The following is a 57,671-nucleotide window of genomic DNA, read 5'->3' as shown; positions in this document are numbered from 1 at the left end:
GGCGAAGGCTGCCAAGGCCGCTCCCGCTCCCGCCGCGCAGCCGGCCGCCGCACCGTCGGCGGCTGCGGCCAAGCCGGCCGTCAAGCCGCAGCCGAGCGGCAAGCGGGGCACCACCGAGAAGCTGACCCGGACCCGCAAGGCGATCGCCAAGCGGATGCACGAGTCGCTGCACGAGATGGCGCAGCTCACCACTGTCATCGAGGTGGACGTCACGCGGGTCGCCAAGCTGCGGGCGCAGGCGAAGGACTCGTTCCAGCAGCGGCACGGCGTGAAGCTGTCCTTCCTGCCGTTCTTCGCTCTCGCCACCGTCGAGGCGCTGCAGACGTACCCGATCGTCAACGCCCGGATGGACCTGGCCGAGGGCACGATCAGCTACCCGAACGCGGAGCACCTCGGCATCGCCGTGGACACCGAGCGGGGCCTCGTCGTGCCGGTCGTCCACAACGCCGGTGACCTCAACCTGGGCGGCATCGCCAAGCGGGTGGCCGACCTGGCCGAGCGGACCCGGATCAACAAGATCAGCCCGGACGAGATCGCCGGGGCGACCTTCACGCTGACCAACACGGGCAGCCGGGGCGCCCTCTTCGACACGCCGATCGTGCCGACGCCGCAGTCGGCGATGCTCGGCACGGGTGCCGTGGTCAAGCGGCCGGTCGTGGTCAACGACCCGGATCTGGGCGAGGTCGTCGCGGTCCGGTCGATGGTCTACCTGGCCATGTCCTACGACCACCGGCTGATCGACGGTGCCGACGCGGTCCGTTTCCTGGTCGCGATCAAGGAGCGGCTGGAGGCCGGCAACTTCGAGGCGGAGCTGGGCCTGTCCTGATCCCGCGCATCGCGTAGAGGCGCCCCGGTCGTCGACCGGGGCGCCTCTTCGTCTGCGTCGCTCAGCTCTTCAGCAGGTCGGTCGAGACCTTCCAGAGCCGCTCGGCGGCCTCCGGGTCCAGCGCGTACGCCGCGACGCCCGTGCGCCCGCCGGGCTGGGCGTGGGCGGCCTCCTGACAGTCCTCGAAGTAGCGCCCACCCACACCGTCGAGCAGTGGTGAGGCGGCGACCAGCACCGAGGTGGCGGCACCCTGTTCGACTGTCTTCCACGCCGCCGCGTTGCCCGCCCGGATCCGGTTGAGCTCCTCCTCGCTGACGTAGCGCTGCAGGTTGGTCTGGATCGCGCCGGGCATCAGCGAGTTGGCCAGGATGCCGTCGTCGGCCCAGCGGCGGGTCGCCTCCACGGCGAAGAGCACGTTTGCCGTCTTCGACTGCCCGTACGCCTGCCACGGCTCGTACTCTCGGCGCTCGTACTGGATGTCCTCGAAGACCACCGGCGAGCGCAGGTGGGCGGCGGAGCTGACCGAGACGATCCGGGCCCCGTCGCCGGCGGCGAGTGCCGGTCGCAGCCCGGTGGCCAGCGCGAAGTGCCCCAGGTGGTTGGTGGCGAACTGCATCTCCCAGCCCTGCGGGGTGCGCATCTCCGGGGAGGCCATGATGCCGGCGTTGTTGACCAGGATGTGCAGCGGGCCGTCCCAGTTCGCCACGAAGTCGGCGATCGAAGCGTGGTCGGCGAGGTCGAGCGGCGCGACCATGACCCGGTCGTTGCCGGTGGTGGCGGTGATGTCGTCGGCGGCACGCTGCCCGGCGTCGGTGTCGCGGACGGCCAGGGTGACCTCGGCGCCGGCGCTGGCCAGGGCCCGGGCGGTCTCCACGCCGATGCCGGACGACCCGCCGGTGACGATCGCCCGCCGCCGGACGAGGTCCACGCCCCGGATCACGTCCATGGCCGTGGAGTGATGGGCGAACGAGGTGGTGATCGGGTTGTTCGTCGTCATGATCCATCCTTGTCCGGGGTGGGTCGGACCGACCGGCCCGCTGCCGGAGGCCGTTGGCGGCCGTGATTCGGCCTCCGCGCCGACCGACGGCGCTCCGGACCGAACGAGGGCCGGTCCCGGCGCTTTTCCCGCCCCGGGCCGGAGGTAACGCTCGACCGCACCGCCATCGCCGTTCGAGCCTTCGAGCAGGCCAGACGCTGCCAGAGTGGGACCGTGGGCAGCTACCGGCGGGGCGGACAACTGGGCCCCGCCGTCCCGATCGCCCCCGGTGCCCGGGTGGACAAGTTCGAGGTCTTCTTCGACCTGGTCTTCGTCTTCTCGTTCTTCATCATCACCCGGGCGACCGCCGCGAACATCTCCGGTCGACAGTTGCTGCACGCCAGTCTGGTGCTCGCCGTGCTCTGGTGGATCTGGGTGGTGCACAGCCTGGTCGCCACCCGGGTCCGGCTCGGTGAGGGCTACGTGCCGGTGCTCATGGTGATCGCCATGGTGGCCCTGTTCGCGTTCGCGTTGGCGCTGCCGCAGGCGTTCAGCGACCCGAAGGGCGGCGCCGGCGGCCCGATGCTGGTGGCCGTCAGCTACGTCGTGGTCCGGGCCGTGCACATGTACCTGTATCAGCACGTGGTGCGGGACAGCCCGCAGGAGCGGCGGCAACTGCGGCGGTTCGCCCCGGAGTTGGCGGTGAGCATCGTGCTGCTGCTGGCCGCCGCGCTGATCCCGCCGCAGATCACCGACCCGGACCGGGCCGCCCTGGTCCGCGACGGGCTGTGGATCGCGGTGGTGGTGGTGCAGTACGCCACCGGCTTCATCGTCGGCACCTGGGGGTGGGGGGTGACAAGCGCCGAACACTGGACGGAGCGCTACGACCTCATCCTGATCATCGCGCTGGGCGAGTCGATCATCTCCACGGGTGTGGGCGGCAACCTGCTCGGCAAGCCGGTCACCTGGCCGGCGGTGGCGGCCGCCGCACTCGGCATCGTGGTCACGGCCGCCCTCTGGTGGGCGCACTTCGACTTCATCGGGCCGGCCGCCCGGATCGCCCTGCACTCGTCCGAGGGCAGCCCGCGGGTGGCGATGGCCCGGGACGCGTACGCGTACCTCTACCTGCCGATGATCGCGGGGGTGATCCTCTTCTCGATCGGCAACGAGCAGATCCTGCACAAGATCACCGACCCGGCCGGCGGAATCGCCGAGCGGGTCGAGGGCCCGGCCGTGCCGATGCTGTTCGGCGGGCTGATCTGCTACTTCGCCGTCAACCTACTGTTTCAGCTACGTACCCTGCACACCGTCACCTGGACCCGCGTCGGTGTCATCGTGGTGTTGACGGCCGCCCTGCCGGTCGGCCAACACCTGCCGGGGCTGGGCGCCCTCACCCTCGCGACAGTGATCTGCGTGGGGCTGGTGGCGGTGGAGGTGCTGGTGTTGTCGGACTCCCGGCACGCGTTGCGGGCCGCCGTCTTCCAGGAGCGCACCAGCCACGAGGCCCACGAGGCCGCCTGGCGTGCCCGCTGGCACGACGTCCGGGAGACCGACGAGCCGACCACCCCGTGACCGCCGGTATTTCCGGTTCGGGGTGCGACCGGGCAGGCCGGTCAAGCTAGACTCCGGCGCAGCGTCGCGGTGCACCCGGCTCGAAGGCCGCCGTGGGCATGGAGGCGCGGGGACAGCATGGGACGAACGTGCACCCGGGCAACTCACCGGCCGGCCGGCTCGCCGCCGTCGGCAATCAGATGATCGAGATCCACCTCTGGCTCAGCGCGGAACTGGCCCGGCTTCGGGCCGGCCTCGACACCTCGGGCGACGCGCGGGCGTCCCGGGACCTGCGGGCGCACTGCCTGACCTTCTGCGCCGCACTCGGCCGACACCACACCGGTGAGGACGCGGGCGCGTTCCGACTGCTCGCCGACCAGGTCCCCGAGCTGCGCCCGGTCATCGCGAACCTGATCACCGACCACGAGGTGGTGGCCGGCATCCTGGAACGGGTCGAGGCGCTGCTCGCCGGCGACCCGGCGCTGCCACTCGCCCAGGTGCGCGCCGAGCTGGACGGGTTGGCCGCGCTGCTGGAGTCGCACTTCCGCTACGAGGAGAAACGGCTGGTCAGCGCGCTGAACGCGCTCACCGGCCGACCCGGGACGACCGAGGAACTCCTCGGCCTGACCGCACCGCCGACCTGACGGACGGCCCGCCCAGCGCCGATTACTCCGGCGACGCCGGGCCGGGCGGCCGCTCGTAGAAGCGGATCTTCTCCCGCAGGTGGTCGTACTGGCGCTGGAGCAGGCGCATCTGCTCCTCCACCCGCGCCGCGTGGTGGCGCAGCAGGTCGCGCCGCTCGTCGGCGGTGTGCTCGCCCTCGCGGGCCAGCTGCGCGTAGCGGCGCATCTGCGCGATCGGCATCCCGGTGTCGCGCAGGCAGCGGAACAGCACCAGCCAGCCGAGGTCGTCGTCGGTGAAGACCCGCTGCCCACCCGCCGTCCGCTCCACGTCGGCGAGCAGCCCGATCTTCTCGTAGTACCGCAGGGTGTCCAGGCTGAAGCCACTGCGGCGGGCGGCCTCTGAGGGGGCGTAACCGTTCATGCTCCGCGATGGTAGTGCTTGACCTGGAGTGCGCTCCAGGTTGGAGGCTGGTCGCCATGACGACGACACGGACGCTGGGACACAGCGGCATCGAGGTGAGCGCCATCGGCATGGGGTGTTGGGCGATCGGTGGACCGCTCTGGGGCGACGACCGACAGCCGTACGGCTGGGGTGAGGTGGACGACGACGAGTCGATCCGCACCATCCACCGGGCGCTCGATCTCGGGGTGACCCTGTTCGACACGGCCAGCAACTACGGTGCCGGGCACAGCGAGCGGATCCTCGGTCGGGCGCTGACCGGCCGGCGGGACCGCGCGGTGATCGCCACCAAGTTCGGCAACGTCAGCGAGGAGGGGACCCGGCGGTGGCTCGGTAGTGATGCCAGCCCGACGTTCGCGGTCCGCAGCCTGGAAGACTCACTGCGCCGGCTCGGCACCGATCACGTCGACCTGTACCAACTGCACATCAACGAGCTGCCGGTGCCCGCCGCGCTCGACCTGGTCGACACCCTGGAGGGCCTTGTCGACCAGGGCAAGATCCGGGCGTACGGCTGGAGCACCGACAATCCCGCCTCGGCGGAGGCGTTCGCGGCCGCCGGCCGGCACTGCGCCGCGATCCAGCACGACGAGTCGGTGCTGCGCGACAACGCGGCGGTGCTGGCGGTCTGCGACAGCCACGATCTGGCCAGCCTCAACCGTGGGCCGCTGGCGATGGGGCTGCTCACCGGGTCGACCCGGGCGGTCGGGGCGGACGATGTGCGCGGGCGCGCCCCGGAGTGGTTGGAGTGGTTCACCGACGGCCGACCGACGCCACGCTGGGCGGCCCGGGTCGACCAGGTCCGCGCGGCGCTCACGGCGGACGGGCGCACCCTCGCGCAGGGCGCGCTCGGCTGGCTGCTGGCGCGCAGCCCGCGTACCGTGCCGATTCCCGGTCTGCGCACGGTGGCCCAGGCCGAGGAGAACCTGGCGACCCTGGCGCTCGGCCCGCTCAGCGCCGAGGCGTACGCCGAGGTGGAGCGACTGCTCGCCGACCTGCGACCGGCCCACGCGGCCTGACCGTCAACGGCCCTCGCCCCGGGCGCCGTCAGCGGAAGTCGTCCGCGTGCTCCGCGGCCCACTGCCGGAACGTGCGCCCGGGGCGGCCGGTCACCTGCTCGACGTCCGGGGCGACCCAGCCGCTGCCGTCGGGATGACGCCCCATCTCCAGGAACCACTCGATCACCTCGGCCGGGTAGAGGTCCCTCCAGTGCTCGCGGGCCTGCTCCGGGCTCAGCTCGTCGAAGCGCACCGGGCGGCCGATCGCCTCGCCGATCATCCGGACCGCGTCGCGGCGGCGGACCGGCTCCGGCCCGGTGGGCTGGTAGACGCGGCCGGCATGGCCGTCCTCGGTCAGCGCGGCCACGATGACCGCGGCGATGTCCGCCTCGTGGACCAGCGCGCTGTTCCAGTCCCCGAACGGTGCCCGCACCACCCCCTCGGTGCGGATCCCGGCCGCCCAGTCGCGGGTGTTGGCCATGAACTCACCAGGGAAGACGTGCGTCCACTCCAGGCCCGAGTTCTCGACGGCCCGGTGCAGGGGCCGGTGGGGTGCCTCGATCGGATCGTCGTCCGCCCGACTCGGATCGTTGTGGCCGAGATGGGTGACCCGGCGAACGCCGGCCTGTCGGGCCAGTTCCAGGATCTCCGCGCCGGTGGTCAGCGGCCCGTACCCGTCCATCGCGACCAGGTGCATGCGCGTCACGCCGCGCAGCGCCGCAACCAGCGTGTGGGGCCTGGCGAAGTCGCCCGCCACCACCTCCACCCCGGCGGGCAGCGCGGTGGCCGCCGGCGACGCGGGATCGCGGGTCAGCGCGCGTACGTCGTGGCCGGCGCTCACCAGTTGCCGGACCAGGCTGCCTCCGACAGTCCCGGTCGCTCCGGTCACCAGAATCGGCATGGTTCCTCCTCAGGGTCGCCCGTCGGCGGGCACGGCGAGCCAACCCCGCCAAACGGGAGCGCTCTCGGATTGGCTCATGGTCGGTCAGATCCGCGCCGGAAGCAATTGCGAATAACGTATTCATGTTTGCTCTGACCTGCGGAAACGCGGTGACCCCGAATGCGCGCGGCACACCTTTTTCGGCGGCCGGGACGCCCCTTGACCTGCGTTTTCCACGCGGGTCGGCGTGCTGGCACAGATTTCTTGCCGGACACACCCCCGTGGCCGGCCCCACGCATCCGCCAAGCGCGTTCTGGACGAAGATGGGGGTATGCGCATCCTTCTGGCCGGCGCGTCCGGCTTCCTCGGCACTCGGCTGGCCGAACGGCTCACGGCGGACGGGCACCAGATCACGAGGCTGGTCCGTCGGTCGCCGCGCGACTCGCAGGAGCGGCGGTGGGACCCCGCCGCCGGGCAGCTCGACCCGGCCGTGGTCGCCGAGGCGGACGCGGTGGTCAACCTGGCCGGAGCGGGCGTCGGCGACAAGCGCTGGGACGACAACTACCGGCGGTTGATCAGGACCAGCCGGGTGGACAGCACCACCACGCTCGCGACCACCATCGCCGGGCTGCCGGCCGCGGACCGGCCCCGGGTGCTGCTCAACTCCTCGGCCGTGGGTTGGTACGGCAACACCGGCGACCGGGCCGTGGAGGAGGACGCGCCGGCCGGTGAGGGCTTCCTGGCCGACGTCTGCCGGGTGTGGGAGGCCGCGACCCGACCGGCCGAGGACGCCGGGGCACGCGTGGTGCGGCTGCGCACCGGCCTGCCGCTGCACCGCGACGGCGGGCTGCTCAAGCCGCAGTTGCTGCCGTTCAAGCTGGGCATCGCCGGGCGGTTGGGCAGCGGCCGCCAGTGGCTGCCGTGGATCTCGCTCGTCGACTGGCTGGACGCGACCCTCTTCCTGCTGGACCGCGATGACATCGCCGGCCCGGTCAACGTGGTCGGCCCGAACCCGGTGACGAACGCCGAGTTCACCCGCGAGCTGGCCCGGCAGCTGCACCGCCCGGCGGTCATCCCGATCCCCGCGCTGGCCCTCAAGGTGGCCCTCGGCGGCTTCGCCCACGAGGCCCTCACCAGCACCAGGGTCCTACCCGCCGTCCTGACGAGAGCCGCCTTCCCGTACCAACACCCCACCCTCCCGGCAGCCCTACAAAAAGCCCTGACCAACTAACCCCGCCCCGCCGCCCCGCCCGCCCCGCCCCGCCCCGCCCCGCCGCCCCGCCGCGCCGCCCGCCCGCCGCGTTGATCATGAGGTTATTGCCACTCCCATCGGCGTGTCGTGGCAATAACCCCATGATCAACGGGGGCAGGGGGGGTGGGGGGCAGGGCGGGCAGGGGGTTAGCAGCCGATTACCCAGTGGGTGGGGGCGGTTTGCTTGAGGGTGCTGGTGTAGAAGGTGTTGTAGAGGCCCATGCGCTGGTTGGAGCCGTTGGCGTAGGCGTAGCCGCCGGACTGGTAGGCCCGGCCCGCCGCCACGTGCGCGTAGTTGCTGGCCGTCACGCAGGTCGGGGGCGTGGTCGGGGTCGGGGTCGGGGCGGCCGTCTGGGTCGGGGTCGGGGTCGGGGCGGCCGTCTGGGTAGGGGTAGGGGTGGCCGTCGGGGTAGGGGGCGGGGTGGTGCCGCCGCCGTTCAGGCCGAAGAAGAGCGCGTCACGGTACGTCGAGCAGATGGTGTCCAGGAAGTACGCCCCGGCGGTGCCGCACTGGTCGGCCCCGGAACCCGGGTCGACCGGGGTGCCGTGGCCCATGCCGGAGACCCGGTAGAGCCGTACCTCGTCGTTGCCGTACACCTCCAGGCTGGTGTTGGCGGGCAGGGACGAGGTGCTGGTCGGGGTCTGCGAGATGCCGCGCACGTTCGTCCACTGGTCGCGGGACTCGGTGCCGTTGAGCGGGGCGACCGTCGGGTCCGAGGTGCCGTGCCAGATGGCCACGCGGGGCCGCGGGCCGGCATAACCGGAGTACGCGCCCCGGACCAGGTCACCCCAGGCGGCCGGGGTCTTGTCCGCGCCCGGGTTCATGCAGCTGAAGGCGTTGACCATGCTGGTGGCGCAGCGGTACGGGATGCCCGCGATGATCGATCCGGCGGCGAAGACGTCCGGGTACGCGGCGAGCATGACCGCGCTCATCGCCCCGCCCGCGGACAACCCGCTGACGAAGACGCGGGAGCCGTCCACCCCGAAGTTCGCCTTGGCGTGGTCGACCATCTGTTTGATGGACAGCGCCTCACCCTGGCCCCGGGCGGTGTCGCCGGCCTCGAAGAAGTTGAAGCAGGAGTTGGCGTTGTTGCCGGCCGGCTGTTGGGCGACGATCAGGGAGAACTTCCACTGGTCGGCGTACTTCTGGTAGCCGGAGTTGGCGAAGTACCCGGCGGCGGTCTGCGTGCAGCCGTGCAATAGCACCACGGCCGGGGAGTTGGCCGGCAAGTTGTCCGGCCGGTAGGCGTACATGGCGAGGTTGCCCGGGTTGGAGCCGAACCCGGTCACCTGGGTGAGGGTGGCGGCCTGGGCGGGTGCGGCGATGGCGACCGCGCCGGCTGCGGCGAGGACGAGCCCGACGCCCGCGCCGATCAGCCGGGTGAGGATGGACGAGGAGCGGCGCACGGCGGCCTCCTGAGGCAGCGGACTGTGAACTGGGTCACGGTCGAATTGCCGTGACGTTACGACGATGTGTCGCCGCCCTGACATGGGGCGCGCTCACACATTCACGGCCGCCGAGGTGTACGCCGAACCGTCGACGCGAGTCCTCCCCAGCCTCACGCGACAACAACGGTCCCCTCCTCGCAGGTCTGACCGGCCTGTCCAGGTCCGGTTGGTAACGTCCGCTGCGTGCCGTCCTCCCCGTCGCTGGCCACCGGGCCCGCACCCGCGTCACCGCCGCGCGTCGTCCGGGACCGCCGGGCCGACCTGATCGTCGTGCTGGTGGCGCTCGCGCTCGCCGTCTGGGTGACGAGAGGGCTGTGGCGGGACCCGAACGTTCGCACCATCACCGTCAACTCCAGCGACCAGGCGCTCTTCGAGTGGCTGTTGGCCTTCGGCGGCCACGCGGTCACCCACGGGGACAACCCGCTCTTCACGTACCTGATCAACGTCCCGGACGGCGTGAACCTCGCGGTCAACACCTCGATCACGGTGTACGCGGTGGTCTTCGCCCCGCTCACGTACCTGATCGGGCCGCCGGCCACGTTCCTGGTGATCCTCACCCTGAACCTGCTCGCCACGGCACTGGTCTGGTACTGGCTGCTCTCCCGGCACCTGGTCCGCAGCCGGCTGGCCGCCGGGGTGGGCGGCCTGTTCGTCGCCTACTCCCCCGGCATGGTCTCGCACGCCAACGCCCATCTGAACTGGACCGCCGGTTGGCTGGTGCCGCTGTTGATCTGGCGCCTGTTCGCGCTGCGCCGCCCCGGGCACTGGCTGCGCGACGGAGTGCTCCTCGGCGTGCTGGTCGCGGTGGCCTTCTCCATCGCCGCCGAAGGGCTCTTCTTCACCGCGCTGGCGCTCGGGGTGTTCGTCGCGGTCTGGGCGCTGCACCCGGTCAACCGGGCCGAGGCCCGCGCCGCGCTGCCGACCTTCCTGCGCGGGCTCGGGGTGACCGCGGTGGTGGCCGGCGTGCTGCTGTCGTACCCCTTGTGGCTGCACTTCGCCGGGCCGCAACGGTTCCACGGCACCGGCTTCGACCCGGTGATCCACTCCGAGGACATCGCCGCGTTCGCCGCGTTCCCGCGGCGTTCGCTGGCCGGCGAGGCGGGGCTGGGCACCTCGTTGGCCCCGAACCCGACCGAGGAGAACTCGTTCTTCGGCGTTCCGCTGCTGGTGCTCACCGTGGTCTGCTTCGTCGCGCTCTGGCGGTGGGCCGACGCGGGCCGCCGGGCCACCCTCTGGGCGCTGGGCGTCCTCGCGCTGATCTTCGCGGTGCTCTCCTTCGGGCCGGTGGCCAAGGTCGACGGGCGACGCATCGACCTGCCCATGCCGTTCGACCTGCTCGGGCAGCTGCCGGTGGTGAACGCCGCGCTGCCGGCCCGGCTGGCGCTGGTGGTCGCGCCGGTGATCGGGCTGCTGCTGGCGTACGCGGTCGACCACCTGCGCGCCGCACCACCCCGGCACCGCTCCACGGAGTTGGCCTGGCTGATCGGGTTCGCGGTGGCCCTGGTGCCGCTGCTGCCCACCCCGCTGCTGACCGACGAGCGGGAGCCCATTCCCCGGTTCATCACCTCGGGCACCTGGCGAGACTACGTCTCACCGGACGGGGTGCTCACCCCGGTGCCGTTGACCGTGGACATCTACCCGGACGGTCAACGCTGGCAGGCGTACGCGTTGGCGCACCGGCAGGGCGAGTTCGAGATCCCCGGCGGATTCTTCCTCGGCCCCGGCGGGCCGGACGGGCGGGGCCGGATCGGCCCGGTGCCCCGCACGCTGAGCGCGTTGATGGACCAGGCCGGCCGGACCGGGCTGGTGCCGATCGTCACCGACGGAACGATCCGGGAGGTGCAGTCGGACCTGCGGCACTGGCGGATCGAGACGGTGGTGCTCGCCGACCAGGTGCACGGCGCGAAGTTCGAGGTCGACGAGGAGGCGCTGCTTCGTACCGGCACCGCCCTGTTCGGCGAGCCGCAGCGGGTCGACGACGTCTGGCTCTGGCGGATCCCACCGGCGGACCGGTAGCCGCGCCGGAAACGCGGGACCGGCTTGCCTCCGAGCCTCCCGCTGCCGGCCCGCGACGCCGCGCCCACCTACCAGGGGCGTCGTGCTCGGCCGTCATCGGCCGCCCGCGCCGTCGCCGCCCGACCGACCGACCCGGTGTCGAGGGCCCGAGTCGGTGCGGCGGGGCCGCCGGTGAGGCGGCTCACCAGGGACGATTGCCGACATCGGGACTAGGCTGGTGCCGTGACGACGACGACTCCCGGCCTGACGGCCGTCCGCGCCGGCCTGCTCGACTACCAGGCCGCCTGGGACGAGCAGCGGCGCCTGCACGAGGCGGTTGTCGCTGGCGAGCGCGGCGACACCGTGCTGCTGCTGGAGCACCCGAGCGTCTACACCGCGGGCAAGCGCACCGAGCCGTGGGACCGGCCCACGGACGGCACTCCGGTCGTCGACGTGGACCGCGGCGGCAAGATCACCTGGCACGGGCCGGGGCAGCTCGTCGGTTACCCGATCCTGCGGCTGCCCGACCCGGTGGACGTGGTCGCGTACGTCCGCCGCACGGAGGAGCTGCTCATCGACGTGTGCGCCGAGTTCGGGCTGACCGCCGGCCGGGTCGAGGGGCGCAGCGGTGTCTGGGTGCCCGAGGACGACCGGGGGCCGGCCCGCAAGGTGGCCGCCATCGGCATCCGGGTCGCCCGGGGCGTCACCCTGCACGGCTTCTCGATCAACTGCGACTGCGACCTGACCTCCTTCGACCGGATCGTGCCGTGCGGCATCCGGGATGCCGGGGTCACCTCGCTCACCGCCGAGTTGGGCCGCCCGATCACTGTCGCCGACGTGCTCCCGGTGGTCGAGCGCCGACTCGGCACCCTCATCGCGGCCTGACCCACGCGCCAGGGCGGGCCGTCCGCTCCCCCTGACGCGTGTAGTCCGCCCAGCGGCCGGCGACACGACGCCGTGCGGCGGGCCATCCGCTCCCCTGGCGCGTGAGTCCGCCCGGCTGACGGCGACACGACGCCGAGCGGCGGCTTCCCGCTCGACCAGTCACTGCACGACGCCGGTGCCAGCCTGCCCGGGCTGGGCGGGCGGGGGGCGAAACCCGCGCGACTCAACGACGGCCCGGCCATCGGATTCGCACTGTCCGGGCGAACGGCAACAGCCATAGAAGACAGTGTTTTCGCAGGTAGATCGCGATTACCTATCTGACAGTCATACTGGGGTTGCCGTCTATGCCTGTTGCGACTAACGTTCCCGTCACGATGACGTCGCCTCGCATGGAGCTGTGACAGCCCGGCATGTAGCCCGTGGTCCCAGTTGCGCCAGCTCCAGCAGTGAGTGGCGACGATATCCGCGAACCCGCACATGAGGGTTGGCTGAAATAACGGGGGATAATTTGTTTGACCATGTCGCCGACGCGTTAGCGCGTGAGGATCTGATACGCCTGAGAGACAACCTTTATGTTCTCCGATTCGAGACCATGAAGGTTGCTTCCGCACTGGGCGCTGTTCAGCAGTTGATGGACGAGGGCCGCATCAGGCCCGGGGACACGCTTGTCGACAGTTCCAGTGGAATCTATGCCTACTCATTGGCGCTGGCGTGCCACAAGTTCGGTTTTAAATGCCATATCGTCGCGTCTCCCAGTGTGGACCTGACACTGAAGGCACAATTGGAGTTCCTCGGCGCGACGGTCGACCAGCCACGTGCCACGCGGGATGCCAGCCTCGATCAGGCGGAGCGCGTCCAAAGGGTGGTGGAATACGTCAAGGACCACCAGCGGGCGCACTGGATGAGCCAGTATCACGACCCGGTCCACTACGCCGGCTACCAGCCGATCGCCCACAGACTCGCGGAAAGCCTGCGCGCCGACCGGGTGACGCTGGTGACCGGAGTGGGCAGCGGGGCGTCCTCCGGTGGCCTGGCGACGGCGTTGGGTGAGGTCGGCGTCGACGTCGACCTGATCGGCGTCCAGCCCTTCGGCAGCGTGTCCTTCGGCAGCCAGGACATCAACGATCCCAAGTTCCTGATCTCCGGTCTGGGCAGTGGGATCTACTTCGGGAACATCCGTTACGCCGCCTTCCGGTCCGTGCACTGGATGGGCTTCGACTACGCCCGATCCGGCAGCGTCGACCTGCTGCGCCACCACGGCGTGTTCGCCGGCCTGTCCAGCGGAGCCGCGTACCTGACCGCGGGCTGGGCGCTGGAGCAGCGTCCGACGAGGCGCGGTGAGCCGGTCGTCTTCGTCGCCGCCGACACGGGGCACCGCTACGTACCGGAGGTCTTCGCCTCGACCGATCCGGTGGTGACCCGGGACCCGTCGCTGCCGCTGTTCATCACCCACCAGGACGACCTTCGTCTGCCCTGGTGCAGGACCGACTGGGTGCGGCACGGCACCGCCTTCTCCACGCCACAGCGGAGCCTGTGACATGACGAGGGTCGTGCTGCTGGAGGCTCTGGCTTTCGGCCTGGATCGGCTGTCCCGCGCCGCCGAGGAGCGCGGGATCGATCTGGTGCTGATGACCTTCGACCGCAAGTACTACCGGCGGCAGTTGGCCAGGCACCCCCACGTGCGGGTGGTCGACGTCGACACGTTCGACATCGACGCGATTCGCCGCGCCCTGGATGCGCTCGCCCCCGTGGACGGCCTCATCTCCAACACCGACACCTGGGCCGCGACTGCCGAAATGCTCGCCGCGGAGCGTGGTTTCGTCAACGTGCTGCGCCACGCGGACCGCCTCAGGGACAAGGTCTGGGTCCGCAACACCCTGGTGGACGCGGGGCTCAGCACGGGCAGGGCCACCCGCGCGACGCACTGGCTCGACCTTCGCGAGCAGCCCTGGCCCGGGCCGCTGATCGTCAAGGACGCGGCCGGCACGGGTAGCCGTGACGTCCTGCTGGCCCGGTCCGTCGAGGACGCCGAGAAGATGATCTCGCGACTGGTGGAGGGTGGCCTGCCGCCGGAGCGGGTGGCCGTCGAGCCCTACGCCTTCGGCCCCCTGTACAGCGCGGAAACCTACACCACCACCGCCGGGACGCTGCTCTGCGGCGTCACCAGCCGGACCATCTCGGAACTACCCGATTTCCGGGAACTCGACATGACCTATCCGGTCGGCCGCGGGACGGACTGGGAGGACCGGGTCCGCCGCTGGGTGGCGGCGGTGCTTGAGGCGATTGACCGTGGCGTCGGTCCGTCGCATGTCGAATTCGTCGACACGGGCAGCGGCTTCGAGATCGTCGAGGTGAACAGCCGGCTCGGCGGTGGCCTGATCGGCGAGAGCATCGAAATGGTGAACGGGATCAGCCCCTACCATTTGATGATCAGTCAGGCACTGGTCCCGGACCTGGGCCAGCAGCACGTCGAGCTGGCGAGGACCGCACCACAGGCGGCCGCTTTCGCGCAGGTGGACAAGCACCTGCCCCGTCCCGGACGCCTTGCTGAGATCCTCGGCGTCGAGGATCTGGCATTCTTCCCCGGGAACGTGCGCTGGCACGAGGTGTTCGGGCCGGGCACCGTCGTGGAGAACACGACAGATCAGAGCGCCAACTACGGGACGGTCACCGCTACCGGTGCCACCCCCGGCGAGGCGCTGCGCCGGGCGCATGCTGGCGCCCGTCACATTCGCCTCGTCCTCGAATAGCTGTAGCGCTCACCAACAATTACAGCGCCTCCCGTCCTGGCTTCGACAGACAAGGGGCCTCTACATTGATGCCGCCATTCCGACAGGCAAACAGGTGAAGGAAAAACTGATTCTCCTCGGCGTGACCCGACACACCGTCGAGGAGGCAACGCGTCTCGGCGCCGACGTGCTCGTGATCGACACGCCCACATTCGTCTCGATCCTGGATCTGCCCGCCGGCAGTTGCGCTCTCGCGGACGCGGATTACCTGAAACGTAGCCCCGAGTCCATCGTCGCCATCGCCCGTGCCGCAATCGGCGGAGCCGACGCCTGCCTCACGCTCACCGAGGTCGCGATGAGCCTGTCCGCCGAGGTGAACGCCCTGCTCGGTGTGCCGGACAACAGCCCCGAGGTGGTCCGCCGCACGATCGACAAGTCGCTGATGCGGGAAAGCCTGGACGAGACACCGCAGTTGCGGCTGCCCTGGCTCCGGCTCGGTTGCCAGGATGAGTTCGCGGCGTTCCTGCGCGAGGCCCGAGAGACGTACATCGTCAAGCCCGTCGCCGGCGTCGGCTCGGAGGGTGTCAAGCGCTACCAGACCGGCGACTCGCCGCCGTCCGACGGCTATCCCTATCTGGCGGAGCCGGAACTGCGCGGACGCGAGCTGTCGGTGGAGGCGTTCAGCCAGCACGGGCAGCACACGATCATTGGGCTGACCAGCACCGAGTTGGGGACGAAGGGCGACGCCACCGAGTTCGTCGCGTACGGGCACATCTTCCCCGTCGCACTCAGCCCCGCCGAGGCCCGTGCGGTCGAAGACACGGTCCGCACGTTCCTGGACGTTGTCGGCGTACGCCACGGCCTGACCCACACCGAGATCATCCTTACCGCCGACGGACCGAAAGTCCTCGAAACCCACACCCGCCACGGCGGCGGCAAGATCCGCGAGCTGGTCCAGGCAGCCCTCGGCATCGACATGGTGCGGCTGGCCCTGGCAGCCCGGCTGGGGCTGGCCCCAGCCACGCACCTCACACCGCAGTACCACCGCGTCGCGGCGGTGCGCTTCCTGCGACCGTCGCCCGGCCGGGTGCGCGCCCACAGCGGGGTGCACCGAGCCCGATACCTGCCGCACGTCGTTCAGCTGGAGTTCCCGTGGCACGTCGGTGACGAGATCACCACGGAGGAGGTGCTCGGCGACCGACCCGCTTTTGTGATCGTCGCCGCCGACACGCAGCAACAGGTGGAAGAAGCCCTGGCCGCAGTGCAGGAGGAACTCGAATTGGTGGTGCAGGAGTGACTATCTCGGTAATCGGCATCGGCTATGGCGGGGATGTCACAAGCGAGGCACGGGCCAGCCTCCAGGAGGCGGACGTCGTCATCGGGCACGAGGACTTCATCGCCTCCGTGCGGCACCTGGTGCGCGACGGCGCGGAGTGCTTCGACGTGCAGACGCTCACCGACACCACCGACAACGTCTTCGCCGCTCGGGCACGCTCCGCCCTGGACCGCGCCCAGGCCGGCGCACAGGTGGTCATCGTGTCCGGCGGGGATCCTGGCCTCCTCGGCATGGCCGGCCCGCTCATCAGCGAGTTGTCCGCCATCGCCGATGCTCGGAGCCTGCCCCGGGTGCGGGTCCTCCCCGGGCTCTCGGCCTGGCAGTACGCGTCGGCACGGTTGGGGGCGCCGTTCAACGGCGGCATCTGCGTCATCTCGCTCTGCCTCTACAGCCACACCGAGGAGAAGATCCGACGGCAGGTCGAGGGCGTTGCCGCCGCGGGGCTCGGCGTCGTCGCCTACATGCTGCGCCACAACGGTGAGGCCAAGCCGGAGCGCTACCCGACCGACGTGCCGGCCGTCGACCTGGCCCGCCGGCGCTTCCTGCTCCTGCGGGACGCGCTCCTGCGGCACCGGCCGGCGGACACACCCACCTACCTGTTCAGTGGCTTCGGGGACGACCGGGGTGACAAGCCGGAGCAGGCGCCTCTCCAGGACAGCCTGCACCTGTGGGAGCGGTCCGATGACGAGTCCGTCTTCTGCGTACCCGGCGTCGACCATGCCTCCGCCCACGGGTACATCTGGGACGTGACATGACGGACGCGGTACGACCGCCGACCGGCACCGCCGTCACCGCCCTCGAGTGCATTCGATGCGGCACCCAGCATCCGGTCGGCGACTACTCGCTGGGATGTCCCTCCTGTGCCGCGGCGGGCCACGGCTCGAACCTGTTCTGCCGTTACCCCGCCGAGGCGGTACGCCAGGACCAACTGGTGCCGTACCCGGTGGTCCCCAATCTGGGCCAGGGGCACACGCCGCTGTTCCCACTGCCCTGGCTCGACGGGGTGCTCGTCAAGAACGAGGCGGCGAATCCGACCGGATCCCACAAGGACCGGTTCGCGGCGATGGCGGTGACCCACGCGAAGGCCTCGGGCTACCAGCGTGTCGTCGTCGGATCCTCCGGCAACGCCGGGCTGGCCACGGCCGCCTTCGCCGCCGCCGTCGGCCTGCGGGCCGTGGTGGCCGGCTTCACCTGGCTGCCCGAACCGCTCGCGGGGCCGCTGCGCGGGCTCGGAGCGGACCTGCGCACCTTCGACACGGACGAGGAACGTGTCCGGTACGTCAAGGAGGCGGCCGACCGCGACGACTCGTTGGCCGTCTCCAACGTCGCCGACATCGTCATCGGCAGTAGCTGCTTCGGGATCGAGGGCTACAAGGCCATCGCCTGGGAGATAGCGGCCGACGTACCAGGCGGGGTGGACCACGTCGTGATTCCGTCGAGCCGTGGCGACCTGGCGTGGGGGATCCACCTCGGTTTCGCCCAGTGGTCGGCCCGGACGGGCGGTCCCGTGCCACGCCTTCACCTGGTCGAACCCTTCCCCAGGTTGTCCGCGGTGCTCGCCGGCCGGGACATCGCGACACGCTTCCCCGACAGCGCCGGAAGCCTCCACTCGATCGCCGGGAACAGCACGACCGTGCAGGCCCAGGCCGCGGTGACCCGTAGTGCGGGCAGCGTCGTGGTGGTGCCCGAAGACGTGGCGACCAGCTGGTACGAGCGGGCGAGCCGACACGGGCACACCTGGGAGATCAGCAGTTGCACCGTGCTGGCCGGCTACGACGACCTACGGCGACGCGACGTCATTCCGTCCGCCGATCGCACAGTCCTGATCACCACCTCTCACCTATTCAAAGGGCTGTGACAGCCCCGGCAACGAGGAGACAACACCCATGAAGACGGCGAGTCTGTGGGGTGCACCCCCGAAGCGCTTCTACCACTTCCTCCGGCGGCTGACACCGGCCGCGCCGGGCGAGACGCTCACCCTGGCCGTGCTCGGTTGCGCCGACGGGAAGTTCGTGCTGCCCGCCGCCCGGCGGGGCATCAGGGTCTGGGCGGCCGACATCGACGAGATCACCCTCTTCGGCGGCTACAAGGAGGACAGCAGCGGCAGGGTGCATGTGCCGGGGCTCGCCGCCCGCCTCAAGACGGAGGGGCTGGAGGAGCTGGTCGACATCCACCACGGCAGTTTCGTCGACGCACCGCCGGAGCGTCGGTTCGACGGCGTCTTCACCAGCGGTGCGCTCCAGTACTCGAACAACATCGGCCACGACCTCGCCGACATGGTCGACCTGGTGGGCGGCTGTGTACGGCTGGGTGGGCTGCTCTACGTGGACTACATGCTCCCCTACGAGGAGAAGTACAAGGGCCGGCCCAACTGCCCGGAGGCCGGGTGGTGGAAGGAGTACTTCCACAGCCGCCCCGAGTGGCACGTGCACCACAACCGGGCGATGGCGCCCACCCTCGACCGGGCGCACCTCGACTACCCGGTCGACCACTACCACCAGTGGGGGCACGTCCTCGCCGAACGTCGCCTCGACCGCGGCTAGAGCTCCGACACCTGGGTCCGGACCTGTGAGTCTCGTGGAGGAGCCCGATGCCGTGACTGTCTCTACTGTCAACAGCGAGTCGGGCCGGTGGCCCACCGGGGACGGGATCCCTGCCCTGCAGGCGATCCGCCCGCTGACCGCGCAGACGCGATGCCCCTTCGCCAGCGGAGCCAACCTCGTCGCGGCCCCGGGTTACCGAGGCGGCCCCATCGACGATCACCTTGACCGCGCGCTGGCGGACCTGACCAGCTTCACCGGTCGAGCTGAACGGGACCGACTCGACGCGTTCGTCCTCCGGTTCCCGCTCACCCTGGTGGACGCCGCCGACCTGCGCGGCCTCGGCCGCCTGACACACTCCCTCGTGCGTGCTCTCCTACGGGGCGACCCGAGCCAGCCTCGTGCGGTGGACCCGGACCTGGTCCAACAGCCTCGCTGGCGTCTGTCGTACGCGGGTATGGACTACTTCATGGCCGTCTTCGCCCCGCTCTACGGCTCCCACCACAGCAGGTACACCTTCGGCATCGCGGACCAGGTCTTCGTGCTGCTGCAACCCGACAGCTCGTTCCACCTCCGCCTCGGGCGGGACCCGAGCCGGGTGCGAAAGAGCATCCGGAAGCGCTTCGCCCGGGCCGGTCAGTCCTACGACACCCACCTGCTGGAGGCACACAAGTTCGTACTCCCCCTGGCGCATGGCGACCCACCCGTGCGGTGGTACGACATGCCAGTCCTGTGACACGTCTAATCCGAGGATGCGCTCCCCCATGGTCGTCGCCTACCTGGCCAGCCAGAACAAGATCAAGATTGAGGAGGCCCGGGAGATCATCCCCGGGATCGAGCCGCTGGACATCGAACTGACGGAGATCCAGTCACCCGATCCGGCGGTGGTCGTTCGTCACAAGCTCCACCAGGTGGCGGCCGCCGGCCTCACGAAGCCGGTCCTGGTCGAGGACACCGGGCTCTTCGTGCACCACTGGCGCACGCTGCCGGGTGCCCTCATCAAGTGGTTCGTCGAGGAACTCGGCACGGACCGGCTGTACCAGGCACTCACCGCGGAGGGACCGACGGCGGCCACCGCGGTCAGCGCGGTCGGGATCGTCTACCGCGACGAGACGGGCGTGTGGCAGGGGCAGACGACCGGACGGATCGTCCGCCCGCGCGGCGACCTCGGTGGATGGACCCCCGTCTTCGAGGTCGGCGACACCGGCATGACCCTCGGCGAGATGTCGTTCCCGGAGCGGATGCACCACACCATGCGCGCCGCGCCCCTGCGCCAGGCGGTGGCCTGGCTGGCGGAGCGACAACCCGACCGCAACCCCTCGTGAGCCCGGGCGTCCGTCCACACGGACACCACGACCTGGCTGACCGCTGCACCGCCGACCCGACCGAAGACCAGACACGGGAGATCCGTCAGTGCGAATCTGCGTATTCCTATCCGCCACCAACACCGACGAGTCCTATGCCAGCTCGGTACGGGAACTCGGCAATCTGATCAGCGGCCACGGGCACGATCTCGTCTGGGGCGGTTCCGAGGCCGGTCTGATGCAGATCCTGGCCGATGCCGTCCAGGAATCGGGCGGTCGCCTCATCGGGGTCTCCGTCGAGTCGCTGCGCTGGGTGCTGCGGCAGAAACTCAACGAGGGGGACGAGGTGATCGTCACCGCCGATCTCGCCGCCCGCAAGGCGCTGCTGCTCGAACGCTCCGACGCCGTCCTGGTACTGCCGGGCGGCACCGGCACCCTCGACGAGGCGACGGATGTCATCGAGCTGAAGCGACACCGGGTGCACGACAAGCCCGTGGTGATCATCAACATCGGCGGCTTCTACGACGGGCTCCAGCAGCAGCTGACGCGGATGGAGGAGGACGGCTTCTTCGACCTGCCGGTGGCACAGCTCGTGCGGTTCGCACCGGACCCGGCCACGGCGATGGCCCTGATCGAGGCGACGACCGCCGACCACGTCGGCGCGAACGGCACGGCACCGCACGCGGAGCCCTCATGCCCCCGCGGTTAGCGACCCGGATGGCCCGTGCCATTCCCCCCGGCCCCGCTCGCATCCTGGTCGTCAACGCCCTGGTCGGCACCTTCGGCAGCGGCCTCTTCTACGCCGGCAACGTCATGTACTTCACGCGGGTCATCGGCCTCAGCGCCTGGGAGGTGTCGCTGGGCATCTCGATAGCCGGCGCCGCCGGCCTGGTCGCCGCCATGCCGATCGCCGCCCTCGCCGACCGGATCGGATTCCGCCCGACCCTCGTCGCGTTGCACCTCCTGCGGGCGGTCGTCTACCTCGCCTACCTCTGGGTGGACGACTTCACCGGCTTCCTCGTGCTGGTGTGCGTCATCGGAGTGGCGGACAAGGCCAGCTACCCCCTCACCCAGGCCCTTGTGGGCAGCCTGTTCGACGGCGAGGCCCGGACGAAGACGATGGCCGTCATGCGGGCGACCCAGAACATCGGCATGTCCGGTGGCGCGCTCGCCGCCGCCGCCGTGCTGACCGTGGATCTCCGCACCGGCTTCCTGCTCCTGACGGCGGCCAACGGCCTGTCGTTCGTCTTCACCGCCAGCCAGCTGTGGCGAATCCGCCCCGCCGCCGACGCGGTGGAGGCATCCGCGGCCCTTCCGGAGGTCGTCGCACCCGCCGCGCGAGTGGGCAGATGGCGACACCTCGGGCTGAGCGCCCTCAATGGCGTGCTGTCGCTGCACGACACCGTCCTGTTCGTGGCGCTGCCGTTGTGGCTGGCCAGCGACAAGGACGCACCGACGGCGATGGTGAGCATCGTCCTCGCCATCAACACCGTTCTGACCGCGGCCGGCCAGGTGTGGTGGACGAGATTCACCCGGACCGTGCCCCAGGCGGCGTGGGCAGCGGTCGCGGCCGGTGCCCTGCTGGCCGGGTCGAGCGTGACCCTGTGCTTTGTCGGCATCGCCGGACCGATCGTCACCGCTGTGCTCGTGTCGGTCGCCGCCGTGCTGCTGACCCTCGGCGAGAACCTGCACGCCGCCGCGGCCTGGGAGATCTCCTTCGCACTGTCCCCGAGCGACGCGCGCGGCTCCTACCTGGCGATGTTCGGCCTCGGTCAGTCCGCCCGCGATGTCTGCGGACCGGCCGCGGTGACCGCGCTCGTCAGCAGCTTCGGCCCGTACGGCTGGGCTCTGCTCGGGGTCACGTTCGTCCTCGGTGGCGCCGGCTTCCGACGATCGACCCTCCGACTCGTCGAGCGGCAGCGGATCGCTCGCGAGCAGCACACCCGCGGGTCCACCGCGCCAGCCGCCCCGGCCGCTCACTAAGGAGGAATGAGTTGCACCTGCTCATCGTCGGCGCGGGCAGCGAACTCCCGCCGCGCGCCCGGGCGGCTCGTCCCGGCCTGAGGACCAGTGTGATCTGTCAGCAGCAGGCGGTGCCGTACCTGCAGGAGCCCGAGCGGATCGATCGCCTGGTCGTGCTCCCCCAGTCGGCGGCGGTGTCGGAGTGGGTGGCCGCCGCCAGATTCATCAACGACGTCGCACCCGTGACGTGGCTGGCGAACTACACCGAGTACGACACCGACAAGACGGCGGCGATCGCGCAGGCGTTGGGCGTGACGGCACCCTCGGCCGAGACGTACCGGCACATCAGCGACAAGTGTGCGATGCGCCAACGCCTGGCAGCGGCCGGGGTGGACGACACGCCAGCCGCCGTGGCACACACCGTGGAGGACATCCGCCTCTTCGGCGACCAGGCCGGTTACCCGTTGATCTGCAAGCCGCTGAGCGGCGTGGGCAGTCGCGGGGTGGTCCTCGTCCGGTCGGCTGACGAGATCGACCAGGCATTCCGACACACCACGAGCGCCGCCGAGAGTCTCGACGTCACGCAGGTGATGGTGGAGCGGTTCCACCACGGCCGGGAATTCAGCGTGGAGGCCGTCAGCGAAGACGGGCGACACCTGGTGGCATGTGTGACGGAGAAACACCTGGCCAGCGGCTTTGTCGAGATCGGTCACGTGCTGCCCGCCCCGCTGTCGCCCGAGGTCCGCTCGGACATCGAGCGCACGGTCGGGGCGGCCCTCGACGCCCTCGGGGTCCAGACCGGTGTCACGCACACGGAGGTGATCGTCACGCCGGAGCACGTACGAATCATCGAAACCCACCTGCGGCTGGCCGGCGACGAGATCCCGCAGATGCTTGCGCGAGTCTCGTCGATCGACCTCGCTGACGCGCTGGTTCGGCAGAGCGTGGGAATGTCCGTACTCGACGAACTGGAGGTGGCGAAGCGTCGCTTCGACGCGGCACCGCTCTACGCCGCGATCTGGTACGCCGAGCCAACCGCCGACGGCGTCATCGAGTCGATCGACGGAATCGACGCGGCCCGCCTGATCCCGGACGTGCGGGACGTATCGGTGACGGTCGGTCGCGGCGACCGGATCTCGCCGCTGACCATGTCCCGTGACCGGCCCGCGTACGCGTGGGCGACGGGCACATCGGCACGCGAGGCCCTGGACCGGGCCAGGGCGGCCGTCGGTGAACTGCGCTTCACGACCGTGGCGGACCGGCAGCGGGGAGAGTCTGCGGTGGTGGCGGGGCGATGACCACGCCGAAGGCCAGCACGCGCCGCCCGCGGAACCGTTTCGTCGGCAGGGCGTACGGCACCTTCGGAGAACTGCTACAGGGAGTGCTACCGGAAGAGGACGGTGACTTCCTGGTCACCATGCCCATCGCGCGGTGGTCCACAGCGACCTTCCACCGTGACCCGGAACTGCACGACGTGACGGTCTGGCCACCGCACAAGACCAAGGCCCTCACCCTGGCCCGTCTCATCGCCGCCGACCACGCGACGGGGGCGACGGGCGGCAACCTGGTTCTGCGCAGCGACATCCCCGAGGGTAAGGGGCTCGCCAGCTCGTCGGCGGACCTCGTCGCGACCGCACACGCCGTGTGCGGCGTACTCGGCATCGAGCTGACCCCGACGCAGCTCGAGGACTACCTGCGCGGCATCGAGCCGACCGACGGCGTGCTGTACCCAGGCGTGGTGGCCTTTCACCACCGCGCCGTCCGCATCCGGTCGACGCTCGGTTCGCTGCCTCCGGTGTCGGTGGTCGGCGTGGACGAGGGCGGCGAAATCGACACCCTTGAGTTCAACCGGCTCCCGAAGCCCTTCTCGCGACGAGACCAACACGAGTACGCGGACCTGCTGCACCGTCTCGGCGCCGCGGTCCGAACCGGCAACCTGACGGAGGTCGGCAGAGTCGCGACCCGCAGTGCGGAGATGAACCAGCGGCTGAGGCCGAAACGGCTGCTGGCCGCGTTGCGAGCGACCTGCCGGGACGTGGGCGGCCTCGGCGTGGTGTGCGCGCACAGCGGCACCACGCTGGGCATTCTTCTCGACGGCACCGAGACGGAGTACCGCTCGAAGCTGAGGAAGACCCTCGCCGCGTGCCGCCGCCTCGCTGGCAACGCGTCCGTCTACCGGGGGCTCACGTTCGACCTGCCGGCGCCGCACGATGCGGGTGGCAGCGGGCTCCGGTGAGCGCGGGAACGGATCACCCGGACCGGCCGGGTGATCCGCTCCCACCTCAGCACCCTCAGTGGGCGTTGATCCAGTTCAGGACGGCCTTGGCGGTCGTGGCGGCGTGGTCCTCCATCATCGTGAAATGGTCTCCCGGGACCTCCACGGCGTCCGTGGCAGAGGGAGCGGTCCCGCCGCCGAGAAGCTCCGCGGCCCGGATGCGGAGGGTGGGAAGGGCGATCTGGTCCGGGGTCCACGCGGAGAAAATCTTGGAGTACGCACCCAGTGCGGTGAGCCACACATCGTCGATCAGGCCGAGGTCCCGCTCCCGCTCGAAGAGCCCTCGAAGGATTCCCGCCTGTGCGGACGCCAGGACGGGACTGTCCGGCGCGTAGGAGTCGATCAGGACGAGGCCCGCCGGGACGAGGCCCCGCGCCTTGAGTTCAGCGGCGACGGCCTGCGCGATCCAGCCGGCCGAGGAGTACCCGACGAGCACGAATGGAGTTCCGTTCGCGACGGTCCGAACGGCGTCGGCGTGCAGGCGGGCCAGCGCGCGCACCGAGGCGGGCAGCGGGTCGCCCGCGGAGTAGCCCGGTTCCGGCAGCACCGAGACCTCGCAGACACCCGCGAAGGGTGCCGCGAAGCGGGCGTACTGGAAGGCGCCCGACAGGGCGACCAGGGACGGAAAGCAGACCAGGTGGGGGCCGGCCGGGCCCTGAGCCAGCCGGACCGGGTCCGGGACCTTCACCTCCCTCGAGGTCTCGTCGAAGTGCGGGCGCAGCCCCGAGGCGGTCACCGCCAACTCCAGGCCCTGATCGAATCTGCCCTGCTCGCAGGCCTGGCGGAACATGACCTCAAGCGAGCCGAACGACGGCTGCGGTGCCTGCGCGGCCACGCCGTCGGACGAGAGGTCCTTGAGCAGCCGCCGGGCCAGGTCCCCCGGCGTGGGGTGGTCGAACAGGAGCGTGGCCGGAAGGCGGAGCCCGGTGGCGGCGTTGAGGCGGTTGCGCAGTTGCAGCGAGGTCAGGGAGTCGAAACCGATCTCCTTGAACCCGCTTGCGGAACGCACCTCGTCCGGATCGCCGAAGCCGAGCACGGTGGCGACCTGGTTCCGGATGAGCTGGACCAGAACGGCCTCCTGCGCGGCGGCGTCCCGGCCCAGCAGGCTGCTGCGAAGAGCCTGCGGACCGTCGGGACGCGCCACCGGTTGCTGGGCCGGCGGCACGAGGCCCCGTAGCAGGTGCGGCAGAGTCCCCTCCTCGGCCCAGGAACGCAGGGCCGGCGGGTCCATGGGAGCAGGGACCAGGACCGGGGCCGACAGGGAGAGTGCGGTGTCGAACAGGTCCAGCCCCTCCTGCGCGGACATCGCCACCGCTCCGGAGCGGACCAGGCGGGTCACGTCGTCGCCGGTCCGCTGGGCCAGGTCCTCCCACAGGCCCCAGGCCAACGACTGCGCCGGAAGCCCGGCGGCACGGCGGTGCTGTGCCAGGGCGTCCAGGAACGCGTTCGCCGCGGCATAGGCGCCCTGGCCCTGCGAGCCGAGGATTCCCGCGGCGGAGGAGAAGAGGACGAAGGTCTTCAGGTCGAGATCCGCGGTGAGCTCGTGCAGATGCCAGGCCGCGTCCGCCTTGGGCCGGAGCACCGCGTCGAGACGGGAGGGGGTCAACGCGGAGACGACGCCGTCGTCCAGGACGGCGGCGGCGTGCACCACACCGGTCAGCGGACGGGAGAGCCCCGAAATCAGGCCCCGCAGGGCCTCGCGGTCCGCGACGTCGCAGGCCACGGCCGTCACCTCGGCCCCGGTCTGCGCCAGTTCGGCCACCAGGTCCGCCACGCCGTCCGCCTCGGGGCCCTGGCGAGAGGCGAGCACCAGATGACGCACCCCACGCTCCCGGACCAGGTGGCGGGCGAGCAGCCGTCCCAGCCCGCCCGTTCCCCCGGTGACCAGGAGGGTCCCGTCGAGATCCCACGGGCCTTCGGCGGAGCCGGAAGGCGCCACCCGGGCCAGCCGCGGCGCGCACAGCGCACCCTCCCGCACGGCCACCCGCGGCTCCCCGCAACTCGCCGCGACCGGAATCGCGCGCAACGACGCGTCGTGCCCGTCGCTGTCCACGAGGACGAAACGCCCGGGGTGCTCCGACTGGGCCGACCCGACCAGGCCCCAGAGCGCGGCCTGATCGAGACGTACACCGTCCTGCGGACGGACCACCGCCGCGCCGGACGTGACCACGACAAGCTTCGACGTGGCCAGCGCGTCCGCCGCCAGCCACACCTGGAGCTCCGCCAGCAGGCGGTGCGCGGCCGCACGGGCGGCGGCCGCCGCATTCCCGCCCGGGCCCGCGAACGCACCGGTGGACAGCACCACCGTGTCCGGGACCGGTGCGCCCTCCCGCACCGCGCCGACCAGCTCCGCGAGATCGGCGTACCGGCCGCAGCCCAGCTCCTCCAGGTGCCCCCCGGCCGTCAGTCGACCGGGCGCGACGGGAATCCAGTCGGGCTGGAAGAGGGCGTCGCGATGGCGTCCGCGCAGCTGCGCGATGTGCTCCTCGGAAATCGCACGGACGACGAGGGTGTCGACGGACAGGACCGGGGTGCCCGACTCGTCGGCCGCCACGATCGACACCGTGTCCGGGCCGACGCGGGCGAGACGCACCCGCAGACTGGTCGGGGCTGCCCCGTGCACCGACACCCCCGTCCAGGAGAAGGGGAGCCGCACCGGAGCGCCGGGGCTCACCGGGTCGGTGCCGCCCGCCGCGGCGAGTGCCTGCAGCGCGGCATCCAGCAGGGCGGGGTGCACGCTGAACCCGGCGGCGGTGCGCAGCCCCTCCGGCAGGGCCACCTCGGCGTAGACCTCGACGTTGTCGCCAGTGGTACGCCAGACGGCCTGGAGCCCCTGGAAGGCCGGTCCGTAGGTGTAGCCGGCCTCGGCGACCGCGGCGTAGAAGCCGTCGAGGTCGACCGGCTCCGCGCCCGCCGGGGGCCACTGCGTCAGGGCAGCTCCGGCCGGACCGGCAGCGCCCTTGGCCAGCACGCCCTCCGCGTGCTGGGTCCACGGCAGGTCCAGCCCCTCCGGCCGGGAGTACACGCCAAGCGTTCGGCGGCCCGACCCGTCCGCGGGACCGACCAGGACCTGCAGGCGAAGCGCACCGTCCTCGGGCAGCACCATCGGCGCGTGCAGGGCCAACTCCTCGATCAGGTCGCTGCCCGCCTCGGTGGCCGCGTGCATCGCCAGCTCGACGAAGGCGGTGCCGGGCAGCAGGACCGTGTCCCGCAGCGCGTGCCCGGCCAGCCACTGCTGGTCGGCGAGGGCGAGCCTGCCGGTGAGCAGGAGCGTGCCGGTGTCGGCCACCTCGACGGCGGCACCCAGCAGCGGATGGCCCGCGGCGTCGATGCCCGCGGACGACATGTCGCCCGGTCGCCGGGCGGGGACGTCCAGCCAGAACCGCTCCCGCTGGTAGGCATAGGTCGGCAGCTCCGTGCCACGCACGTCACCGGGGCCCAGCACGGGCTTCCAGTCGACCGGCACACCACGCACGTACGCCTCGGCGAGCGAACCCGCGAACCGTTCCCAGCCGCCCTCGTCGCGGCTCAGCGATCCCACCACGACGGTGTCCACGCCAAGGTCGGCGGCGATGGTCTGCACCCCCGTGCAGAGGGCGGGGTGGGCGCTCGACTCGACGAACATCCGGTACCCGTCGGCCAGCAGCGCACGTACCGCCGTCTCGAAGGCGACCGGCTCGCGCATGTTCCGGAACCAGTACTCGGTGCCGAGCATCCCGCCGGTCTCCACGAGGCCGCCCGTGACGGTGGAGTAGAAGGCGACAGACGACGGGCGCGATTCGATGGGGCCGAGAAGCGCCACCAGCGGTTCACGCACCCTGTCCACGACGGGGCAGTGAGTCGCGGCCGACGCCGAGAGCACCCTGGCCTTGATCCCGTCCGCCTCGCACTCGGCGACGAATTCGTGCAGGTCAGCGAGGTCGCCCGCGACGAGCACGGCGCCCGGCGCGTTGACGGCGGCGACCACGATGCTGCCGTGCCACCGGTCCATCCGCTCCTGCGCCAGCGCTGGGGACAGCCGGACCGCCGCCATCGCGCCGAGGCCGAGCAGTTCCTCCACGAGGAGGCGGCTGCGCAGCGCCACGATGCGCGCGGCGTCCGGAAGGCTCAGCGCGCCGGCCACGCAGGCTGCCGCGATCTCCCCCTGGGAGTGGCCGACGACGGCCGCGGGCTCGACACCGTGGCTGCGCCACAGCTCGGCGAGGGAGACCATCACCGCGAACAGCACCGGCTGCATCACATCGAGGCGCTCGATGGACGGCGCGTCGGCCGCCTGCCGGATGACGTCCAGCGGAGACCAGTCGAGATACGGCGACAGGGCCGCGGCGCACTCGGCCATCCGGGCCGCGAACACCGGCGAGTCCTCCAGCAGCTCGGCCGCCATCCCCGGCCACTGCGAGCCGTGGCCGGGGAAGACGAAGACGACCCTGCCGCTCAGGTTGGCCGTGCCCTGCGCCACGTTCGGCGCGGTCGCACCCTCGGCCAGGGCACGCAGGCCGTTCCTGAAGTCCTCCGGCTCCCGGCCCAGGACCACGGCGCGGTGGTCGAACGTCGAGCGCGTCGCCAGCAGCGCCCGGCCGACCCCGACGGGATCGGCGCCGTCCAGGTCGAGGAGGCGTTCGGCCTGCGCGCGCAGCGCCCTGCCGGTCTTGGCCGTCACGATCCAGGGCAGCACGTCCTGCGCCGGGGGCTCGGCACCGGGCTCCTCCCCCTCCTCGGCCTGCTCGATGACGACGTGGGCGTTGGTGCCCGAGACGCCGAACGAGGAGACACCCGCGCGGCGCGGTCGCCCGGTCTCCGGCCACGGCCGGGCCTCGGTCAACAGCTTCACCGCGCCCGAGGACCAGTCGATGTGCGGGGACGGCTCATCCACGTGCAGCGTCTTGGGGAGCAGCCCGTGCCGGATCGCCAGCACCATTTTGATCACGCCGGCCACGCCTGCGGCTCCCTGGGTGTGGCCGATGTTCGACTTGAGCGAACCGAGCCAGAGCGGGGCGTCCTCCGGTCGGCCCTGACCGTAGGTCGCCAGGAGAGCCTGGGCCTCGATCGGGTCGCCGAGGGTCGTACCCGTGCCGTGGGCCTCGACCGCGTCCACGTCGCGGACCGTCAGGCCGCCGTCGGCCAGTGCCTGCCGGATCACCCGCTGCTGCGAAGGCCCGTTCGGAGCGGTCAGTCCGTTACTGGCCCCATCCTGGTTCGTGGCCGTGCCGCGGACCACCGCGAGGATCCGACGGCCGTTACGGCGCGCGTCGGACAGCCGCTCGACCAGCAGCATTCCCACACCTTCGGAGAAGCCCGCCCCGTCGGCGGCGGCGGCGAACGACTTGCTGCGGCCGTCCCTGGCAAGCCCACGCTGGCGACTGAGCTCCCGGAACAGGGACGGCTGGGACATGATGGTGGTCCCGCCGGCCAACGCCATCGTGCAGTCCCCCTGACGCAGTGCCTGGGCCGCGAGGTGCAGGGCCACCAGCGAGGAGGAGCAGGCCGTGTCGACGGTGATCGCGGGGCCTTCGAGACCGAAGGTGTAGGAGATCCGGCCGGATGCCACGCTGGCCGCGCTGCCATTGCCGAGGTAACCCTCGAAACCCTCCATTCCGGACGGCATCCGCGTGCCGTAGTCGTTGTACATGACTCCGGCGAACACTCCGGTCCTGCTGCCCCGCACCGCGGCCGGGTCGATGCCGGCCCGTTCGAAAGCCTCCCACGAGGTCTCCAGAAGCAGCCGCTGCTGTGGGTCCATCGACAGCGCCTCGCGAGGCGAGATGCCGAAGAACGAGGCGTCGAAGTCGGCCGCGTCGTGCAGGAAGCCACCCTCGGTGGCATACGACTTGCCGTACGCCTCCGGGTCGGGGTCGAAGAGGTCGTCGGGCCAGCCGCGGTCGGTGGGGAAGGTCGTGATCGCGTCACCGCCGGCCAGCAGCAGGCCCCACAGGTCTTCGGGTGAGGCCACCCCGCCGGGGAACCGGCAGGCCATCCCCACGATCGCGATGGGTTCGTCGACCGCCGCGCCGACCGCGAGCGGTGCCACCGGCGACGCGGCGGCCAGGCCGGAGGCCCGCTCTGCCAGGTAGCCAGCCAACACGGCCGGGGTCGGATAGTCGAACACCAGCGTGGCCGGCAACTGGAGGCCGAGGAGTCCGCCGAGCCGGTTTCTGAACTCCACGGCGGTCAGTGAGTCGAACCCGACGTCCCGGAAGGCGCGGTCCGACCCGATCGCGTCCGGCGTCACGTGGCCGAGCACCGTGGCCGCGCTCCCCCGGACGATGTCCAGAAGCTCACCCGCCCGCTCCGCTTCTGGCAGACCCGCCAGGCGCCGTAGCAGGGCGTTGTCCGCGGTGCCCGGACCGGAGACGGCAGTGCGCCGGACCACGCCGCCGACCAGCCCCCGGAACATCGCCGGCACCATGCCTGGCACGGCCTGGGCCCGCAGGGCGGCCAGGTTGAGCGGGGCCACGACCAGGACAGCGTCCCCCGTGGCGGTGGCCTCGTCGAACAGCGCCACACCCTCTGCGGACGACATCGGCACCATGCCCAGCCGGCTGAAGCGTGACAGGTCGGCCTCTCCCAGACTCTCGGTGAGACCGCTGGCCTCCTCCCAGTAGCCCCAGGCCAGCGACTGGGCGGCCAGGCCCCGGGCCCGACGGGCCTGCGCCAGAGTGTCGAGGAACGTGTTGCCCGCCGCGTAGTTGGCCTGGCCGATGCTGCCGAAGACACCGGCGGCCGAGGAGAACAGCACGAAGGCGGCCAGATCGTGGTCGGCGGTGAGCTCGTGCAGGTGCCACGCGCCGTCGACCTTGGGACGCAGGACCTTCTCCAGGCGCTCGGCCGTCAACGCCTCGACCACCCCGTCGTCCAGCGCACCGGCCGCGTGCACCACGGCGGTCAGCGGGTGCGCGGCCGGGACGGCGGCGAGGAGTTCCTCGACCGCCGCGCGGTCGGCCACGTCGCAGGCCGTCACCGTGACCTCGGCGCCGAGCGCCGACAGCTCCCGTACGAGATCCGCCGAGCCCGCCGCGGCCAGGCCCTGCCTACTGGTCAGCAGGAGGTGCCGCGCGCCCCGTGTGGTCACGAGATGCCGGGCGAGCACCCCACCGAGGGTCCCGGTGCCGCCGGTGATCAGGACGGTCCCCTCCGGATCCCAGGCGCGCTGCGCGCTCTCGCCGGACGGCGGGGCGGAACGCACCAGCCCCGGGACGAGCAGCGTCCCACCCCGGACGGCCAGTTGCGGCTCACCGGAGGCGACCGCACGCTCGAGCGCCGCCAGCGACTCCTCCCGGTCGTCCAGGTCGACGAGCGCGATGCGGTCGGGATGCTCCAGCTGCGCGGCCCGCACCAGACCCCAGATCGCGGCGTGCGACAGGTCCCCGACCTGCTCGTCCGGCCTCGCCACCAGCGCGCCCCGAGTCACGAAGACCAGCCGCGAGGAGTCCAGGTGTGGGTCCTTCAGCCACCCCTGCAGCAGCCGGAGCGCGGTGCGGACGGCCCGGCGAGTGGTTCCCGGCACGTCTGCCGAGCCCGCGGGGAAGGTGGCCAGCACCACGCCCGGCGGTACGGAGCCCGAGGCCAGCGCGAAAGCCAGACCGCCCAGGTTCGGGTAGCGCTTGACCTCGGTGCCGTCCCGTCCCAGCGAGTCGGGGCCCACCATGGCCCACAGGTTCGGGGCAACGGTTTCCTGCGCCGGGGGCAGCGCGGTCCAGTCGATCCGGAACAGCGCGTCCACGCGACCGGGTCGACCGGCCGCGAGTTGGTCGGGAGTGATCGGCCGGGTCACCAGGGAGACGGCGGACAGCACCTGCGCGCCGGTGTCGTCCGCGACGGTCAGCGCCAGCTCGTCCGGACCGCCCGAGCGCAGCGCCACCCGCAGCCGGGAGGCCCCGGTGCGGTGCAGAACCACGCTGCGCCAGGAGAAGGGCAGCCGGAGTTCGTCGGTCGCGGACCCGCCCAGCCCCACGGCGTGCAGGGCGGCGTCCAGCAGCGCCGGATGCAGCCCGAACCGGCCGGCGGTGCGCTCCTCCTCCTCGTCCAGGGCGACCTCGGCGAACACCTCGTCGTCGCGCCGCCAGGCGGACGTCAGGCCCTGGAAGGCCCGACCGTACTCGTAGCCCGCTGCGGCAGCAGCGTCATAGAAACCCGCGACGTCCAGTGGCACCGCGTCGGCGGGGGGCCAGTCCGCCAGGGCGGGCCGCGCGGACGGTGCTCCCCCGGCGGCCAGGACGGCGCCGGCGTGGCGGGTCCACGGCACGTCCTCCGGGACACCGTCCGGGCGGGAGTGGACCGCGAGACTCCGCCGGCCGAGATCATCGGCCTCACCCACGGTCAACTGGAGCCGGACCGCACCCTGCACCGGGATCAGGAGCGGGGCCTCAAGCGTGATCTCCTCGATGAGATCACAGCCCACCTGGTCCCCCGCCCGGAAGGCGAGCTCGACGAACGCCGTGCCGGGGAGCAGGACGGTGCCGTGCACGGAGTGGTCGGCCAGCCAGGGGTGGCTGTTCAGCGACAGCCGTCCGGAGAAGAGGAAGGAGTCGCCGTTCGCCAGGCTGGTGACCGCACCCAGCAACGGGTGGTCCGCGCTCGCGAGGCCGGCCGCCGAGACATCGCCGGCGCCGGCGCCCCGCTCGGTGAGCCAGTAGGACTGGCGTTGGAAGGGGTAGGTGGGCAAATCCACCCGCCCGGCACCCACACCCTCGAAAACCACCCCCCAATCCACCTCAACACCCCGAACATAAACCTCACCCAACGACACCAACAACCGCCGCAAACCCCCATCACCCCTACGCAACGACCCCACCACAACCACCGACTGACCACACTCATCCACCGTCTCCTGCAACGCCGGCACCAACACCGGATGCGGACTAACCTCCACCAACGCCCGATGCCCATCACCCACCAAACCCCGAACCCGATCCTCCAACAACACCGTCTCCCGCAAATTCCGAACCCAATACTCAGCACCCAACTCCGCCGTATCCAACAAACCACCAGTCACCGTCGAATGAAACGGAACCCCACCCGAAACCGGCACCACCGACCCCAACACCTCAAGCAACCGCTCCCGCACCCCATCCACCTGCACCGAATGCGACGCATAATCCACCGGAACCCACCGCACCCGAACCCCACCAGCCTCACACTCAGCCACCAACTCCACCAACGCACCACGCTCACCCGACACCACCGTCGACCGCGGACCATTCACCGCCGCCACCGACACCACACCCCCCCACCGCCCCAACCGACCCCGCAACTCCCCCACCGACAAACCCACCGACACCATCGCACCCAACCCCGCCAACGACTCCCCAATCACCCGACTCCGCAACGCCACCACCCGCGCACCATCCTCCAACGACAAACCACCAGCCACCACCGCCGCCGCAATCTCACCCTGGCTATGCCCCACCACCGCAGCAGGCCGCACACCAAACGAAACCCACACCTCCGCCAACGACACCATCACCGCCCACAACACCGGCTGCACCACATCAACCCGCTCCAACGACGGCGCCCCCTCAACACCACGAAGCACATCAAACAACGACCACCCCGTAAACGGCACAAGCGCCGCCGCACACTCCGCCATCCGCCCCGCAAAAACCCCCGACTCCCCCAACAACTCCACCGCCATACCCACCCACTGCGACCCCTGCCCAGGAAACACAAAAACGGCACCAGTGGGTTGGTTTCCGCCGCCCGCCACGACACCGTGACCGTCGCGGCCGTCGGCCAGCAGGTCGAGACCGCGCAGGAGCTCGTCCCGGTCCTGCCCGATGACGACGGCGCGGTGACCGAACGTGTGCCGCCCGGCCAGGGCGGCGCCGACGGCCATCCGGTCCAGCTCCGGGCGGGCCTCCACATGAGTCTTGATCTGTGCGGCCTGGGCCCGCAGGGCCGTGGCGTCATGGGCCGAGAGCACCCACGGGAGCACGCTCGGGGCGGGCCGGTGGGCGGGCTCCTCGCCTTCGGGCGGTGGCGCCTGCTCGAGAATGACGTGCGCGTTGGTGCCACTGATGCCGAACGACGAGACGCCCGCGCGGCGCGGGCGACCCGTCTCGGGCCAGGGTCGGGGCTCGGTCAGCAGCTCGACCCCGCCGGACGACCAGTCGACGTGCGGCGTGGGCTCGTCCACGTGCAGGGTCTTCGGCAGCACGCCGTGCCGCAGCGCCATGACCATCTTGATCAGGCCGCCGACTCCGGCGGCGGCCTGGGTGTGCCCGATGTTCGACTTCAGCGACCCCAGCCAGACCCGGTCCTCCCGTGGCCGCTCCCTGCCGTAGGCGGCGAGCAGTGCCTCCGCCTCGATCGGATCGCCGAGCCGGGTGCCGGTGCCGTGCGCCTCCAGGGCGTCGATCTCGGCGGGGGTGAGCCGGGCGTTCGCCAGGGCCTGGCGGATCACGTCCTCCTGGGCCGGGCCGTGCGGGGCGGTCAGCCCGTTGCTGGCGCCGTCCTGGTTGATGGCACTGCCCTTGACCACCGCGAGCACCCGGTGCCCGTTGCGCCGCGCGTCCGAGAGCCGCTCCAGCAGCACGAGGCCGACGCCCTCGGCGAGTCCGGTGCCGTCGGCGGCGGCCGCGAACGCCTTGCACCGGCCGTCGGCGGCGAGGCCCTGCTGGCGGCTGAACTCCGCGAACACCTCCGGCGACGACATGATCATGGCGCCACCGACCAGGGCCAGCTCGCACTCCCCCCGGCGCAGGGACTGGCCGGCGAGGTGGAGAGCCACCAGCGAGGACGAGCACGCCGTGTCGACGGTGACCGCCGGGCCGGCCAGTCCAAAGGTGTACGCGAGGCGCCCGGAGGCGACACTTGCGGCACTTCCGGTGAGCAGGTACCCCTCGACGTCCTCGGGGACCGAGTGCAGGTTCGCCGAGTACCCCTGGAAGGAGGCGCCGACAAACGTGCCGGTCCGGCTGTCGCGCAGCGACGCGGGGTCGATGCCGGCCCGCTCCCAGACCTCCCAGGCCACCTCCAGCAGGAGTCTCTGCTGTGGATCCATGCCCAGCGCCTCGCGCGGTGAGATGCCGAAGACGGCCGGATCGAACTCGGCGGCGTCGTAGACGAAGCCGCCCTGGGCTACTGCCGGCTGGCCGTCGGGGGCGGGCGTGCGGATGCTGTCCACGTCCCAGCCGCGGTCCACCGGGAAGTCGGCGATCGCGTCGCCGCCGGAGTGGACCAGCTCCCACAGATCCTCCGGCGACCGGACCCCGCCCGGATACCTGCAGGCCATCCCCACGATCGCCAGGGGCTCGTGCGCCCCGTCCTCGATCTCGCGGAGCCGGCGGCGCGCCTGGCGCAGATCGGCGGTCGCGCGCTTGAGATAGTCGGTGAGCTGCTCGTCGGTCGCCATATCGCCCTCGTCTGTCTGATCGCTGATCTGCCGTGGTCAGGGGTTGCCGAGTTCCTCGTCGAGGAGCGCGAACAGTTCCTCGTGGGTGGCGGAGTCCAGATCCACCTCGTCGGTGTCGCGCGGTCCGCCGGCGGCCGCCAGCAGTTCGTCGTGCCTCCGCAGCAGGGCACGCAGTCGTTCGGCCACGCGGGCGTCCTCGAGCGCGCCGGGCGGCACCGTCGGCAGGAGGATCTCCAGGCGCTCCAGGTCGGCCAGCACGGGATGCGCACCGCCTTCTCCCGCCGGCAGGAACTCCCGGAGCAGGTGATCGGCGAGCGCGGCCGCCGAGGGGTGGCTGAAGACGAGCGTCGCGGGGAGCCGCAGGCCTGTCGCCGCGGCGAGGCGGTTGCGGAACTCGACAGCGGTGAGCGAGTCGAACCCCAACTCCTTGAAGGCGCGTTCGGCCGGCACCGCCTCGGGCCCGGCGTGACCGAGCGCCGCGGCCGCGTGCGTTCGGACCAGGTCGAGGATGACCCTGCGCCGTTCCGGTTCGGGCAGCCCGGCAAGGCGCGCCGCCAGGTCATCCGCCGGCGCGGCGGTGGGCTCCCCGTCGGCGGAGCGGACGAGCACGCGCGCCTCCACCAGGTCCTGCACGAGCGCCATGGGACGGGTGCCCACCGTTGTGGCCAGGTGTTCCCAGTCCACCTCGCCCACCGCGAGATAGGTCTCGTCGTGGTCGAGCGCCTGCCCCAGGGCGTCGACCGCGAGAGCGGGATCGATCACGGACGCGCCGCGCCTGCGCAGGCGTGCCTCGATCCCGGGTTCCGCGATGCCACCGCCATTCCAGTGCCCCCAGGCGATCGATGTCGCGGTCAGGCCCTGCGCCCGGCGTGCCCGCGCGAGGCCGTCGAGGAACGCGTTGCCCGGGGCGTAGTTGCCCTGACCCGCGATGCCGATGGTGCCCGCGAAGGAGGAGAACAGCACGAACGCCGACAGATCCAGGTCGAGGGTGAGCTCGTGCAGGTGCAGCGCGCCGCCCGCCTTGGTTCGCAGAACCCCGTCCATGCGATCGGGGGTCAGGGAGTCGAGCACCCCGTCGTCGAGCACGGCCGCGGTGTGCACCACGGCCGTGAGCGGCAGGTCGGCGGGCACCGCGGCCAGCAGAGTCGCCACGGCGTCCCGGTCGGTGATGTCGCAGGGCGCGACGGTGACCCGCGGGCCCAGCCCCTCCAACTCGGCCACCAGTTCCTCCGCACCGGGAGCGCCCAGGCCGCGCCGGCTGACCAGCAGCAGGTGCTCGGCCCCCTGTCGGGCGAACCAACGGGCGGTGTGCCCGCCGAGCGAGCCGGTGCCGCCGGTGATCAGCACGGTGCCGGCAGGACTCCACCTGCGGGCCGGCTCACGCCCGCCGGCCGGCGCACGGACGAGCCGCCGGCCGAACAGGCCCTGCGCCCGCACGGCCAGCTCGTCCTCCTCGCCGGGCGCGGTCAGGGCCAGACCGAGCCGCTCGACGATGCCCGCGTCGCAGACCTCGGGTAGGTCGACCAGACCGCCCCAACGCTGCGGCTGCTCCGCCGAGACCACCCGGCCCAGCCCCCACAGCATCGCCTGCGCGGGAGCCGCCACCGGATCGGCGGTGCCGACCGAGACGGCTCCCCGGGTGAGGCACCAGAGTGGGGCCGCGATTCCCACCTGGTCCAGGGCCCCGAGCAGACCCATGGTCCGCGCCAGACCGGAGGGCAGGACGTGGTGGCCCGCACCCGGGGTCTCGGCGAGGGCCAGCAGCGACAGCACGGCCGCGGGTTCTCCGCCGGCCAGCACCGCGGGTTCTCCGCCGGCCAGCACCGCGCGCAGCGGAGCGGCGATCGCCTCCACCGACAGATCACGCGGGTCCAGGCTGACCTGGACGGTCCTGCGGCCGGCACGCTCAAGGGCGCGGACCGACGTCGCGACCGCCTCATCGTCGGCCAACTCACCGGGAACGACGAGCAGCCAGGTGCCCGGTCGCGCGGTTGCCGTCTTCTCCGGCAGCGGGCGCCAGCTCAGCCGGTAGCGCCAGGAGTCCAGGACCGAATGCTTGCGCTGGCCCTCGCGCCAGGACGCCAGGGCGGGTAGCACCGCGTCCAGGGGCTCTTCCAGGCCGGCGCCTTCCAGGTCCAGGGCCGCCACGAGCGAGGTGGCGTCCTGGTCCTCGACCGCGGCCCAGAACCGGGCCTCCCCCGGACCGGCCGCGGTCTTCGTCGGCCGCTCCGGCACGGCGTCGAGCCAGTGGCGCTGGCGTTGGAAGGGGTAGGTGGGCAAATCCACCCGCCCGGCACCCACACCCTCGAAAACCACCCCCCAATCCACCTCAACACCCCGAACATAAACCTCACCCAACGACACCAACAACCGCCGCAAACCCCCATCACCCCTACGCAACGACCCCACCACAACCACCGACTGACCACACTCATCCACCGTCTCCTGCAACGCCGGCACCAACACCGGATGCGGACTAACCTCCACCAACGCCCGATGCCCATCACCCACCAAACCCCGAACCCGATCCTCCAACAACACCGTCTCCCGCAAATTCCGAACCCAATACTCAGCACCCAACTCCGCCGTATCCAACAAACCACCAGTCACCGTCGAATGAAACGGAACCCCACCCGAAACCGGCACCACCGACCCCAACACCTCAAGCAACCGCTCCCGCACCCCATCCACCTGCACCGAATGCGACGCATAATCCACCGGAACCCACCGCACCCGAACCCCACCAGCCTCACACTCAGCCACCAACTCCACCAACGCACCACGCTCACCCGACACCACCGTCGACCGCGGACCATTCACCGCCGCCACCGACACCACACCCCCCCACCCCCCCAACCCACCCCGCAACTCCCCCACCGACAAACCCACCGACACCATCGCACCCAACCCCGCCAACGACTCCCCAATCACCCGACTCCGCAACGCCACCACCCGCGCACCATCCTCCAACGACAAACCACCAGCCACCACCGCCGCCGCAATCTCACCCTGGCTATGCCCCACCACCGCAGCAGGCCGCACACCAAACGAAACCCACACCTCCGCCAACGACACCATCACCGCCCACAACACCGGCTGCACCACATCAACCCGCTCCAACGACGGCGCCCCCTCAACACCACGAAGCACATCAAACAACGACCACCCCGTAAACGGCACAAGCGCCGCCGCACACTCCGCCATCCGCCCCGCAAAAACCCCCGACTCCCCCAACAACTCCACCGCCATACCCACCCACTGCGACCCCTGCCCAGGAAACACAAAAACGGGGCTCAATTCTTCGGGGGCGTGCCCCCGAATGGCTTCGACACCGCCGGACACGACCGATTCCAGCCCGCGGGCGAATTCGTCCCGTCCCTGCGCGACCACGACGGCCCGGTGCGCGAAGGCCGAACGCGTCGTGGCCAGGGACAGGCCGAGGTCGGTGACGGATGTGGTGTCGAGAACGGCGCGCAGGTCCGCGGCCCTGGCTCGCAGGGCGTCCTCGTCCTTGGCCGAGAGCACCATCGGCAGCGCCTGGGGCGGCACGGGGCGCTCGGCCTTGACCGGAGGGAGGTCCGGCGCCTGCTCCAGGATGACGTGGGCATTGGTGCCCGACACCCCGAACGAGGAGACCCCGGCCCTGCGTGGCCGCCGGGTCTCCGGCCAGGGCTGCGCCTCCGCGAGCAGTCGGATCGCCCCGGACGGCCAGTCGATGTGCGGCGACGGCGCGTCGACGTGCAGCGTCTTCGGCAGCACGCCGTGGCGCAGGGCAAGCACCATCTTGATCACCCCGGCGACACCGGCGGCGGCCTGGGTGTGGCCGATGTTCGACTTCAGCGACCCCAGCCACAGCGGACGGTCCGCCGGACGGTCCTGCCCGTACGTCGCCAGCAGGGCGCCCGCCTCGATCGGATCACCGAGGGTGGTGCCCGTTCCGTGTGCCTCGACCGCGTCCACGCCGTCGGGGGTGAGCCCCGCGTTGGCCAGCGCCTGCCGAATCACCCGTTGCTGGGACGGGCCGTTCGGCGCCGTCAGGCCGTTGCTGGCCCCGTCCTGGTTGACGGCACTGCCGCGCACCACCGCGAGGATCTCGCGACCGTTGCGCAGGGCGTCCGACAGACGTTCCACAAGCAGCACCCCGACGCCCTCACCCCAGCCGGTGCCGTCGGCGGCGGCCGCGAACGGCTTGCACCGGCCGTCCGGGGCCAGGCCGCGCTGCCGGCTGAACTCCACGAAGGCGACAGGCGTCGACATCACCGCCGCGCCTCCGACCAGGGCCAGGGAGCATTCGCCCTGACGTAGTGACTGAGCGGCGAGGTGCAACGCGACCAGGGACGACGAGCAGGCCGTGTCGACGGTGATCGCGGGACCCTCGAACCCGAAGGTGTACGAGATTCGACCGGACACCACGCTTGCCGCGTTGCCGGTGGTGAGGTAGCCCTCGCTGAGCTCCGGCGCGTTGGACAGCAGCGTCACGTAGTCCTGGCCGTGGGTGCCCGCGAAGACCCCGGTGCGGCTGCCCCGCAGGCTCGCCGCGTCGATCCCGGCCCGCTCGATCGCCTCCCAGGCCGTCTCCAGCAGCAGCCGCTGCTGCGGGTCCATCGCCAGCGCCTCGCGCGGCGAGATCCCGAAGAAGCCCGCGTCGAACTCCGCGGCGTCGTAGAGGAACGCGCCTTCCTTCACGTAGGTGGTGCCAAGCCGGGTCGGGTCGGCGTCGTAGAGCGCCTCCAGGTCCCAGCCACGGTCGGACGGGAACGCCGAGACGGCGTCCGTGCCGGAGGAGAGCAGCCGCCACATCGCCTCGGGCGATCGCGCGCCGCCCGGGAACCGGCAGGCCATGCCCACGATCGCGATCGGCTCGTCGGCCGGTGCGGCGCTCACGACGGACACCGCGGAACCCCGTACACCGAGGAGTTCCTCGCGCAGGTGCGCGGCGAGTGCCGCGGGACTGGGCCGGTCGAACACGAGCGTCGCGGGCAGCCGGAGCCCGGTCGCGGACCCCAGCCTGTTGCGCAGCTCCAGTGCGGTGAGCGAGTCGAAGCCCAGCTCCTTGAACGCCTGGTCGGCGCGGACCGCGTCGGGCGAGGCGTGGCCGAGCACCGCCGCGGCCTGGGTGCGGACCAGATCGAGCAGGGTCCGTACCTGTTCCGTGGCCGGCATGCGCGCGAGCCGGTCGGCCAGCCCGGCGGAGTCACCGGACCCGGCGTCGGCCTGGCGCCGCGCCGGAGCGCGCAGCAGCCCTCTCAGCAGCGGCGAGACCTCCGCCCCGGTTCGGCTGCGCAACGCGGCCAGATCCAGACGCAGCGGGACCAGCACTGGCTCGGGACGTGACCCCGCCTCGTCCAGCAGAGCGAGGCCTTCCGCCGAGGACAGCGGTGCCACCGCCGAGCGGCTCAACCGGTGGCGGTCGGCCTCCACGAGGTGACTGGTCATCGCCGTCTCCTGCGCCCACAGCCCCCAGGCCAGCGACTGCGCGGGCAGGCCCTGCCGGCGTCGGGCGTACGCCAGCGCGTCGAGGAAGGCGTTCGCCGCCGCGTAGTTGGCCTGCCCGGCGCCGCCGACGGTCCCGGCGGCGGAGGAGAACAGCACGAACGCCGCGAGATCGGCGTCCCGGGTCAGCTCGTGCAGGTGCAGGGCCGCGTCGACCTTGGGACGGAACACGCTGTCGATCCGGTCCGCGGTGAGGGACCCGACGACGCCGTCGTCGAGCACTCCCGCCGCGTGCACGACGGCGGTCAGCGGGTGGCCGGCGGGGACGGCGTCGAGCAGCCGCCGCACGGCCTCGCGGTCGGCCATGTCGCACGCGGTCACCGTCACGTCGGCGCCCAGCTCCCGCAGCTCGACGACCAGCTCTTGCGCCCCCTGCGCCGCCGGGCCGCGGCGGCTGGCGAGCAGCAGTCGCCGCACCCCGTGCTCGGCCACCAGGTGCCGGGCGACAAGCCTCCCGAGGGTGCCGGTGCCGCCGGTGACGAGGACCGTCCCGTTCGGGTCCATGGGTGCGGGCGGGAGGGTCAGGACGATCTTGCCGGTGTGGCGCGCCTGGCTGAGGAACCGGAAGGCGTCTCTGGACGCACGCAGATCCCACGAGGTGATCGGGAGCGGACGCAGCGCGCCGAGTTCGAACAGCTCGAGGATCTCGCCGAGCATGGCCGCGACCCGGCCCGGACCGGCCTCGGCGAGGTCGAAGGCACGATAGGCCACGCCGGGACAAGCGACGGCGACGCGCTCCGGGTCGCGCAGGTCGGTCTTGCCCATCTCCACGAACCGCCCGCCGCGCGGCAGCAGCCGCAACGAGGCGTCGACGAAGTCGCCGGCCAGGCTGTTGAGGACCACGTCCATGCCCGCACCGCCTGTCGCGTCGGCGAAGGCGTCCTCGAAATCGACGGTACGGGACGAGGCGAGATGCCCCTCGTCCAGGCCGAGCCCGGTCAGCGCGTCCCACTTGCCGGGGCTCGCCGTCCCGAACACCTCGGCCTTCCAGTGCCGGGCCAGTTGGACGGCAGCCATGCCCACCCCACCGGCGGCGGCGTGGATGAGCACGCGCTCGCCGGCGCGTAGCCCGGCGAGGTCGTGCAGCGCGTAGTAGGCGGTGAGGAAGGCCGTGGGGACCGAGGCGGCTTCGGCGAAGGTCCATCCGCCGGGCATCCGGGCGACCAGGTCCCGCTCGGTCACCGCCAGCGGCCCGAAGGCGCCGTCGAAGACGCCCATGACGCGGTCACCCGGTGCGAGGTCGGTGACGCCCGGACCGGTCTCGACGACGACTCCGGCGCCCTCACTGCCCAGCGGCCGGAGGTCAGGGACGAGCCCGAGCGCCAGCACGACGTCCCTGAAGTTGAGCCCGGCCGCGCGCAGCGCCACCCGCACCTGCCCGGGACGCAGATCAGCGGTGGCCTCCGGCGCGGGGACCGGCGTGAGGCCGTCCACCGTGCCCCTCGTCGGCACGTCCAGCCGCCAGGGCGAACCGTCCGTGGGGAGTTCGATCGTGCCGGGCGCCGACCGTGCGGCCTGTTCCAGCCGGGGGACGAGAACACCGCCCGAGCGGACCGCCAGCTGCGGTTCGTGCCCGGCCAGGGCCAGGGCCGCCGCCACCGCGGTCCCTTCGGCGGCCGGGTCGAGATCGAGCAGGGTGAACTGGTCCGGGTTCTCGGTCTGCGCGGACCGCACCAGCCCCCAGGCCGCCGCGTTCGCGAGGTCGGGCACGCCTTCGCCCGAACGCGTGGCCACCGCGCCGCGGGTGACCAGGATCAGTCGCGACGCGTCCGGCCGGTCCTCTGCCAACCACCACGTGACCAGCTCCAGCGCGTGGCCGGCGGCCGCGCGCACCGACTCCGGCAACGGGGCCGCCGGCGGGCAGGCGACGAGGACGAGGTCCGCGTCCGGCAGCTCGCCCGGCTTCGGCACGGAGACCACGTCGTGGCCCGCCGCCCGCAGCGCCTCGGCGAGCCCTTCCTCGTCACGCCCCACCAGGGCGCAGCGGATCGGCGCGGTGTCGGTTGGTGCCGGGACCGGCCTCCAGTCCAGCCGGAACAGGGAATTCGGGTGGGTCGCGGCCGACCCGCGCAGCAGCCCCGGATCCACCGGGCGCAGTGCGAGTGACCGGACGGACGCGACGGGCGTGCCGGATCCGTCGGCGAGCTGCACGCTCACCGCCTCCGGCCCCACCGCGGCCAGCCTGACGCGCAGGACTGACGCGCCGGTTGCCCACAGGGACACCCCGCTCCAGGCGAACGGCAGCGCACCTCCCCCTTCGGCACCGGCCAGGCCGGAAGCGCCGATGGCGTGCAGGGCCGCGTCGAGCAGGGCCGGGTGCAGCCCGAAGGGCTGGGTGCCCAGATCCCCACTCTCCGCACGGACTGCCTCGGCGAACACCTCGTCGCCGCGCCGCCAGAGTCCCTTCAGCCCTTGGAAGGCGGGCCCGTACACGAAGCCGGACCGGGCTGCCTGGGGGTAGAAGTCCGAGACGTCCACGGCCACCGCGTCGCTGGGCGGCCAGGCGGAGAAGTCGAAGTCCGCCGGTTCGGCCGCCGGGGCCAGCGCGCCGACGGCGTGCCTGGTCCACAACGCCTCGGCCGGCGCCTCCCAGGGCCGGGAGTGCGCGGTGAACGTTGCCTGGCCGTCGTCTCCTCGACTGACCCTGACCTGGAGCGCGACGGCGCCCTCACCGGGCAGCGCCAGGGGTTCCTCCATCACCAACTCGTCGACCAGGCCGCAGCCGACCTGATCGCCCGCCACCACCGCGAGCTCGACGAAGGCGGTACCGGGTAGCAGGACCGTCCCGTGCACCGCGTGGTCGGCGAGCCACGGTTGGGCCTTCAGTGAGAGCCTGCCGGTCAGGACGAGACCGCCGTCCTCGGCCAGGTCGACAGCGGCTCCGAGCAGTGGGTGCCGCGGCGCGGTCAGTCCCGCGGAGCCGAGGTCGCCGGGGCCTCCGGCGGCTTCCAGCCAGTACCGCGCGCGCTGGAAGGGATAGGTGGGTAGGGCGACCTTCCGGGCCTGGACGCCCTCGAACGCGGGCCGGAAGTCCACGGCCGTGCCCCGCGTGTGGAGCTCGCCGGCCGACAGCAGGAACCGCCGCAGGCCGCCCTCGTTGCGGCGCAGCGTGCCCACGACGGGGATGGACGGGTCCCCGAGACTGTCGGCGACCGCGGAGGTGAGTACCGGATGCGCACTGACCTCGACGAACGCTCCGGTTCCCCGAGCGCCGAGCGCCTTGACGGCCGACTCGAAGTCGACGGGATGCCGCAGGTTGCGGTACCAGTACCCGGCGTCGAGACCGGTCCCGTCGGCCAGTTCGCCGTCGAGGGTGGAGTAGAACGGCACCGAGGCGGCAACCGGCTGCAGGTCGGCCAGCAGGTCGAGCAGCGCCTCCCGGAGCCGTTCCACCTGCGGCGAGTGCGAGGCGTAGTCCACCGGGATCCGGCGGGCCCGCACACCCTCGGACTCCCAGTCGGCGACGAGCTGGTCGAGGTCTTCCGGCGGACCGGAGACCACCACGGACGCGGGCCCGTTCACGGCCGCCACGTCGACCCGGCCACCGTACCCGGCGAGCCGTGCCTGGACCTCCGGGGCGGGCAGCGCCACCGACGCCATGCCCCCGGCACCGGCCAGCACCTGGCCGATGAGCCGACTCCGCAGGGCGACCACGCGCGCGGCGTCCTCCAGGCTCAGCGCCCCGGCCACGCAGGCTGCCGCGATCTCCCCCTGCGAGTGGCCCACCACGGCCGCCGGCTCGACGCCGTAGGAGCGCCACAGCTCCGCGAGCGAGACCATCACCGCGAACGACACCGGCTGCACCACGTCGACCCGGTCGAGCGAGGGCGCGCCCGGGTCGCCGCGGACGACGTCGAGCAACGACCAGTCCGTGTACGGGGCCAGCGCGTCGGCACACTGCCGCAGCCGTTGCGCGAACACCGGCGCCGAGTCCAGGAGTTCCGCCGCCATGCCTGGCCACTGGGCTCCCTGGCCGGGGAACACGTACACCGTCGTGGACCGGTCGGAGGCCAGACCCCGCGCCAGCCCCGCGGCCTCGGCGCCGGAGGCGAGCGCGGCGAGGGCACCGCGTAGTTCGTTCTGGTCGGCGGCCACCACGACCGCCCGGTGTTCCAGCGCGGAGCGCGTCTGAAGCAGGGACAGGCCGATCCCGGCCCGCGCGGGCTCCGCCTCCAGTTGGGCGGCCAACCGCTGCGCCTGGGCGCGCAGGGCGGCGTCGCTCCTGGCGGTGATCACCCACGGGAGTACGGCCGAGGTCTCCGCCTCCGGGACGGGTTCCGCTCCCGGGGGTCCCTGTTCGAGGATCGCGTGCGCGTTGGTGCCCGACACCCCGAACGAGGAGACACCCACGCGGCGCGGGCGCCCGGTCGCCGGCCACGGCCGGGCCTCGGTCAGCAACTCCACCGCACCCGAGGACCAGTCCACGTGCGGGGACGGCTCGTCGACGTGCAGGGTCCTCGGCAGCATCCCGTGCCGCATGGCCAGGACCATCTTGATCACGCCGGCAACGCCTGCGGCTGCCTGGGTGTGGCCGAGGTTCGACTTGATCGAGCCGAGCCACAGCGGCGCGTCCGCCGGACGGTCCTGTCCGTAGGTCGCCAGCAGAGCCTGGGCTTCGATCGGGTCACCGAGGGTCGTGCCCGTGCCATGGGCCTCGACCGCGTCCACCTCGGTCGCGTCCAGTCCCGCCGAGGCGAGCGCCTGGCGGATGACCCGCTGCTGCGAGGGGCCGTTGGGCGCGGTGAGCCCGTTGCTCGCGCCGTCCTGGTTGACGGCGCTGCCCCGCACCACGGCGAGGATCTCGTGGCCGTTGCGGCGGGCGTCCGACAGGCGCTCCAGCAACAGCATGCCCACGCCTTCACCGAAACCGGCGCCGTCGGCCGCCGCCGCGAAGGCCTTGCTCCGGCCGTCCGGGGACAGGCCGCGCTGACGGCTGAACTCGCGGAACAGCGCGGGGGTGGACATCACGCTGACACCGCCGGCGAGGGCCAGCGAGCACTCGCCGCGGCGTAGCGCCTGAGCCGCGAGATGCAGGGCCACCAGGGAGGACGAGCAGGCCGTGTCCACACTGACGGCAGGGCCCTCGAAGCCGAAGGTGTAGGAGATCCGGCCCGAAGCCACGCTGGCGGCGCTGCCATTGCCCAGGTGGCCCTCGAAGCCCTCCATTCCGGACGGCAGTCTGGCGGCGTAGTCGTTGTACATGATCCCGGAGAACACCCCGGTGTCGCTGCCGCGCAGCGTCGCCGGGTCGATGCCGGCCCGCTCCAGGACTTCCCAGGTGGTCTCCAGCAGCAGCCGCTGCTGCGGGTCGATGGCCAGCGCCTCGCGCGGGGAGATCGCGAAGAACGCCGCGTCGAACGCGTCGGCCTCGTAGAGGAAGCCGCCTTCGGTCACGTACGACTTTCCGGGGCGGTCCGGGTCCGGGTCGAACAGATCCTCCGGCCAGCCCCGGCCGGTGGGGAAGGCGCCGATCGCGTCCACGCCGGAGTCCAGCAGCCGCCACAACTCCTCCGGGTTGCTCACCCCGCCGGGGTACCGGCAGGCCATCGCCACGATCGCGACCGGTTCGTCGACGGCGGCCGCGACGCGGGAGGTCGCGCTCACGGGTGTCCCCCCGGCGAGCCGCTGCTGCAGGTGCCGGGCGACGGCGGCCGGGGTGGGGTGGTCGAAGACGAGGGTGGCCGGCAGGACGAGCCCGCTCGCGGAGGCCAGCCGGTTGCGGAGTTCCAGTGCGGTAAGCGAGTCGAAGCCGAGCTCCCGGAAGGCCCGCTCGGCGCCGATGGTGTCCGAAGCCGCATGGCCGAGGACGGCGGCCGCCTCGTTCCTGACGAGGTCCGTCAGCGCGTTGCGCTGTTCGGCCTCGGGCAGGGACACCAGCCGCGCGCTCAGTGCGGAGCCTCCGTCACTACCGGATCGGGCGGTCCGTCGCGTGGTCTGCCGGACGAGCGATCGCAGCACCGCGGGCAGTGCCGCGGGGTCCGGGTGGGCGCGCAGCGCGGCGAGGTTCACCGGGCTGGCCAGGAGCGCGGCCTCGGCCGGGTCGTCGGCCCGGCCGAGGGCGGTGTCGAGCAACGCGAGCCCGGCAGCGGCCGACAGCGGAACCATTCCGGCCCGGGCGTGCCGGGCCAGCCCCTGCTCGTCGAGATCGGCGGTCAGGCTGCTGCGCTGTTCCCAGAAACCCCACGCCAGGGACCGTCCGGGCCGGCCGCGTGCCACCCGGACCTGAGCCAGCGCGTCCAGGAAGGCGTTGGCCGCCGCATAGGCGCCCTGACCGGCGGTGCCCAACGTCCCCGCGGCCGAGGAGAACAGGACGAAGTCGGCGAGATCCAGGTCGGCGGTGAGCTCGTCGAGGTGGCGCGCACCGTCCACCTTCGCGCCCAGCACCTTCCCGATCCCGTCCGGCGTCAGCGACTCGACGACGCCGTCGTCCAGCACGCCGGCGGCGTGCACCACGGCGGTCAGCGGGTGCTCCGCGGGAACCCGCGCCAGCAGCTCCGCGACGGCTTCGCCGTCGGCCACGTCGCAGGGGACGATCGCGACCTCGGCGCCGGACTCCCGCAGCTGCTCGGCGAGGGCGGCAGCACCGTCCGCGTCCGGGCCCCGCCGGCCCGCCAGGAGGAGGTGCCGGACGCCGTGCTCGGCCACGAGATGACGGGCGACAAGCCCTCCGAGGGTGCCGGTGCCGCCGGTGATCAGGACGGTGCCGTCCGGGTCCCACCGGAGGGGACGGGAATCGGTCCTGGCCACCCGGACCAGGCGGGGCACCCGCAGGTGCTCGGCACGCAGGGCGAGCTGAGGCTCCCCCGAGGCCATCGCCCGGGGCAGCAGATCGTGGTCGTCGCCGGTGCGGACGTCCGCGAGGACGAACCTGCCGGGGTGCTCGGCCTGGGCCGACCGCACGAGCCCCCAGACGGCCGCGTGCGCCGGATCCGGGACCTCGCCCGGCTCGGCCGCCACCGCGCCCCGGGTGACCACGACCAGCCTGGACGCCTCGGGCCGCTCCTGCGCGAGCCAGGACCGCATCTCCTCCAGCACCTGGCCGACGCACTCCCCGGCCTGGCCGTCGCGGACGACAATCCGGCTGTCCGCGGTGTCGTCCTGGCTGATCGCGGTGTCGTCCTGGCTGTCCGCGGTGTCGTCCGCTTCGGCGGGAAGGACGGCTGCCACCCAGTCGAGGCGGAAGAGGGAATCGGCGCCGCCGTTGGCATCGCGCACCTGATCGGCGGAGACCGGACGCACCGCGAGGGCCTCCGCCGAGAACACCGGCGCCCCGTCCGCGTCGGCGGCGAGCACCGCGACGGTGCCGGGGCCGGTGACCGACAGCCGGACGCGCAGCGCCGTGGCGCCGACCGAGTGCAGGCGTACCCCGCGCCACGAGAACGGCAGCCCGCTCTGGCCCTCGGGACCCGTGCCGAGCGCGTGCAGGGCCGCGTCGAGCAGTGCGGGGTGCACACCGAACCGGGGGGCGTCGGCGACGGCCGGCTCGGGCAGCGCGGCCTCCGCGAAGATGTCGTCGTCGCGCCGCCAGACCGCCCGCAGCCCCTGGAAGACGGATCCGTAGTCGAAACCGGAGGCCTCGGCGAGCTCGTAGAAGCCCGCGGCGTCGCCGGGCACGGCGTCGGCCGGGGGCCAGGCGGCCAGGTCGGGTACGTCGACAGCGGGACCGTTGCTCAGCGCGCCCTCGGCGTGGAGTGTCCAGCCGTCGTCGTCGGCCGCGTCCTCCCGCTGGGAGTAGACGCCGATGGACCGTCTTCCCGACTCGTCGGCTCCACCCACCAGAACCTGGAGGCGGATCGCCCCGTGCTCCCCGACGGTCAGCGGATGCGACAGGGTCAGCTCGTCGATGCGGTCGCACCCGACGTGGTCGCCCGCCTGGATCGCGAGATCCACGAACGCGGTACCCGGCAACAGGACGAGGCCGTGCACGACGTGGTCGGCGAGCCAGGGCTGGCCGAGTACGGAGATCCGTCCCGTGAGCAGGGCCTGACCGTCGGCCTGGCTGATGACGGCGCCCAGCAGCGGGTGCTCGCTCGTCCGCAACCCGAACGACGTCGGGTCGCCGGACGGGTCCGTCTCCAGCCAGTACCGCTCGCCTTGGAAGGCGTAGGTCGGCAGGTGCTCCGCACCGCCCGGCTCACCCGTGAAGGCCGCGCCCCAGTCGACGTCGACACCCCCGACGTGGGCCTCGGCGAGCGAGGTCAGGAAGCGTGGCCAGCCGCCCTCGTCGCGGCGCAGCGTCCCGAGCACCGCGGCACCGGCCTGCGTGGCGTCGGAGGTCTCCTGGAGCCCCGGCACGAGCACCGGGTGAGGGCTGATCTCGATCAGGGCCCGCGGCCCCTCGGTCAGCAGGCCGCGGACGGTCTCCTCCAGCCGGACGGTCTGGCGCAGGTTCCGCACCCAGTACCCGGCGTCCAGGCCCGCCGTGTCCAGCCGGCCTCCGGTGACTGTCGAGTGGAACGGGACGGTCCCGGTGCGAGGGGTGATCGGCGCGAGCACGTCGAGCAGGCGTTCGCGCAGCCCGTCTACCTGGCCCGAGTGCGAGGCGTAGTCGACCGGCACCCGGCGCGCCCGGATTCCCTCTGCCTCGCAGGCGACGAGGAGTTCCTCGATCGCGGCTGGCTCTCCGGAGACGACGGCCGAGGCGGGGCCGTTCACCGCGGCCACCGACACCCTGCCCGGCCAGCGTGCCGCCAGCGCCTCCGCGTGCTCCTCGCCCAGCGCGACCGACACCATCCCGCCGCGCCCGGCCAGCGACTCGGCGATCACCTGGCTGCGCAACGCGACGACTCGGGCGCCGTCCTCCAGCGACAACCCGCCCGCCACCACGGCCGCGGCGATCTCGCCCTGGCTGTGCCCGATGACGGCGGCCGGCCGCACGCCGAACGAGCGCCACACCTCGACGAGGGAGACCATGACAGCCCAGAGGACGGGCTGGACCACGTCCACCCGGTCCAGCGGCGGCGCTCCTGCGCTGCCGCGCACGACGTCGAGCAGCGACCAGTCGGTGAACGGCGCGAGGGCAGCCGCGCAGGCCGCCATGCGGTCCGCGAACACGGGTGAGTCGTCCAGTAGCTCGACCGCCATCCCCGCCCACTGCGAACCCTGGCCGGGGAACACGAAGACCGCTTCTCCGCCCGCCTCCGCGACACCGCTGACCAGACCGGCGGCGCTGTCACCCGCCGCGAGCGCGTCCAGTGCCCGGGCCAGGGATTCGCGGTCCCCCCCGATGGCGACGGCGCGGTGGTCGAAGGTGGAGCGCAGGGTGGCGAGTGCGTGCCCCACCGGGGCCGGATCGGTCGCGCTGTCGAGGAGCACGCGCAGGCGGGCGGCCTGGTCGCGGAGCCCCGGACCACTCTTCGCCGACAGTGGCCAGGGCGTCGCCGGGAGACGGGTCGCCGAGGGTGGCGCCGCCTCGTCCGCGGCGGGCGCCTCCTCGAGGATGAGGTGGGCGTTGGTGCCGGACACGCCGAACGCCGACACGCCGGCCCGGCGCGGATGCCCCGTCTCCGGCCACGGGCGGCCGTCGGTCAGCAGCCGGACACCTCCGGACGACCAGTCCACATGGGGTGACGGCTCGTCCACGTGCAGGGTCTTCGGCAGCGCCGCGTGCCGCAGCGCCATGACCATCTTGATCACGCCCGCGACCCCCGCGGCGGCCTGCGTGTGACCGATGTTCGACTTCAGCGATCCGAGCCAGAGCGGGCGGTCCTCGGGTCGGCCCCTGCCGTAGACCGCGAGCAGCGCCCCGGCCTCGACCGGATCGCCGAGGCGGGTGCCGGTGCCGTGCGCCTCGACGGCGTCCACCTCGGCGGCGGCCAGGCCCGCGCTCGCCAGCGCCCGCCGGATCACCCGCTGCTGCGACGGGCCGTTCGGGGCGGTCAGGCCGCTGCTCGCGCCGTCCTGGTTGATCGCGCTTCCCCTGATCACCGCGAGTACGGGGTGGCCGTTGCGGCGCGCGTCGGACAGGCGCTCCAGGACGAGCAGACCCACACCCTCGGCCCATCCGGTGCCGTCGGCCGACGCCGAGAAGGCCTTGCACCGCCCGTCCGCGGACAGCGCGCGCTGGCGACTGAACTCGACGAAGGTCAGCGGTGTCGGCATGACCGTCACCCCGCCGGCCAGGGCCAGCGAGCACTCGCCCTGCCGCAGCGACTGCGCCGCCAGGTGCAGCGTCACCAGCGACGACGAGCACGCCGTGTCGACGGTCACCGCGGGCCCTTCGAGGCCGAACGTGTAGGAGATCCGGCCGGAGGCGACGCTGGCGGTGTTGCCGGTCAGGACGTAGCCCGAGACGGCCTCGTTGTCCTGAAGTCGTCCGGAGCCGTAGTCCTCGTAGGTCATGCCCACGAAGACACCCGTCTGGCTGCCCCGGACCGACTCCGGGGCGATGCCCGCCCGTTCGAGGGCCTCCCAGGCGGTCTCCAGGAGGAGCCGCTGCTGCGGGTCCATGGCCAGCGCCTCGCGCGGGGAGATCCCGAAGAACCCCGCGTCGAAGTTCGCGGCGTCGTGGAGGAAACCGCCTTCGACGACGTAGGTCTTGCCGGGGCCGTCCGGGTCGGGGTCGTAGAGGGAGTGCACGTCCCAGCCGCGGTTCGCCGGGAACCGGGAGATCGCGTCGCCGCCCGAGGCCACCAGCCGCCACAGATCCTCGGGCGAGCGGACGCCCCCGGGGAAACGGCAGCCGATGCCGACGACCGCCACCGGCTCGTGTTCCCGCCCCTCAAGCTCGCGGACCCGTTCGTGCGCATCGTCGAGGTCGGCAGTGACCCGCCTCAGGTACTCGAGCAGCCGCTCTTCGTTTCCCATCACTGGTCACCCTTTTTCGTGCCGTACTTCTGGTCGATGTAGTCGAAGAGCTCGTCCTGGGATGCCGAGTGCACGGCCGAAGCCGGCCCGTCGTCACCGGGTGGTGGGACGTCGAGGGCGGTCAGCAGGCCGCGCAACCTGACGGCCAGTGCCTGGCGTGTCTCCCCGTCCGCGGCGTCGACGGCGTTCTCCAGCAGCGCGAAGCCGGCCATGAGGTCGTCCGCTGCGGAGGCTGCCTCGTCGAGCACCACCTCCACGAGATGCCGGGACAGGGCCGCGACGGTGGGATGGTCGAACACCAGGGTCGCCGGCAGCTCGTGACCGGTGACCGCGCTCATCCGGGTCCGCAGCTCGACGGCGGTGACCGAGTCCATGCCGAGTTCGAGGAATCCGCGTTCGGTCTGCAGGGTTCGCGGAGTCGCGTGCCCCAGGACCGACGCCGCGTGTTTGCGGACGAGGTCCACCATGTGGGCCTCGCGTTCCGCTTGTGGCAGCGCAAGCAGCCGCTGTCGCAGGGTGAGGGTGTCGGCGCCCCGCACCGGGTCCCCCTGGGTCAGCACTTCCACTGCTGCCTGCCCCAGCTGCGCCGGTGGTGTTCCCGGCTTCGGGACGTCGAGCCAGTAGCGGTGGTGCTCGAAGGCGTAGGTCGGAAGGGCGACCCGCAGCGCGCCGGTGCCCTCGAACGCGCGGACCCACTCGACGTCCCAACCCCGGACGTGCAGCGCGGCAAGCGCCGTCAGAACGGTGTCGGCCTCGGCGCGGCCGGGCCGCAGCAGGGGTACGGACAGCGTCTCCCGAACTCCACCGATACCGTCCCGGGCCATCGCGGTGAGGACGCCGTCCGGGCCGAGCTCGACGTACGCGGTGACGCCTTCGGCATCGAGCACCCGGACACCGTCATGGAACCGCACGGCCTGCCGCACATGGCGTACCCAGTACTCCGGCGAGCAGAGCTGGTCGCCCGGGGCTGGCGCACCTGTCACGTTCGACACGACCGGAATGCGCGGAGGGTGGAAGTCCAGGCCCTCCAGCACGGTCCGGAACGCGTCGAGCATGCCCTCCATGAGGTGGGAGTGGAAGGCGTGGCTCACCTGTAGCCGCTTGGTCTTGCGGCCCGTCTCGAGCCAGTGCCGCGCCGTGGCCGACACCGCGTCCTCGTCGCCGGACAGGACGACCGAGGACGGGCCGTTGACCGCGGCGATGGCGAGCCGATCGGAGGTGAAGGGCAGGACCTCCTCCTCCGAAGCCTGGATCGCGACCATCGCTCCGCCGCCGGGCAGGGCCTCCATCAGAGCGCCGCGGGCCGCCACGAGGGCGCAGGCGTCGGGCAGGGACAGGACACCCGCGACATGCGCGGCGGCGACCTCCCCGATCGAGTGCCCCAGCAGGAGGTCCGGGCGCACCCCGTAGTGCTCGAGCAGGCGGAACAGCGCCACCTCGACCGCGAACAGGCCTGCCTGGGCGTGCACCGTGCGGTCCAGGAGTGCCTGGTCGTCGCCGAACACGACGTCCTTCACCGGGCGGTCGAGACGACGCTCCAGCTCGGCGCACACGGCGTCGAAGGCGGCGGCGAACACCGGGGAGGCGTCGTACAGCTCACGACCCATGCCGGCCCGTTGGGCGCCCTGGCCGGTGAACAGGAAAGCCAACCGGCCGCCCGGCTGCACCACACCCTGGACCAACGCCAGGTCCACGTCTCCGTCGGCCAGGGCGCGCAGGGCGTTCTCGCCGCCCCGCTCGTCGTTGACCAGGACCACCGCGCGGTGTTCGAACGCCGACCGGGTGGTCGCCAGGGAGAGGCCGATGTCGGCGACGCCGAACTCGGGGTGCGCCGCCGTGTGGCCGCGCAGACGCTCGGCCTGCAGGCGGAGCGCCTGGGTGCTGCGGGCCGAGATCGTCCAGGGCAGCACGGACGGCACCCGCGATGGCGCCCGCGCCGTTAGCGGCTCGGGAACAGCGGGTGCCTGCTCCAGGATGATGTGGGAGTTGGTGCCGCTGACGGCGAAGGACGACACCCCGACGCGGCGCGGGCGCCCGGTCTCCGGCCACGGGCGTGCCTCGGTCAGCAGCTCCACCGCACCCGACGACCAGTCCACGTGCGGCGACGGCTCGTCCACGTGCAGCGTCTTCGGCAACACCCCGTGCCGCATCGCCATGATCATCTTGATCATCCCGGCCGCACCCGCCGCGGTCTGGGTGTGGCCGATGTTCGACTTGACCGAGCCGAGCCACAGCGGACGGCCGTCGTGGCGCTCCTGCCCGTAGGTCGCCAGCAGGGCGCCCGCCTCGATCGGGTCGCCCAGCCGGGTCCCCGTCCCGTGCGCCTCCACCGCGTCCACCTCGGCGGGCGTCAGGCCCGCGGACGCCAACGCCTGCCGGATCACCTGCTGTTGGGCGGGGCCGTTCGGCGCGGTCAGGCCATTGCTCGCGCCGTCCTGGTTGACCGCCGAACCGCGGACCACGGCCAGGATCTCGTGACCGTGGCGACGCGCGTCCGACAACCGCTCCAGGAGCAGCATTCCCACACCCTCGGCCGGGCCGAAACCGTTGGCCGAGGCCGAGAACGGCTTGCACCTGCCATCCGGTGCCATGCCCCGCTGCCGGGTGAACTCCACGAACGCCACCGGCGTGGACATCACGGTCACCGCGCCCGCCAGCGCCATGGTGCACTCCCCCTGCCGCAGCGACTGGGCGGCGAGGTGCACCGCCACGACCGCGGACGAGCACGCGGTGTCGATGGTGAGCGCGGGACCCTCCAGGCCGAGGGCGTACGCCACCCTGCCGGAGATGATGCTGCCCGCGTTCCCGTTGCTGAGATAACCCTCGATCTCCCTGGGGACCTCGGGCAGTCGCGACGCGTAGTCGTGGTACATCACCCCGGTGAAGACACCGACCCGGTCGCCGCGCAGCGACAGCGGATCGAGGCCCGCCCGTTCGACCGCCTCCCAGGAGGTCTCGAGCAGCAACCGCTGCTGCGGGTCCATGGCCAGCGCCTCACGGGGGCTGATGTTGAAGAATCCCGGATCGAAGTCCGCGGCCGCGCGCAGGAAACCACCCTCCCTGGCATAGCTCTTGCCGTAGGCGTCGGGATCCGGGTCGTAGAGCCCCTCCACGTCCCAGCCACGGTCGTCGGGGAAGTCGGAGATGGCGTCGCCACCCTCGGCCAGCAAATCCCACAGCTCTTCCGGCGAATCGATGCCGCCGGGGAAGCGGCAACTCATGCCGACGATCACGATGGGGTCGTCCGTTACCGGGCGGACGACGGCGGAGCTCCCGCTCGCGGCCGACGGGGCCTCCGCGCCCAGCAGCAGCTCCCGCAGGTGCCGGGCCAGCACGGTCGGGCGCGGGTGATCGAAGGCGAGGGTCGCGGGCAGGTTCAGCCCGGTCGCGGCGCTGAGCCGGTTGCGCAACTCCATCGAGGTGAGCGAGTCGAACCCGAGATCCTTGAAGGCCCGGTTCGGGTCGGTCGCCTCGTCCGGGGAATGGCCGAGCACCTGGGCGATGGAGGAGGAGACCAGGTCGAGCAGCAGACGCTCCTGCTCGACCGCGCTCCGGACGGACAGCTGCTGCCGCAGGGCGGAGTCGACGCCCGTGGTGGCGTTCCCCCCGGTGGCCCGCCGCCGGGCTGGCGTCCGCACCAGGCCGCTCAGCACCGCGGGGAGCAATCCGGTGCGGGCACGGGCGCGCAGGACCTCGAAGTCGAGAGCGGCGGGGGCCAGGAAGTGCCCCTGGGCGCCGAGGCAGCTGTCGAACAACGCCAGGCCGGTGCGGGCGTCGAGCGGCACCAGGCCCGACCCGGTGATGCGGCGAACATCGCGTCCGTCCAGCCGGTCGGCCATGCCCGCGGACCACAGCCCCCAGGCAAGCGACAGGCCCGGCCGGCCAGCAGCCCGACGCTGCGCGGCCAGCGCGTCCAGGAAGGTGTTGGCCGCCGCGTAGTTGGCCTGGCCCGGGCTGCCGATGGTGCCCGCCATCGAGGAGAACAGCACGAACATCGAGAGCTCGGCGTCGCGAGTCAGCTCGTGCAGCAGGAGTGCGGTGTCGGCCTTGGGCCGCAGCACCTTGTCGATCCGCTGCGGCGTCAGCGAGTCCAGGACGCCGTCGTCGAGCACTCCCGCCGCGTGGACGACCCCGACCAGGGGGTGTTCGGCGGGCACGGCGGCCAGGGTCCGTTCGAGTGCGGAACGGTCCGTGGCGTCGCACGCCGCGATCGTCAGGGCGGCACCGGCCTCGGTGAGGTCGGAGGCGAGCTGGGCCGCGCCCTCGGCGTTGCCGCCGGACCGGCTGACGAGCAGGAGGTGCTTGACCCCGTGCTCCGCGACGAGGTGCCGGGCGACCAGCCCGCCGAGCGACCCGGTTCCCCCGGTGATCAGCACGGTCCCCTCGGTGTTCAGCGGATGGGGTGGCACCTCCTCTCCGCCCGTGGGAGTCCCTTCCAGACGAGGCGCGTACAGGCTGCCGGCACGGATCGCCAGCTGCGGTTCCTCGACGGCGAGCGCCCCGGCGGGCAGACCGGCCGGCGCATCGTCCGGGTCGATGTCGAGCAGGCCGAACCGGCCGGGCTGCTCGGCCAGGGCGGCACGGACCAGTCCCCAGACCGGGGCGTTCACCAGGTCCGGGACGCGGTCCCCGGGCCGGGCGGCCACGGCTCCGCGGGTCAGGAAGACCAGGCGGCGGCCGTCGAACCGCTGGTCCGCGAGCCACCGCTGGATCAGGTCGAGCGCCCGGTGCGCGGCCGCGTGGTGGTCGCCACCGGAGCCCGGTGGCACCAGCAGGACGTCGAAGGCCTCGGTCGCCTCCGCCGCGGAGGCCAGGTCGACGTGGACCTCGCCGGCGGGGACGAAGCCCAGGTCGCCGGTGAGGGCCGCCCACCGCACCGGGTCGGGCGTCTCCCGAACCGGTTTCCACTCCAGTCGGTAGAGGGCCCCGGGACCGCCCGTCTGGGCCCCGAGGTTCCGCGGCGCCTCCCGGAACACCAGCGATTCGATCGACGCGACCGGGCGGCCCGCGTCGTCCGCGACGGTCACCGCCACGGTGTCCGCGTCCTTGCGGACCAGGCTCACCCTCAGCTCGGAGGCGCCGGTCGCGTGCAGGGAGACACCTCGCCAGACGAACGGAATGAGCGCCTGGCCCTGGTCGGCGCCGAGCGCGACGGTCTGCAGGGCGGCGTCCAGGAGCGCCGGATGAAGGCCGTAACGGGGGGCCTCCTCGCGTTGCTCCTCGGCCAGGGCGACGTCGGCGAAGATCTCCTCGCCGCGCCGCCAGGCCGCCCGGATGCCCTGGAAGGCGGGCCCGTAGCCGAATCCGGCGGCGGCGAAGTCCGCGTAGAGCTGCCCGGTGTCCAGGGGGACCGACCCCTCGGGCGGCCACGCGGACGCCTCGGTCGGGGCGCTCTGGACGTCGGGGACGAGCACCGCCGTCGCGTGCCTGGTCCACCCGGCGGACTCGGCGGCCCGGTCGGGGCGGGAGTGGACGGTCAGCGAGCGCCGGCCCGCCTCGTCGGCGGCGGAGACCGCCAGTTGGAGCGACACCGCCGCGTCCTCGTCGAGGACCAGGGGTGTTTCGAGGCTGAGTTCCTCGAGCCGTCCGCAGCCCACCTGGTCGCCCGCGTGGACGGCGAGTTCGACGAACGCCGCGCCGGGGAGGATGACGTTGTCCTTGACGCTGTGGTCGGCGAGCCAGGGGTGGGTGCGCAGGGACAGCTTGCCGGTCAGCACCAGCCCGTCGGACTCAGCGAGCCCCACCGCCGCACCGAGCAACGGATGGTCCGCCGAACGCAGCCCCATCGCGGCGACATCACCCACATCCGGCCCCGACTCCAACCAGAAACGACTGCGTTGGAACGGATACGTCGGCAAATCAACAACCCGACCACCAGCAACAGCGAAAAACGCCTCCCAATCAACCGCCACACCCCGCACCGCCAACCCCGCCACCGCCGCCGACAACGCCCCCACCTCACCACGACCCGCCCGCAAAAACGG

26 protein-coding genes (1 of these 26 running past the window's edge) are annotated in these 57,671 nt (G+C 72.1%); 19 read left to right on the top strand and 7 right to left on the bottom strand.

The annotated features are described in order from the left end of the window. Positions 1–826: the 3' end of a 2-oxoglutarate dehydrogenase, E2 component, dihydrolipoamide succinyltransferase gene (gene sucB, locus AB0B14_RS34640; protein ID WP_357074885.1), read on the top strand. Its footprint begins 1,016 nt before the window's first position; only the last 826 of its 1,842 coding nucleotides appear in the window; the start codon falls outside the window, past its left edge; the stop codon is at positions 824–826. Positions 827–887: 61 nt separating this feature from the next. On the opposite strand, the gene AB0B14_RS34635 is transcribed toward sucB, so the two are convergent. Beyond that, complete coding sequence (locus AB0B14_RS34635; protein ID WP_357526299.1) at positions 888–1,823, bottom strand: SDR family NAD(P)-dependent oxidoreductase; 936 nt, start codon at positions 1,821–1,823, stop codon at positions 888–890. Between the two features lie 213 nt (positions 1,824–2,036). Between AB0B14_RS34635 and AB0B14_RS34630 the strand changes: the two genes are divergently transcribed. Beyond that, complete coding sequence (locus AB0B14_RS34630; protein ID WP_357526297.1) at positions 2,037–3,374, top strand: low temperature requirement protein A; 1,338 nt, start codon at positions 2,037–2,039, stop codon at positions 3,372–3,374. Positions 3,375–3,472: 98 nt separating this feature from the next. Beyond that, positions 3,473–3,997: a hemerythrin domain-containing protein gene (locus AB0B14_RS34625; RefSeq protein ID WP_357526295.1), complete on the top strand. Its 525-nt coding sequence runs from the start codon at positions 3,473–3,475 to the stop codon at positions 3,995–3,997. Between the two features lie 22 nt (positions 3,998–4,019). Here AB0B14_RS34625 and AB0B14_RS34620 read toward each other — a convergent pair whose 3' ends face one another. After that, positions 4,020–4,397 carry a MerR family transcriptional regulator gene (locus AB0B14_RS34620; protein WP_357074897.1) on the bottom strand — a complete coding sequence of 126 codons (378 nt, stop codon included), beginning with the start codon at positions 4,395–4,397 and terminating at the stop codon, positions 4,020–4,022. A gap of 56 nt (positions 4,398–4,453) precedes the next feature. Between AB0B14_RS34620 and AB0B14_RS34615 the strand changes: the two genes are divergently transcribed. Further along, entirely contained in the window at positions 4,454–5,452 is a 999-nt protein-coding gene (locus AB0B14_RS34615) for an aldo/keto reductase (protein ID WP_357526293.1), read from the top strand. A gap of 28 nt (positions 5,453–5,480) precedes the next feature. Here the strand turns inward: AB0B14_RS34615 and AB0B14_RS34610 are convergent, their stop codons facing one another. After that, entirely contained in the window at positions 5,481–6,332 is an 852-nt protein-coding gene (locus AB0B14_RS34610) for an NAD(P)H-binding protein (protein ID WP_357526291.1), read from the bottom strand. A gap of 310 nt (positions 6,333–6,642) precedes the next feature. On the opposite strand from AB0B14_RS34610, the gene AB0B14_RS34605 reads away from it, so the two are divergent. Beyond that, positions 6,643–7,542, top strand: a complete 900-nt coding sequence (locus AB0B14_RS34605; RefSeq protein ID WP_357526289.1) for a TIGR01777 family oxidoreductase — start codon at positions 6,643–6,645, stop codon at positions 7,540–7,542. Between the two features lie 168 nt (positions 7,543–7,710). Here AB0B14_RS34605 and AB0B14_RS34600 read toward each other — a convergent pair whose 3' ends face one another. After that, on the bottom strand, positions 7,711–8,970 hold the full coding sequence (locus AB0B14_RS34600) for a PHB depolymerase family esterase (protein ID WP_357526287.1): 1,260 nt from the start codon (positions 8,968–8,970) through the stop codon (positions 7,711–7,713). Between the two features lie 225 nt (positions 8,971–9,195). On the opposite strand from AB0B14_RS34600, the gene AB0B14_RS34595 reads away from it, so the two are divergent. The 14 genes from AB0B14_RS34595 to AB0B14_RS34530 all read left to right on the top strand — a co-directional run bounded on the left by AB0B14_RS34595 (position 9,196) and on the right by AB0B14_RS34530 (position 23,999). Further along, a complete protein-coding gene (locus AB0B14_RS34595) occupies positions 9,196–11,028 on the top strand; it encodes a DUF2079 domain-containing protein (protein WP_357526285.1) in 1,833 nt (610 codons plus the stop codon). Positions 11,029–11,250: 222 nt separating this feature from the next. Continuing rightward, positions 11,251–11,892, top strand: coding sequence for a lipoyl(octanoyl) transferase LipB (gene lipB, locus AB0B14_RS34590; RefSeq protein ID WP_357074913.1), 642 nt, complete (start codon positions 11,251–11,253; stop codon positions 11,890–11,892). Positions 11,893–12,400: 508 nt separating this feature from the next. Continuing rightward, positions 12,401–13,429 (top strand): pyridoxal-phosphate dependent enzyme, encoded by a 1,029-nt coding sequence (locus AB0B14_RS34585; RefSeq protein WP_357526283.1) that lies wholly within the window; start codon positions 12,401–12,403, stop codon positions 13,427–13,429. Between the two features lies 1 nt (position 13,430). Continuing rightward, positions 13,431–14,642, top strand: a complete 1,212-nt coding sequence (locus tag AB0B14_RS34580; protein ID WP_357526281.1) for a hypothetical protein — start codon at positions 13,431–13,433, stop codon at positions 14,640–14,642. A gap of 121 nt (positions 14,643–14,763) precedes the next feature. Beyond that, a complete protein-coding gene (locus tag AB0B14_RS34575; protein ID WP_357526279.1) occupies positions 14,764–15,918 on the top strand; it encodes an ATP-grasp domain-containing protein in 1,155 nt (384 codons plus the stop codon). Continuing rightward, positions 15,915–16,712, top strand: coding sequence for an SAM-dependent methyltransferase (locus tag AB0B14_RS34570; protein ID WP_357526277.1), 798 nt, complete (start codon positions 15,915–15,917; stop codon positions 16,710–16,712). Before AB0B14_RS34575 ends, AB0B14_RS34570 begins: the two co-directional genes overlap by 4 nt. After that, on the top strand, positions 16,709–17,815 hold the full coding sequence (locus AB0B14_RS34565) for a pyridoxal-phosphate dependent enzyme (protein WP_357526274.1): 1,107 nt from the start codon (positions 16,709–16,711) through the stop codon (positions 17,813–17,815). Before AB0B14_RS34570 ends, AB0B14_RS34565 begins: the two co-directional genes overlap by 4 nt. A gap of 28 nt (positions 17,816–17,843) precedes the next feature. After that, entirely contained in the window at positions 17,844–18,500 is a 657-nt protein-coding gene (locus AB0B14_RS34560; protein WP_357526272.1) for a class I SAM-dependent methyltransferase, read from the top strand. A 52-nt stretch (positions 18,501–18,552) separates the two neighbouring features. Further along, positions 18,553–19,233: a YqcI/YcgG family protein gene (locus tag AB0B14_RS34555; protein WP_357074933.1), complete on the top strand. Its 681-nt coding sequence runs from the start codon at positions 18,553–18,555 to the stop codon at positions 19,231–19,233. A gap of 16 nt (positions 19,234–19,249) precedes the next feature. After that, the gene (locus tag AB0B14_RS34550; protein WP_357074936.1) at positions 19,250–19,822 is read left to right on the top strand and encodes a non-canonical purine NTP pyrophosphatase; all 573 of its coding nucleotides are present in this window, start codon (positions 19,250–19,252) and stop codon (positions 19,820–19,822) included. Positions 19,823–19,910: 88 nt separating this feature from the next. Further along, positions 19,911–20,510, top strand: coding sequence for a TIGR00730 family Rossman fold protein (locus AB0B14_RS34545; RefSeq protein ID WP_357074939.1), 600 nt, complete (start codon positions 19,911–19,913; stop codon positions 20,508–20,510). After that, positions 20,495–21,784: an MFS transporter gene (locus AB0B14_RS34540; protein WP_357074942.1), complete on the top strand. Its 1,290-nt coding sequence runs from the start codon at positions 20,495–20,497 to the stop codon at positions 21,782–21,784. Before AB0B14_RS34545 ends, AB0B14_RS34540 begins: the two co-directional genes overlap by 16 nt. 11 nt (positions 21,785–21,795) lie before the next feature. After that, positions 21,796–23,061 carry an ATP-grasp domain-containing protein gene (locus AB0B14_RS34535; protein WP_357526270.1) on the top strand — a complete coding sequence of 422 codons (1,266 nt, stop codon included), beginning with the start codon at positions 21,796–21,798 and terminating at the stop codon, positions 23,059–23,061. Next, positions 23,058–23,999, top strand: a complete 942-nt coding sequence (locus AB0B14_RS34530) for a kinase (RefSeq protein ID WP_357526268.1) — start codon at positions 23,058–23,060, stop codon at positions 23,997–23,999. Before AB0B14_RS34535 ends, AB0B14_RS34530 begins: the two co-directional genes overlap by 4 nt. Positions 24,000–24,054: 55 nt before the next feature. Here the strand turns inward: AB0B14_RS34530 and AB0B14_RS34525 are convergent, their stop codons facing one another. Genes AB0B14_RS34525 through AB0B14_RS34515 form a run of 3 tightly spaced genes read right to left on the bottom strand, consistent with a single transcriptional unit; the run spans position 24,055 to position 57,545 of the window. Continuing rightward, positions 24,055–35,388, bottom strand: a complete 11,334-nt coding sequence (locus AB0B14_RS34525; protein ID WP_357526266.1) for a type I polyketide synthase — start codon at positions 35,386–35,388, stop codon at positions 24,055–24,057. A gap of 36 nt (positions 35,389–35,424) precedes the next feature. Then, positions 35,425–51,687 carry a type I polyketide synthase gene (locus tag AB0B14_RS34520; RefSeq protein WP_357526264.1) on the bottom strand — a complete coding sequence of 5,421 codons (16,263 nt, stop codon included), beginning with the start codon at positions 51,685–51,687 and terminating at the stop codon, positions 35,425–35,427. Next, positions 51,687–57,545 carry an SDR family NAD(P)-dependent oxidoreductase gene (locus AB0B14_RS34515; protein WP_357526262.1) on the bottom strand — a complete coding sequence of 1,953 codons (5,859 nt, stop codon included), beginning with the start codon at positions 57,543–57,545 and terminating at the stop codon, positions 51,687–51,689. The genes AB0B14_RS34520 and AB0B14_RS34515 overlap by 1 nt, the downstream gene beginning before the upstream one ends. Positions 57,546–57,671: the final 126 nt, after the last annotated feature.

It is taken from the genome of Micromonospora sp. NPDC049171 (genome assembly GCF_040648275.1).
Classification (GTDB): Bacteria; Actinomycetota; Actinomycetes; order Mycobacteriales; family Micromonosporaceae; genus Micromonospora.
Note: the sequence above shows the minus strand (reverse complement) of the source record. Positions and strands in the feature narration are given on the sequence as shown.

Excerpts from the sequence above, each read along its gene's own strand:
- AB0B14_RS34605 (WP_357526289.1), top strand. The coding sequence starts at position 6,643 with ATGCGCATCCTTCTGGCCGGCGCGTCCGGCTTCCTCGGCACTCGGCTG.
- AB0B14_RS34540 (WP_357074942.1), top strand. The coding sequence starts at position 20,495 with ATGCCCCCGCGGTTAGCGACCCGGATGGCCCGTGCCATTCCCCCCGGC.
- AB0B14_RS34635 (WP_357526299.1), bottom strand. The coding sequence starts at position 1,823 with ATGACGACGAACAACCCGATCACCACCTCGTTCGCCCATCACTCCACG.
- AB0B14_RS34550 (WP_357074936.1), top strand. The coding sequence starts at position 19,250 with ATGCGCTCCCCCATGGTCGTCGCCTACCTGGCCAGCCAGAACAAGATC.
- AB0B14_RS34620 (WP_357074897.1), bottom strand. The coding sequence starts at position 4,397 with ATGAACGGTTACGCCCCCTCAGAGGCCGCCCGCCGCAGTGGCTTCAGC.
- AB0B14_RS34530 (WP_357526268.1), top strand. The coding sequence starts at position 23,058 with ATGACCACGCCGAAGGCCAGCACGCGCCGCCCGCGGAACCGTTTCGTC.
- AB0B14_RS34565 (WP_357526274.1), top strand. The coding sequence starts at position 16,709 with ATGACGGACGCGGTACGACCGCCGACCGGCACCGCCGTCACCGCCCTC.
- AB0B14_RS34580 (WP_357526281.1), top strand. The coding sequence starts at position 13,431 with ATGACGAGGGTCGTGCTGCTGGAGGCTCTGGCTTTCGGCCTGGATCGG.
- AB0B14_RS34610 (WP_357526291.1), bottom strand. The coding sequence starts at position 6,332 with ATGCCGATTCTGGTGACCGGAGCGACCGGGACTGTCGGAGGCAGCCTG.
- AB0B14_RS34520 (WP_357526264.1), bottom strand. The coding sequence starts at position 51,687 with ATGGGAAACGAAGAGCGGCTGCTCGAGTACCTGAGGCGGGTCACTGCC.
- AB0B14_RS34625 (WP_357526295.1), top strand. The coding sequence starts at position 3,473 with ATGGAGGCGCGGGGACAGCATGGGACGAACGTGCACCCGGGCAACTCA.
- AB0B14_RS34525 (WP_357526266.1), bottom strand. The coding sequence starts at position 35,388 with ATGGCGACCGACGAGCAGCTCACCGACTATCTCAAGCGCGCGACCGCC.
- AB0B14_RS34560 (WP_357526272.1), top strand. The coding sequence starts at position 17,844 with ATGAAGACGGCGAGTCTGTGGGGTGCACCCCCGAAGCGCTTCTACCAC.
- AB0B14_RS34615 (WP_357526293.1), top strand. The coding sequence starts at position 4,454 with ATGACGACGACACGGACGCTGGGACACAGCGGCATCGAGGTGAGCGCC.